The sequence below is a fragment of the Natrinema sp. DC36 genome (assembly GCF_020405225.1).
GTDB lineage: Archaea > Halobacteriota > Halobacteria > Halobacteriales > Natrialbaceae > Natrinema.
In genome coordinates this window covers 57,672-114,824 of record NZ_CP084474.1, presented here as the reverse complement: position 1 = coordinate 114,824, position 57,153 = coordinate 57,672, and the positions used below count along the sequence as shown (strand labels likewise).

At 57.5% G+C, this 57,153-nt stretch carries 52 protein-coding genes and 5 pseudogenes (2 of these 57 running past the window's edge); 30 read left to right on the top strand and 27 right to left on the bottom strand.

From position 1 onward, the window contains the following. Positions 1 to 270, bottom strand: the beginning of a protein-coding gene (locus LDH74_RS23140; protein WP_226043103.1) for an FAD-binding and (Fe-S)-binding domain-containing protein. 2,808 nt of this gene lie to the left of the window's left edge; 270 of the gene's 3,078 nt are visible here — the first part of the coding sequence; the start codon lies at positions 268 to 270; its stop codon lies beyond the left edge, outside the window. Further along, on the bottom strand, positions 267 to 395 hold the full coding sequence (locus tag LDH74_RS26570; RefSeq protein ID WP_255681118.1) for a hypothetical protein: 129 nt from the start codon (positions 393 to 395) through the stop codon (positions 267 to 269). Before LDH74_RS26570 ends, LDH74_RS23140 begins: the two co-directional genes overlap by 4 nt. 208 nt (positions 396 to 603) lie before the next feature. Between LDH74_RS26570 and LDH74_RS23135 the strand changes: the two genes are divergently transcribed. Beyond that, a complete protein-coding gene (locus LDH74_RS23135; protein WP_226043102.1) occupies positions 604 to 999 on the top strand; it encodes a thioesterase family protein in 396 nt (131 codons plus the stop codon). Between the two features lie 33 nt (positions 1,000 to 1,032). Here LDH74_RS23135 and LDH74_RS23130 read toward each other — a convergent pair whose 3' ends face one another. Further along, complete coding sequence (locus LDH74_RS23130) at positions 1,033 to 1,248, bottom strand: hypothetical protein (RefSeq protein WP_226043101.1); 216 nt, start codon at positions 1,246 to 1,248, stop codon at positions 1,033 to 1,035. 171 nt (positions 1,249 to 1,419) lie between these two features. Here LDH74_RS23130 and LDH74_RS23125 point away from each other — a divergent pair, with 171 nt between their 5' ends. The 3 genes from LDH74_RS23125 (at position 1,420) to LDH74_RS23115 (ending at position 5,035) form a co-directional block, all read left to right on the top strand. Continuing rightward, the gene (locus LDH74_RS23125; RefSeq protein ID WP_226043100.1) at positions 1,420 to 1,812 is read left to right on the top strand and encodes a universal stress protein; all 393 of its coding nucleotides are present in this window, start codon (positions 1,420 to 1,422) and stop codon (positions 1,810 to 1,812) included. Between the two features lie 280 nt (positions 1,813 to 2,092). After that, entirely contained in the window at positions 2,093 to 3,553 is a 1,461-nt protein-coding gene (locus tag LDH74_RS23120) for a nucleoside recognition domain-containing protein (protein WP_226043099.1), read from the top strand. Between the two features lie 246 nt (positions 3,554 to 3,799). Beyond that, the gene (locus LDH74_RS23115; RefSeq protein WP_226043098.1) at positions 3,800 to 5,035 is read left to right on the top strand and encodes an FAD-dependent monooxygenase; all 1,236 of its coding nucleotides are present in this window, start codon (positions 3,800 to 3,802) and stop codon (positions 5,033 to 5,035) included. Positions 5,036 to 5,203: 168 nt separating this feature from the next. Here LDH74_RS23115 and LDH74_RS23110 read toward each other — a convergent pair whose 3' ends face one another. Beyond that, positions 5,204 to 5,527, bottom strand: coding sequence for a hypothetical protein (locus LDH74_RS23110; protein ID WP_226043097.1), 324 nt, complete (start codon positions 5,525 to 5,527; stop codon positions 5,204 to 5,206). Positions 5,528 to 5,861: 334 nt separating this feature from the next. On the opposite strand from LDH74_RS23110, the gene LDH74_RS23105 reads away from it, so the two are divergent. From LDH74_RS23105 to LDH74_RS23090, 4 genes are all read left to right on the top strand, one after another. Further along, positions 5,862 to 6,770 (top strand): SDR family oxidoreductase, encoded by a 909-nt coding sequence (locus LDH74_RS23105; protein WP_226043096.1) that lies wholly within the window; start codon positions 5,862 to 5,864, stop codon positions 6,768 to 6,770. 155 nt (positions 6,771 to 6,925) lie between these two features. Beyond that, positions 6,926 to 8,011, top strand: coding sequence for a cupin domain-containing protein (locus LDH74_RS23100; protein WP_226043095.1), 1,086 nt, complete (start codon positions 6,926 to 6,928; stop codon positions 8,009 to 8,011). Positions 8,012 to 8,171: 160 nt separating this feature from the next. Continuing rightward, on the top strand, positions 8,172 to 8,354 hold the full coding sequence (locus tag LDH74_RS23095) for a hypothetical protein (protein WP_226043094.1): 183 nt from the start codon (positions 8,172 to 8,174) through the stop codon (positions 8,352 to 8,354). A 169-nt stretch (positions 8,355 to 8,523) separates the two neighbouring features. Beyond that, positions 8,524 to 9,402 (top strand): fumarylacetoacetate hydrolase family protein, encoded by an 879-nt coding sequence (locus LDH74_RS23090; RefSeq protein WP_226043093.1) that lies wholly within the window; start codon positions 8,524 to 8,526, stop codon positions 9,400 to 9,402. Between the two features lie 347 nt (positions 9,403 to 9,749). On the opposite strand, the gene LDH74_RS23085 is transcribed toward LDH74_RS23090, so the two are convergent. Then, positions 9,750 to 11,303: an AMP-binding protein gene (locus tag LDH74_RS23085; RefSeq protein WP_226043092.1), complete on the bottom strand. Its 1,554-nt coding sequence runs from the start codon at positions 11,301 to 11,303 to the stop codon at positions 9,750 to 9,752. A gap of 336 nt (positions 11,304 to 11,639) precedes the next feature. On the opposite strand from LDH74_RS23085, the gene LDH74_RS26565 reads away from it, so the two are divergent. Continuing rightward, positions 11,640 to 11,762 (top strand): hypothetical protein, encoded by a 123-nt coding sequence (locus tag LDH74_RS26565; protein WP_255681117.1) that lies wholly within the window; start codon positions 11,640 to 11,642, stop codon positions 11,760 to 11,762. A gap of 515 nt (positions 11,763 to 12,277) precedes the next feature. Here LDH74_RS26565 and LDH74_RS23080 read toward each other — a convergent pair. Then, complete coding sequence (locus tag LDH74_RS23080; RefSeq protein ID WP_226043091.1) at positions 12,278 to 13,045, bottom strand: IclR family transcriptional regulator; 768 nt, start codon at positions 13,043 to 13,045, stop codon at positions 12,278 to 12,280. An 803-nt stretch (positions 13,046 to 13,848) separates the two neighbouring features. Between LDH74_RS23080 and LDH74_RS23075 the strand changes: the two genes are divergently transcribed. The 7 genes from LDH74_RS23075 to LDH74_RS23045 all read left to right on the top strand — a co-directional run bounded on the left by LDH74_RS23075 (position 13,849) and on the right by LDH74_RS23045 (position 22,406). Beyond that, entirely contained in the window at positions 13,849 to 14,568 is a 720-nt protein-coding gene (locus LDH74_RS23075) for a DUF5828 family protein (protein ID WP_226043090.1), read from the top strand. 93 nt (positions 14,569 to 14,661) lie between these two features. After that, entirely contained in the window at positions 14,662 to 15,852 is a 1,191-nt protein-coding gene (locus LDH74_RS23070) for an inorganic phosphate transporter (protein ID WP_226043089.1), read from the top strand. Between the two features lie 246 nt (positions 15,853 to 16,098). Further along, positions 16,099 to 17,571, top strand: a complete 1,473-nt coding sequence (locus tag LDH74_RS23065) for an aldehyde dehydrogenase family protein (protein WP_226043088.1) — start codon at positions 16,099 to 16,101, stop codon at positions 17,569 to 17,571. A gap of 84 nt (positions 17,572 to 17,655) precedes the next feature. After that, entirely contained in the window at positions 17,656 to 18,744 is a 1,089-nt protein-coding gene (locus LDH74_RS23060) for a Zn-dependent alcohol dehydrogenase (RefSeq protein ID WP_226043087.1), read from the top strand. Positions 18,745 to 18,869: 125 nt separating this feature from the next. Further along, complete coding sequence (locus LDH74_RS23055; RefSeq protein WP_226043086.1) at positions 18,870 to 19,718, top strand: MBL fold metallo-hydrolase; 849 nt, start codon at positions 18,870 to 18,872, stop codon at positions 19,716 to 19,718. Positions 19,719 to 19,765: 47 nt separating this feature from the next. Continuing rightward, on the top strand, positions 19,766 to 20,953 hold the full coding sequence (locus LDH74_RS23050) for an MFS transporter (protein WP_226043085.1): 1,188 nt from the start codon (positions 19,766 to 19,768) through the stop codon (positions 20,951 to 20,953). A gap of 1,291 nt (positions 20,954 to 22,244) precedes the next feature. After that, the gene (locus tag LDH74_RS23045; protein WP_226043084.1) at positions 22,245 to 22,406 is read left to right on the top strand and encodes a hypothetical protein; all 162 of its coding nucleotides are present in this window, start codon (positions 22,245 to 22,247) and stop codon (positions 22,404 to 22,406) included. Between the two features lie 81 nt (positions 22,407 to 22,487). Here the strand turns inward: LDH74_RS23045 and LDH74_RS23040 are convergent, their stop codons facing one another. From LDH74_RS23040 to LDH74_RS23020, 5 genes are all read right to left on the bottom strand, one after another. After that, positions 22,488 to 22,967, bottom strand: coding sequence for a hypothetical protein (locus LDH74_RS23040; protein ID WP_226043083.1), 480 nt, complete (start codon positions 22,965 to 22,967; stop codon positions 22,488 to 22,490). Beyond that, positions 22,964 to 23,497: an aromatic-ring-hydroxylating dioxygenase subunit beta gene (locus tag LDH74_RS23035; RefSeq protein WP_226043082.1), complete on the bottom strand. Its 534-nt coding sequence runs from the start codon at positions 23,495 to 23,497 to the stop codon at positions 22,964 to 22,966. The genes LDH74_RS23040 and LDH74_RS23035 overlap by 4 nt, the downstream gene beginning before the upstream one ends. Beyond that, on the bottom strand, positions 23,498 to 24,853 hold the full coding sequence (locus tag LDH74_RS23030) for an SRPBCC family protein (RefSeq protein WP_226043081.1): 1,356 nt from the start codon (positions 24,851 to 24,853) through the stop codon (positions 23,498 to 23,500). It lies immediately after the preceding gene. 126 nt (positions 24,854 to 24,979) lie between these two features. After that, positions 24,980 to 26,335, bottom strand: a complete 1,356-nt coding sequence (locus LDH74_RS23025; protein ID WP_226043080.1) for an APC family permease — start codon at positions 26,333 to 26,335, stop codon at positions 24,980 to 24,982. A gap of 856 nt (positions 26,336 to 27,191) precedes the next feature. Beyond that, a complete protein-coding gene (locus LDH74_RS23020) occupies positions 27,192 to 27,959 on the bottom strand; it encodes an IclR family transcriptional regulator (RefSeq protein ID WP_226043079.1) in 768 nt (255 codons plus the stop codon). A gap of 248 nt (positions 27,960 to 28,207) precedes the next feature. Here LDH74_RS23020 and LDH74_RS23015 point away from each other — a divergent pair, with 248 nt between their 5' ends. Further along, positions 28,208 to 28,975 (top strand): aspartate/glutamate racemase family protein, encoded by a 768-nt coding sequence (locus tag LDH74_RS23015; RefSeq protein ID WP_226043078.1) that lies wholly within the window; start codon positions 28,208 to 28,210, stop codon positions 28,973 to 28,975. Positions 28,976 to 29,154: 179 nt separating this feature from the next. Here LDH74_RS23015 and LDH74_RS23010 read toward each other — a convergent pair whose 3' ends face one another. The 4 genes from LDH74_RS23010 to LDH74_RS22995 all read right to left on the bottom strand — a co-directional run bounded on the left by LDH74_RS23010 (position 29,155) and on the right by LDH74_RS22995 (position 33,332). Further along, positions 29,155 to 30,615 (bottom strand): nucleoside recognition domain-containing protein, encoded by a 1,461-nt coding sequence (locus LDH74_RS23010; RefSeq protein WP_226043077.1) that lies wholly within the window; start codon positions 30,613 to 30,615, stop codon positions 29,155 to 29,157. Positions 30,616 to 30,765: 150 nt separating this feature from the next. Further along, entirely contained in the window at positions 30,766 to 31,131 is a 366-nt protein-coding gene (locus LDH74_RS23005; protein ID WP_226043076.1) for a Rieske 2Fe-2S domain-containing protein, read from the bottom strand. Positions 31,132 to 31,135: 4 nt separating this feature from the next. Further along, complete coding sequence (locus tag LDH74_RS23000; RefSeq protein WP_226043075.1) at positions 31,136 to 32,269, bottom strand: amidohydrolase family protein; 1,134 nt, start codon at positions 32,267 to 32,269, stop codon at positions 31,136 to 31,138. Between the two features lie 295 nt (positions 32,270 to 32,564). Further along, the gene (locus LDH74_RS22995) at positions 32,565 to 33,332 is read right to left on the bottom strand and encodes an IclR family transcriptional regulator (RefSeq protein ID WP_226043074.1); all 768 of its coding nucleotides are present in this window, start codon (positions 33,330 to 33,332) and stop codon (positions 32,565 to 32,567) included. Positions 33,333 to 33,689: 357 nt separating this feature from the next. Here LDH74_RS22995 and LDH74_RS22990 point away from each other — a divergent pair. The 6 genes and pseudogenes from LDH74_RS22990 (at position 33,690) to LDH74_RS22965 (ending at position 39,490) form a co-directional block, all read left to right on the top strand. Next, positions 33,690 to 34,397, top strand: a pseudogene (locus LDH74_RS22990) (DDE-type integrase/transposase/recombinase). Between the two features lie 219 nt (positions 34,398 to 34,616). Further along, the gene (gene rdfA, locus LDH74_RS22985) at positions 34,617 to 35,261 is read left to right on the top strand and encodes a rod-determining factor RdfA (protein WP_226043073.1); all 645 of its coding nucleotides are present in this window, start codon (positions 34,617 to 34,619) and stop codon (positions 35,259 to 35,261) included. A gap of 85 nt (positions 35,262 to 35,346) precedes the next feature. Continuing rightward, complete coding sequence (locus LDH74_RS22980) at positions 35,347 to 37,305, top strand: archaea-specific SMC-related protein (protein ID WP_226043072.1); 1,959 nt, start codon at positions 35,347 to 35,349, stop codon at positions 37,303 to 37,305. Positions 37,306 to 38,090: 785 nt separating this feature from the next. Next, entirely contained in the window at positions 38,091 to 38,858 is a 768-nt protein-coding gene (locus LDH74_RS22975; protein WP_226043071.1) for an IclR family transcriptional regulator, read from the top strand. A 171-nt stretch (positions 38,859 to 39,029) separates the two neighbouring features. Continuing rightward, entirely contained in the window at positions 39,030 to 39,260 is a 231-nt protein-coding gene (locus LDH74_RS22970) for an acetyl-coenzyme A synthetase N-terminal domain-containing protein (RefSeq protein WP_226043070.1), read from the top strand. Next, positions 39,257 to 39,490 carry a hypothetical protein gene (locus tag LDH74_RS22965; RefSeq protein WP_226043069.1) on the top strand — a complete coding sequence of 78 codons (234 nt, stop codon included), beginning with the start codon at positions 39,257 to 39,259 and terminating at the stop codon, positions 39,488 to 39,490. The genes LDH74_RS22970 and LDH74_RS22965 overlap by 4 nt, the downstream gene beginning before the upstream one ends. A gap of 145 nt (positions 39,491 to 39,635) precedes the next feature. Here LDH74_RS22965 and LDH74_RS22960 read toward each other — a convergent pair whose 3' ends face one another. The 3 genes from LDH74_RS22960 to LDH74_RS22950 form a co-directional block, all read right to left on the bottom strand. After that, positions 39,636 to 40,403 (bottom strand): glucose 1-dehydrogenase, encoded by a 768-nt coding sequence (locus LDH74_RS22960; protein WP_226043068.1) that lies wholly within the window; start codon positions 40,401 to 40,403, stop codon positions 39,636 to 39,638. Between the two features lie 52 nt (positions 40,404 to 40,455). Then, positions 40,456 to 41,982, bottom strand: a complete 1,527-nt coding sequence (locus LDH74_RS22955) for a class I adenylate-forming enzyme family protein (RefSeq protein ID WP_226043067.1) — start codon at positions 41,980 to 41,982, stop codon at positions 40,456 to 40,458. A gap of 103 nt (positions 41,983 to 42,085) precedes the next feature. Beyond that, positions 42,086 to 42,862, bottom strand: coding sequence for an SDR family oxidoreductase (locus LDH74_RS22950; protein WP_226043066.1), 777 nt, complete (start codon positions 42,860 to 42,862; stop codon positions 42,086 to 42,088). A 109-nt stretch (positions 42,863 to 42,971) separates the two neighbouring features. Between LDH74_RS22950 and LDH74_RS22945 the strand changes: the two genes are divergently transcribed. Continuing rightward, positions 42,972 to 43,865, top strand: a complete 894-nt coding sequence (locus tag LDH74_RS22945; RefSeq protein ID WP_226043065.1) for an amidohydrolase family protein — start codon at positions 42,972 to 42,974, stop codon at positions 43,863 to 43,865. 74 nt (positions 43,866 to 43,939) lie between these two features. Then, positions 43,940 to 45,082, top strand: a complete 1,143-nt coding sequence (locus tag LDH74_RS22940; protein WP_226043064.1) for an acyl-CoA dehydrogenase family protein — start codon at positions 43,940 to 43,942, stop codon at positions 45,080 to 45,082. 133 nt (positions 45,083 to 45,215) lie between these two features. Here LDH74_RS22940 and LDH74_RS22935 read toward each other — a convergent pair whose 3' ends face one another. The 3 genes from LDH74_RS22935 to LDH74_RS22925 all read right to left on the bottom strand — a co-directional run bounded on the left by LDH74_RS22935 (position 45,216) and on the right by LDH74_RS22925 (position 48,083). Next, positions 45,216 to 45,983: an enoyl-CoA hydratase/isomerase family protein gene (locus LDH74_RS22935; protein ID WP_226043063.1), complete on the bottom strand. Its 768-nt coding sequence runs from the start codon at positions 45,981 to 45,983 to the stop codon at positions 45,216 to 45,218. 57 nt (positions 45,984 to 46,040) lie between these two features. After that, positions 46,041 to 46,676: an IS6 family transposase gene (locus LDH74_RS22930; RefSeq protein WP_226043062.1), complete on the bottom strand. Its 636-nt coding sequence runs from the start codon at positions 46,674 to 46,676 to the stop codon at positions 46,041 to 46,043. Positions 46,677 to 46,802: 126 nt separating this feature from the next. After that, complete coding sequence (locus LDH74_RS22925) at positions 46,803 to 48,083, bottom strand: site-specific integrase (RefSeq protein WP_226043061.1); 1,281 nt, start codon at positions 48,081 to 48,083, stop codon at positions 46,803 to 46,805. A gap of 345 nt (positions 48,084 to 48,428) precedes the next feature. Between LDH74_RS22925 and LDH74_RS22920 the strand changes: the two are divergent. From LDH74_RS22920 to LDH74_RS22910, 3 pseudogenes are all read left to right on the top strand, one after another. After that, positions 48,429 to 49,624: pseudogene (locus tag LDH74_RS22920) on the top strand (MFS transporter). A 12-nt stretch (positions 49,625 to 49,636) separates the two neighbouring features. Then, positions 49,637 to 49,876: pseudogene (locus LDH74_RS22915) on the top strand (hypothetical protein); the annotation flags it as partial. Beyond that, positions 49,839 to 50,071: pseudogene (locus tag LDH74_RS22910) on the top strand (hypothetical protein); the annotation flags it as partial. The pseudogenes LDH74_RS22915 and LDH74_RS22910, both read left to right, overlap by 38 nt. Before the next feature lie 461 nt (positions 50,072 to 50,532). Here the strand turns inward: LDH74_RS22910 and LDH74_RS22905 are convergent. The 3 genes from LDH74_RS22905 to LDH74_RS22895 all read right to left on the bottom strand — a co-directional run bounded on the left by LDH74_RS22905 (position 50,533) and on the right by LDH74_RS22895 (position 53,980). Then, complete coding sequence (locus LDH74_RS22905) at positions 50,533 to 51,489, bottom strand: TIGR03557 family F420-dependent LLM class oxidoreductase (protein WP_226043060.1); 957 nt, start codon at positions 51,487 to 51,489, stop codon at positions 50,533 to 50,535. 26 nt (positions 51,490 to 51,515) lie between these two features. Beyond that, positions 51,516 to 52,082 carry a type 1 glutamine amidotransferase domain-containing protein gene (locus tag LDH74_RS22900; RefSeq protein ID WP_226043059.1) on the bottom strand — a complete coding sequence of 189 codons (567 nt, stop codon included), beginning with the start codon at positions 52,080 to 52,082 and terminating at the stop codon, positions 51,516 to 51,518. A 179-nt stretch (positions 52,083 to 52,261) separates the two neighbouring features. Continuing rightward, complete coding sequence (locus LDH74_RS22895; RefSeq protein WP_226043058.1) at positions 52,262 to 53,980, bottom strand: thiamine pyrophosphate-binding protein; 1,719 nt, start codon at positions 53,978 to 53,980, stop codon at positions 52,262 to 52,264. A gap of 230 nt (positions 53,981 to 54,210) precedes the next feature. Between LDH74_RS22895 and LDH74_RS22890 the strand changes: the two genes are divergently transcribed. Then, positions 54,211 to 54,585, top strand: a complete 375-nt coding sequence (locus tag LDH74_RS22890; protein WP_345778579.1) for a TFIIB-type zinc ribbon-containing protein — start codon at positions 54,211 to 54,213, stop codon at positions 54,583 to 54,585. 222 nt (positions 54,586 to 54,807) lie between these two features. Further along, complete coding sequence (gene tuf, locus LDH74_RS22885) at positions 54,808 to 56,079, top strand: translation elongation factor EF-1 subunit alpha (protein ID WP_138247056.1); 1,272 nt, start codon at positions 54,808 to 54,810, stop codon at positions 56,077 to 56,079. Here tuf and LDH74_RS22880 read toward each other — a convergent pair. From LDH74_RS22880 to LDH74_RS22870, 3 genes and pseudogenes are all read right to left on the bottom strand, one after another. Further along, positions 55,970 to 56,314 (bottom strand): annotated as a pseudogene (locus LDH74_RS22880) (PAS domain-containing protein); the annotation flags it as partial. The gene tuf and the pseudogene LDH74_RS22880 overlap by 110 nt on opposite strands. Positions 56,315 to 56,326: 12 nt before the next feature. Beyond that, a complete protein-coding gene (locus tag LDH74_RS22875) occupies positions 56,327 to 56,809 on the bottom strand; it encodes a PAS-domain containing protein (protein ID WP_226043057.1) in 483 nt (160 codons plus the stop codon). Then, positions 56,810 to 57,153, bottom strand: partial view of a GAF domain-containing protein gene (locus LDH74_RS22870; protein ID WP_226043056.1) — the 3' end only. It continues 427 nt past the right edge of the window; only the last 344 of its 771 coding nucleotides appear in the window; its start codon lies beyond the right edge, outside the window; the stop codon is at positions 56,810 to 56,812.

The following is a 57,153-nucleotide window of genomic DNA, read 5'->3' as shown; positions in this document are numbered from 1 at the left end:
CTCGCGGTCGGCGCAGTAGGAGACGACGCTCGCGACGTCTTCGGTCGACGTCGGGAAGACGACGCCAATCGGCGTCTCCTCGTAGGCGCTCGCGTCGGTCGCATACAGCTGTCGAGTATAGGTATCGAACCGGACGTCGCCGTCGATCCGCTCGCGGAGAGCAGCGACCAGATCCGGTCGCTCGACGTCGTCGGAGACGTAGTCGTACTCCGCCCGCTCGTCGGCGTTCGGTGCGTCGACGTCGAGAGAGGTGTTAGGACTCGCAGTCATCGCTCATCAGGCCGGAGGGAGTCGGCGGATGATTCGAAGACGGCGCAGATACCGGTGGGTTCGGTCGCGGACGCGTTGCCGGTGTCTCTTGGCCGGTGCATCCAGATCCGCGTATCAATAGTCATTCGTGAGAGGTCTTCGAACGCCACACCCATCAATGTTTTCTCGCGAGATACTCTCTCGCTTTTCGATCGCTTCCGATCGTGAACAGCAGGTAGCAACCCGCTTGCGAACGGACTCTGGATCGGACGGTGACCGCTGAACGGCACCGAGCGATAAGCCGCAGTGTCGACAGTAGCTTTATATTTGCCGGTACACTCGCCTCACGATGTCATGAGTTTCACACGCACCTGGACCGTCCGGTTCTCGGACACCGATCCGTTCGGTATCGCCCACTACCCGCGGATGATCGACGCGGTCCACGAGACGTCTGACATACTTATGGAGGAGATCGGCTGGCCCTACTGGGAACTCCACGAGCGACACGGCCTCGGCCTTCCGCTCGTCTCGATGGACTTCGATTTCACGGGTCAGGTCCGTGGCGGCGACGACGTTGAGATCGAACTGGACGCAACCGTCGGGGAATCGAGCGTCCAGTTCAACTACCGGGCGAGCCACGACGGCGATGTCGTCTTTGAAGGGACCGAACACCGTGTCTGCGTACCGATGGATGGCGACAGCGGCGTCGAAGTTCCCGACGATTTGCGGGAAGCGCTCGAGAGCATCTAACGCTCAGTTCGGTCCGATTTCGACGGTCTCGTACTAGGAGCGGAACGCGAAGAACAGACCGTGGCACCTCGAGACACGGGTCAGTTCTCGCCTGTCGCTCTCGCGTTCGAGCGCATCGCAAGTGATCGTCCAGCGCTCGCCCTCGCCGTCGACGAACGTGTTGGTGTCGCGTCGGTTGGACAAGGTCGGCGCGTTACAGAGCATACAGTAGGTCAATGAGAGCAGGATTCCCTCGACGGTCCGGTTCACGAGTTCATGGTCACGCGATCGATCTGCTGTTCGGCGGGTCTGACCACGCTGCCGCAATGGCTCGTGATAACAAGTACTATAATGTTGTGAACTGATGTAACGGTTACACGACGATCCGAGTGGTCGACGGCAGCGAACGGTTCCGTCGCCGAGCACTCGAGAGTAATTCCCATGAAAACGATCCTACTCTGCATCGACACGGATATCGAACGGGCGGTCGAACAGGTCAAATCGGTAACCGAGCTCCCGCTAGAGACTGATCAGGTGCGTATCGTGCTCTATCACGTCTTCCGGGCCGACGGCGAGAACGCCGACGCCGAGAACTTGAAATCGGTCTCGGAAGCGAGCGAGCGGCTCGAGGAGGCGGGTTTTACCGTCGAAGTCGCGCAGTCGAGCGGCGACGCCGTCCGGAACATTCTGAACCAGGCCGCGGAGCTCGACGCCAACGTGATCAGCCTGGCTGGCCGGAAGCGATCACCGACCGGGAAGGCGCTGTTCGGGAGCGTCACGCAGGACGTGATCCTGAGGTCCGATCAGACGGTGCTGCTGAGCACGACCGAGTAACCACAGTCCAGAAGACGGCGAAGCCGGTTGCGACTGCACGGTCGACGACCGCAGCATTCGCCGCACTGTTCTACCGTCGCTACCACACAGTCGAATTTGTCCTAGCCGTTGCAGACACCGGCAGTAGAACTCCGATCGTAGTTTCACTGCTCTCGATCGGCATCAGCCAGTATTTTCCACTTCTAAAATAGAAATATAATGTATGTGGTTATTGTTATAATAATACGTATTGCGACATATGATCGGTGTTTTTATGACACATGGTACGATTTATCGAACTATGTTCGGTGGTCAGAGCTGGGAAGATGACGATCACATATCGGGTGAATCCGTGTCTCCCGATAAGAAGTCGATCAATGACGTGAACTTGGTCGAGAAACGGTTGCGACCGACGCTCAAGTTCCTCTTCGCGTTCACGACCGGGGCGTTCTTCTTTCTCTTCCCCGTCCAATACCAAGGACAGACAACGATTCCGCTCGACGTACTACTGTCGTACATCGAGTCGACGGCGCTGCTCGCCGTCGAACTGTTCGTCCTATTCGTGCTGTTCACCGGGGCGGTCATGACGACGGTGTCTGTGTTGTACTATCAGGACGTGATCGCGCTAAGCGAACGCGCACGGGATCTCATCCAGCCCGAGTACTGGCAGACGTCGAAACCGTTCTGGGCGTTCCGCGTGATCGCGATCCCACTCGGGCTCTCGATGTTCTTCGGCGTCGGGCCCGACTGGCTGCTTAGCGACGCGATCGCGGGCACCTCCTGGGACGTCCTCATGCTTACGATCGTGCTCGTGATTCCGGTCGGCGGTATCTTCGTTAACCTGCTGGCCGAACTCGGTGGTCTCGAGTTCATCGGCACGCTCGCCCAGCCGATCATGCGGCCGCTGTTCAACCTGCCAGGACGGTCAGCTCTGGACAGCGCGGCATCGTGGCTCGGCTCGTTCAGCATCGGCTACTACCTCACCCGCAACGTCTTCGACCGCGGCGGCTACAACAAGCGCGAAGTGTTCGCGATCTGCACCTGCTTCGCGACCGCGAACCTCGGGAGCGTCGGGGCGGTCGCCGCCATCCTTGAGATTCTACATATCTTCCCGATCGTCATCGCGCTGTACGTGATCGCGACGCTCATCGTCGCAGCGATCCTTGTCCGCGTCCCGCCGCTCTCGACGGTTCCTGAGGAGTACATCGCGGAACCAGATCCGGAACCGCAGTTCACCGGTACTGTGACCGACTACTTTCGATTCGCCTTCAATGAAGGCGTTAAAACGGCAGACGAAGGCGAATCGATCCCGCGAGCGGCGACCAACGGGTTCGTCGACGGGACGAAACTCACCGCGACGATCCTCGGCACCATCATGACGATCGCGACGACCGTCCTCCTGCTCGAGGCATACACCGACTTCTTCGAACTTCTCGCTGCGCCGTTCGTTCCGTTGATGACGATCCTCGGTATCCCGGACCCCGAGATGGCCGCGATTGCGGTCCTCGCCGGCGCCGGCGAGTACTTCGTGGGCGCGACAGTCGTCGTCGGCACGAGCCTCACGACGAAAGTGTTCGTCGTGATCGTCACAAGCGCGCAGGCGCTCTTCTTCGCCGCATCGGTCCCAATGATGGTCGACATGTTCGACGACGTTCCTATGCGCTTCCGCGATCTCACGGTCCTCCTGATCCTCCGGACTGCGCTGCTCGTTCCCATCGCGGCCGCGCTGACCCACGGTGCTGCCGCCGTCGGCCTCATCTGAGCCGACAGGTCGTCGATCACCGTCCACGGTTCTCGCCAGACTCTGGTTCCGATCTGCGCGACCGCTCTTCGATATCGTCTGACGCCGCGGTAGTTCGTCCGACAGTTCCTGCGGTCTCGAGCCGCCGAGCGGTGCTATGATGTTCACTGTAATCCTTCTTCTCTTACTATCGACAATCGTAACATCATAGAGGGCTATTAGTGGACACCATAAACACTATGGGTGAGTGCTACGTCACTGTGAACCATGAGCGATGATACGACCGACGTACCGGTACTGGTTGCCGGTGCCGGACCAGTTGGCATGACAACTGCGCTCGCACTGCACGCACGGGGAATCGAGACTACGGTCCTCGAGGCGGATCCCGAGGACCGCGATCGATCGGGGAGCCGGGCCATCTACGTCCACGGCTCGACGCTTCGGACCCTCGAGCGGATCCGTCCGGGACTGGGTGCCGATCTCGTCGAGGAAGGGCTTGTCTGGCCGACCCGGCGAACCCTCTACAAGGGTAAGGAAGTGTTCAACCGGACGTACGACTCGCCAGGCGGTAGCGGCGACATCCCCCACTTCACCAGCGTTCCGCAGGTCGTGACCGAGCAGTACATGCTCGAGGCGCTGGAAGAGGTCGGTATCGACATCCACTGGGGGTCGGAGGTCGTCTCGGTCGACTCCTCGCCGGACGGCGTCACCGTCGAGACCGACGACGGCCGCGAGTGGGAGACCGAGCACCTGATCGGCGCGGACGGCGGCGGCTCGACGGTCCGCAAGGAGATCGGCGCCAACTTCGAGGGCGACCAGTCCGAGAACGCCTTTATTATCGCCGACGTCGAAGATAAGGATATCGACGACGGCCATCCGGACCTAGAGCGGATGTTCCACTACGACGCGCCCGAAGCCGACGGACGGAACGTGTTGCTTGTTCCCTTCACCGGCGGCTGGCGGCTCGACATCCAGTGTATCGATGGCGACGATCCCGAGGAACTCAGCAGCGACGAGCGGATGCGCGAGTTCGTCCGCGACATCATGGGCGAGGAGTACGCGGACAAGTTGAAGTGGGTCTCCACCTATCACTTCCTTCAGGTGATGGCGGACACCTTCGTCGACGACCACCGCCGCGTCCTGCTGGCCGGCGAAGCCGCACACCTGTTGGCGCCCTTCGGCGCTCGCGGGATGAACTCCGGTATCGCCGACGCTGACGAGGCCGCTTCCGCCATCTCTGTTGCACTCGACGCCCGCACGGACGCGGTCGCCCGCGATGAGGTCGAACTGTACGCAGCACGTCGTGAGAAAGCCGCCGAATACAACCTCGGCGCGGCCGGACAGGCTCTCGAGTACCTCCAGGGCGACGATCCGGTGACCGTCCTCCGGAAAGAGGTGGCCGCCTCGATGGCCGACAAATTCGAGACCGCCGGTGAGTGGCTCGACGACGCACCGTACGGCCCCCATGGGTCACCGCCGATCGTCTCGACCGGTAACTACTGAACGACCGACTCGTTCTCGTTTTCGCATTCAAACCGTCACCGCTACGTGGCGGCCTCTTGCTCGCTCTCAGCAGCGACTAGTAGCGGACGTCGATGCGCCGTGAGCGACGCGTCTCGACGTAGCGCCGTACGGTGGAGTAGCGAAAAACGATCGCAGAAAGGGACCGATTCAGGTCAGGTCCAGTCGCTTGGCGACCCAGTGGTCGCGGGCGGCCAAGACGAATGCCTCCTCGTCGTCGAAGTCGGTCCGTTCAGCAACGAACTCGTCCCACTCGCCGTGGGGGATCGTCTCAAGTTCCGCGGCGGAACCAGCCTCGCTGGGGCTCTCGGACACCAGTTCATCGAAGGTTTCGAAGTCGGTCCGTTCGGTGACGAACTCACGGTCGAGCACGTCAGTGATAGCGATTTCCTCACACTTGTCGTACATCGCGTCGACATCCGGAAGGTCGTCCTGTTCGGCTGTCACTGCTTCGAGGTCTCGTTCGAGTACCATACACTCATTTTTGTAGCGTGGTCACCTAAATCCATCCCCTTTCGTTCACCTCTGGAGCTGAAATGATTCCAATCGGAGACGGCCGTCCGATCTCGCTCCTTCTCCTTGAGAAGAAAGATCGTGATTACGAGGGATTTCGATCGCGGCCTCGTGCTGGTGGCGGTTCTAGATTCGCCGATTCCGAACCATGAATATCGGGGACTGCGTATCAAGCGATGATTCCATTCATGCCCACGAGCGAGAGTTGCCAAGCGACCGTGCGAGCACGCGAGCGCGAGCGGACAGTACTCGACGACGAAAAGAGAGCGGACGGAGCGACGGAAGGGTGGTTCGCGTGACCGACCCTGCATACCTCGTCATCGGCGGTGCCAACGGACTCGGCGCGGCGACCGCGAGAGAACTCGCCCGCGAGGGTGCGAACGTCGTCGTCTCCGATTTAGGGACCGCCGTCGACGGCACCGGGTCAGATCCACAGCCAGCCCGCGAGATCGCCGCCAAGATCGGCGAGATCGAGGACGCCTCGGCGGTCGCCCACTTCGGTGACGCCGCCGACGCCGAGGACGCCGAGGCAGCCGTCAAGACGACCCTCGAGTCGTTCGGCCGACTGGACGGCGTTGCCAACTTCGCGGGAATCCTCCGGGACGGAATGTCCTGGTCGCTGTCCGAGGAGGACTGGGACGCCGTGATGCAGAGCCACCTCCGGAGCAACTTCACGCTGTTGCGCAGTGCCGTCCGCCACTGGAGCTCGGTCGATAACGGGGACGAGAGCGAGGCCGATGGCACAGATGCGGCAGACGACCGATCCTTCCTTGCAGTCAGTTCCAGAGGGGCGCTGGGTAACGTCGGGCAACTCGCGTACGCGAGCGCGAACGCGGGCGTCCTCGGCTTCGTCCGCTCGGCCTCGACGGAATTGCACCGCCAGGACGTCCGGGTCAACGCGCTCGTTCCGAACGGCTACACGCGGATGACCGAGACGATTCCGGAAGAGCACCGGCCGTACACGCGCGAGGAACTGCCACCCGAGAACGTCGCGCCTGCTGCAGTCTATCTGTTGAGCGAGGCCGCCGCCGACGTCACGGGCGTCACTGTGACCGCAGCGGGCGACGAGATTGGGATCCTCTCGGAACCGCGGCAGATTCGGACCGGCGTCGCCGAGGACGGCTGGACGGTCGACGCGGTCAACGAGGTGTTCGATTCGATCGCCGACGGCTACGAGACGACGCGGACCGACCGGTTCCTGTAGTATCGGGCTTTAGACGGCCCGACAGTCGGTGACCGTCTCTCGTGCGAGGGCGGGCACAGTTGTGACAGCGGACATATTCGGTCCCCTTCCTGAACGATGTCACTCCCGCAGGATTCTCCAACACACTTATGTCGATTCTTCCGGAATTAGCTACTATGGCACAGCAAGACCCCGAAGAGCGCATAGAACTGACTTCGGAGACCCGAGAGATCCTCGAGGAGAACGACCTCCGTCCCCTCTGGGAGGTCGAGAACACGATGGGGAACGTCTACGACAATCTCCAGGCGGATATCTGGAAGTGGGACGACATCAAGCGGGCGATCGACAACGTCGAGGAGGACATGCCTATCGAGGAACTCCCGCCAGGGTTCCAGCGCCGGGTCGCGGTGCCGATCAACACCGGGATGGACAATGCCATCTCGAACACGATCTACGTCGGTGTGCAGACCGTCTCGCCCGGTGAGACAGCACCGTCTCACCGTCACGGCGCCAACGCCCTGCGCTTTACCATCGACGGCCACGAGGACATGAAGACTGTCGTCGCGGGCGAGGAGTTCCCGATGGAGAACAATGACCTCATCACGACGCCCCAATGGGAGTGGCACGACCATGTCAACGACTCCGACGAGACGGCGATGTGGCTCGACGTACTGGATCTGCCGCTGGTCCTCGACTCGCTGAACGCCTCGAACGTCTTCGAGAACCACGAGCTCGAGCGTCAGCCCGTCTCCAAGACGCAGGGCTACTGGGACTCTCAGTTCGGACAGGGTCGCCCCGCCGATGAGAGCAAAAGCGACGGTATCCCCGGGCCGTTCGATGGGATCCGCGACCCGACTCCCCCACACCGCTTCAGTTGGGAGGAGACCATCCGGACGCTGCGCCAGCGCGCGGACAACAACACGCCCGACCCCTACGACGGCTACAGCATGGCCTACGTCAACCCGACGAACGGCCAGCCGCCGCTGTTCCCGACGATGTCGTTCCGGGCGCAGTTATTGCAAGAAGCGACTGAGACGCACTTCCACAACGCCACGGAGGTCTACTTCGTCATCGAAGGAGAGGGCGCCACGCACGTCGGCGACGAGACTCTCGAGTGGGGACAGTGGGATATCTTCGTGGTCCCTCCAAACGAACTCCACAGCCACGAGCCGGACGGCGAGGAAGCGATCCTGCTGGGCATGACCGATCGACCGGTGTTCGAGGCGTTCAACTTCTACGCCGAATCGGCGCCCGACGAATAACCCCGTCTTCGCTTCGAAGCGATCGTACATCGCGGTCGTGCGCTCTCCCGTTTTCACTCTCACTTCTGTACTCGTTCTCGACAGCCCGAACTCGCCGCACCGAACCGGCACCCGTCAACATGGGGAATACTTTATTGGTCGGCGACCGTACCCTGTCTGTATGGCAGAGTTCGAGAATCCGTACGCGGAGCACGACCCGTTCGTTCGGGCGCACTTCGACTGTCTGGATTGCGGCGGCAAACTGTGGGAGTACGCGATCGACGGCCAGATGGTGTGTGAGGACTGTCGCAGCATCTTCGATTCGAACGACGTCTTCGACGATCAGATCGCCGCTGACGGCTGACGAACGAGTCGGCAGTCCGCTCCCGGACCGCCACGGGAAAGGGAAGCAAACACGAGACGTGTGACGAGATTATCGAAACGTCGAACTCCGGTCAAAGTACATCATCATTTTTCGAACGGACGGGAACGAGAGAGGATGATTTATGTGGACGGATCGCAGTGTATCTACCATGCGACTCGTTAGATTCAACGACGATCGGCTCGGCCTACTGACCGACGACAACAGCATCATCGACGTGACCGACGAACTCGGCCTCGAGACGAACGATCCGCTCAAGGAGTACGCCCGAAAGGACTACGACGCCAGCGAGTACGAGGACGAAGAGCCCGACTACGACCGCGAGGAGATCACCATCGAATCCCCGGTACGCCGACCCGGCAAGGTCATCGCCGCGCCGCTGAACTACGAGAACCACGTCGAGGAAGCCCTCGCTGACAAGGACATCGTCACTGAGGAGTGGTTCACCATCGAGGACAAGGGCTACTTCCTCAAGGCCCCCTCGAGCGTCGCCGGCCCCGAGGACGGCATCGAACTGCCGTTCAACGACCGCCGTGTCGACCACGAGATCGAACTGGCGTTCGTCATGGGCGAGGACGTCAAGGACATCGACGCCGACGACGTCTGGGATGCGGTCCTGGGCTACACGATCCTGCTCGACGTCTCCGTCCGCGGCGACCAGGACCGCTCGAACCGCAAGTCCTACGACACGTTCACGATCATCGGTCCCTGCGTCACGACCGCCGACGAGTTCGATGACCCCCACGACCTCGAAATGGAACTGCAGCTCAACGGCGAGACCAAGCAGCAGCAGAACACCGGCGGTATGATCTACAGCTGCGCCGACATCGTCGAGTACGCCTCGATCGGCGCGACCATCGAGGCCGGCGACGTCATCACCACGGGGACGCCGGAGGGGGTCAGCCCGCTCTCGGACGGCGACACCATCGACGCCGAGATCGAGGGCGTCGGCGCGATGACTGTCGACGTCACCGAGCGTGACGTCGCCTTCGAGGACATCGACGTCCAGAAGAGTCAGAAGGGCGAATAACGGGTACCGAATACCGGTCTCGGCCCAAGGCTTTCGATTCCATTCTCGGTCGGTCTCTCGGTTTCTCAGTCCTCGAGCGAGACGAGTACGTTGAGCGCTACTGCCGGCGTATCGGTGGCCCCAACGATCGCGATATCGCTGGGTCGAACACGTTCGAAACCCATCCCAGTGAGATCGTTCGAAGATTGAGGGGGTGTAATTGTTCGACGAGGAACGTGTGGTAGCTAGCGTCGCCGTCGTCCTGGCCCGTAATATCGTACACTCTCGGCAGTAGTTCGGTGTATATCGGTCGTTCGATTTCGGAGGGGATCAAAACACCGTCCGAGACCTCCCCGCTCGAAAACGGTCTACTCGGCCTCGGCGAAGAATTCGGTCTGGACCGTCTCCCGCTGGACGGTTCCCGTGTCGGTCCGCGGTAACTTCTCTTTCGTCAGCACGTACTCGCGGGGGCGCTTGAAGTTCGGCAGTTGGTCGTGATCCTTGCAGAACTCGTCCAGTTCGTCCTCTGTGAGATCGTCTGCGTCGGGACAAACGACGCAGGCCACTTGGTGGCCCCATTTCTCATCCTCGACGCCGACGACGACGACCTCGTCGACGTCCTCGTGGGTCTCAACGACTTCCTCGACCTCCTCGGGGTAGATGTTCTCGCCACCGCAGACGAACATGTTGTCGACGCGGCCGGTGATGTACAGGTAGCCGTCTTCGTTGACTTCGGCGACGTCGCCCGTCCGGATCCACTCGTCGTCGATAATCAGCCACTCGGTCTCCTCCGGACGGTCCATGTAGCCATCACAGGTGCCGGGCCCACGAGCGATTACTTCGCCCGTCTCGCCGGGGTCGACTGTCGCCTCCGGATCTGGAACCTCGTCTGGGTCGGCCGCTTCGACGACGCGGACCTCTGATACGAACGACTCCTTTCCGATCATCCCTGCGTGTTCGTCCTGAACAGAGGGGTGTGCGAACGTCAGGTTCGGTCCGCCTTCGGTCAGCCCGTAGGTATTGTAGACGCCCTCGGTAAGGTGCTCGGATGCCTTCTCGACGAGTCCCTCTGTGACGATCGAGCCGCCTATCCGGATGTACGAGAGGGCGTCGATGTCGTACTCGGCTTCTGCTTGGCGATCGGCCAGCGCGTGCAGCTGCGTCGGCACGGCCAACAGCCCCGTCGCGTCGTGGTCCGCTGCGAGCCGAAGCGTCTCGTCAGGATCGAAGTCCGACTGCACGACCAGCGTCGCACCGGCCTGAATGTGGGGCAGGATCCAGGCGTCACAGGTCATCATGTGATACCACGGTGTCGTCACTAGCGCCGTGTCAGTCTCTTCGATACCCATCTCCATGATTGCCTGCGTGCTGCCGTGCCAGAGCTTCTCCTGATCGAACAGCACCGCTTTCGGCGCGCTCGTCGTCCCGCTAGTGTAGAAGACGCCGTGTTCGTAGTCCTGATACGGCTCGACCTCGCCGATTGACGCGTCCGAGAGGACAACGTCATACGACTCGACATCATCACGATCAATTGACGTCTTTCCAGCGTGAATGCCGTACTCGATATCTGTGTGATCTAAAACATCGAGGGCCTTCTCAGCGTTGGCGTCGTCGAAGACGAGGGTTGCCGTATCGGTGGGCTCGAGCATCGATCTGAGTCCGCTGAGGCTGTCGCGAAACGGCAACTGGACGTTGCCAATCCCACGCTTCTGGCTCGCGATCATCATCTCAATGGCTGTCGGGCCGTTGACCGCCAGCGTCGCCGCCCGACGATCGCCCGCTCGGTCGTTCAGGGCGTTCGCGAGACGGGTGGTACGGTCGTCGAGTTCCCGGTAGGTCAACGACCACCCATCGTCGAAGATGATCGCCGTATCCGACGAGTACCGTCGAACGGTACGGTGGAAGGTCTCGATGAAATTCATACGGGCTATGTGTGATGAGCACTACCGAGGGTATTAATGATTATGGAATCCCCGTCAAACGACGGGCGTATAGTAGGATATATTCGCACTCAGGCCACCGTCGTCAGTTCCGTTCACTCCATCGGATCGCAAGCGCCGGTATCGTTCACCGCTCCCCAACTCGGCTTCGCTCGGTAGTCGCGGACCGCTCAGTCACATCGATGTAGTGGTTCGTCCTACAATCGACCGTGCACGATCGGTTGACATCGGACCGAACGCAGAGCGCGTGGCTATGGCTCCACGTGTAGCCGATCTTTCTGCTTCCGGTAGCAGCGATGTCGGGGATCGTTTCCGCTGGTGTCACGGTCGCTTCTCTTCAGGTCGCTCACCCCACAGCGGCTGGTCAGACTGTTTATCGGTGCAACGTACGTCTTCGTCGCCGCGCTGTTCCTCGCGGTTCGCGTCGACCGCTGGGGATAACCCTCGGGAACTGGCCCAATGTGGGTCCTGTTCACTAATATCGAACGTATTTTTGTACTCCGAGAACGGGCTATGAGTTGTGTTCTATTTTACATAATCCTATCATCGAAACGTATCCAATAGAGTATCCCTATCCTACCAGTAACGATGGCGGACGGTCACTCCTGAGGGAGTTCAGGCCGCGATCCGAAACCCGCAGTTGAAATGGTGAACCAACGAATCGAAAGCGACCAGGGAACACCATTTATGTCGTCGGAGGAGACGCTCACTCTCCGTTTCATAGTCGCTCGCCGAAGCGCAGCGGAACTATCACCGCACCACAACACAGGAGGAGCTCGTTTCTTCTGAGAGAACACATCGAACGTCTATACAAACGGAAATTCGATGAGACGTAATCACTGCCCGACGGTCGGTCACGGTCTCGCCGATTCGAGCAAATCGCTCGGTCACTATTCTGTTTACAATAGTACCCTTGTAATACAAAATGGGTGCGGTGAGACGTGGAGACGACCGTGCTATCCGTAGACGAGGCGAAGTTCAATATCGTCGACAGCCTCAAGGAGCGAGCCGTACAACTCGTCCTCTATTTGCTCTTCGGTCAAGCGGTTCGCAGCGCCAGCGATCGTGACGGCGGCGATCGGTCGCTCGTTGCAGATGACCGGCGTCGCGATCGCATGCAGTCCCCGAAGGTCCTCCTGCAAGTTCATCGCGTAGCCGCGCTCGCGGACGTCCTCAAGTTCGGCGAACAGTTCCTCCCTACCGGTGATCGTGTGCTCTGTCTGGGCCGGCAGACCGTGGCGATCAATAACCTGCTGAATTTCTTCGTCGGAGAGATGAGCCAAAATCGCCTTACCGGCTGAATTCGCATGGAGGTAGACCCAGGTCCCGATCATCGAATCGAACGAGAACGACTTGTTTCGTGGGACACCGTAGACGAACATTCCGAGACCGTTCTCCGGAACGATGAGCCACGCCGCTTCGTCGGTCTCCTCGGCCAACCTGTCGATGCGATCCTTCGCGACGTGGTAGATATCGTACTGGTTACGCACGTAGACGCCGGTGTTGAAGAACTCGAGTCCGAGTCGATAGCGGCCGTCCTCGTTGACGACGTAGCGGTTCCGCTCTAAGCTCACGAGGTGCTTGTGGACGGTGCTCTTCGCGAGATCGAGGCGATCGGCGAGTTCGGTGACGCCCGCACCATCGCCCTCCTTCAGTGATTCGATGATAGCGAACAGAGTCTCGTTTGATTTGATTGACCGACCTGAATTCCCGTTCTCTTTCATAGATTACGTATGAAACAGGCACAGGTAAAAATTTCTGTTGATTACCCATCCTTGTTCACATAAAGTAGATTCGGTGATTCGCTCCCAGGAAACGAGACGAAGTGTGAAACGGTTCCGAAAGATGCCTGTTTTCGAGTAGCGGTGACCGGCCCAGTTGACAACTCGATATTACTTAGACAATTCGTTCAACGTTGGACCTCCGTGTTAGCAATGAATTCGCAGAATTCAATATCGATAATTGATGCAGTTACGGATCGATTTCAGTAGTTCCGCCATACTCGGAAGGAGTGAATCGGACTCGTTTTACGATAGTACGTTCGTAAATATACAAGTGAGTTCATTAACTATTGGTTTCAGTTATTGGTCCTTAGGACCATATGAGACCAAATAGGATCTATTCCGTCAATTCAGAGCGTTGTTCATTCCGAAATAATCGGACTTGGGTTCGCTTTTTGTGATCAAACAATCGGATATAATACCCAATCAATTTATTAATCTTGATAATGGTAGCAGACTATGTTCGGTAAATCAACGTGGGAGAAGAGCAATCACATCAGAGATGATACCGCTAATTCGGAAATAAGAGAAAGACAAGAGTGCCGACAGAGGGAACGCAGTCGTGATTCGATTTGTTCTCGCCTTCGGTCTCGGTGCGTTCTTCTTCAAGACTCGGTTAAGAGGCTTACCGATTACCATCGGCGCGGTTCTAATCCGCGGTGCCATCATCAGTAGACTATCGTGATCGGTTAGCAAGACAACGAGAAACGACACTGTACGTCACACCGCACTACAGAGGACATCGAATGGAAGAATCTATCTCCGGATTCAAAACCCGCGGTAGTTGGAGCGACATCATCGAACACGGCGAACGCATCACACGTGCATTGCGAGAAGTCCATATGAGTGATGACACCGGCCGGTATGACTCATACTTCCCGTCGGCGTTCGACGAGTGGGAAAACTGGCGACCGAAAGCACACGAGACCCTCGAAGCGGAGATCAGCGAGAAGACCGCCGCGCAAGCGAGCGTCGGTGAAGGGGCGGGCGAACGCGTTGGCAAGACATCCGACGAAGACATCAGAACCGCCGGCGAGAAACTCGCGAGTTCCTACGAATTGCTCGAGGCTGACAACACTGAAGCGGCGGTCGACAACTGGAGTGCGTCGATCGCCCACGTCGTCCGCGCGGCCGATACCACTGGACGGAAGGCACTCCGCCGAGTCGAGAACACGGTCTATCAGAACGTGATGACGCAGCTTGCGCCGTACTACTTCGATAACCGGCTCATCAGTGCGAACGTACAACAATCGATTCGGCGAGAGTCCGATCCACAATTCGCGTTCGAAGTCAACATTAATGACGACGACCTAAAAGACGAGGTCTCGACCCGCCTCTCGAGGATCGATGAGAGGGTCGACCGATGGCACGTCAACGTCCGGAAGAACACAGCTGCCGCAGAGGCGATCGAGGGCGTCGAAGCACCGCCGGACAAGGAGGATCGCGTCGATCCGACGACTAATTGAACCGACGGACGGACAGTTCCGACGAATTCGTTCGCGGACGGTTCGAGCGGATGTCAGTACTATTTTATGCCTGAGACGGCTGCGATCGGCTAGATGGTTGAGGTAGCATCGATCGGAATCTTTCTCGTCGCCGCAGTAGCCAGTCTCTTCATGGCTTGGACGATCGGAGCCGGATCAAGCGGGTCGACGCCGTTCGCCCCAGCCGTCGGGGCGAACGCGATTTCAGTGATGCAGGCGGGCTTTATCGTCGGAATTCTTGGATTCCTCGGTGCGGTGTTACAGGGTGCGAACGTGTCCGAAGCGATCGGCGAGGAACTGATCGGTGGAGCGACGTTGTCGCCGGCGGCCGCAACGATCGCACTACTCATTGCCGGCTCGCTGGTCTCGATCGGTATCTTCACGGGGTATCCGATCGCAACCGCGTTCACGACGACGGGAGCCGTGATCGGGATCGGCCTCGCGATGGGCGGCGATCCAGTGTGGCCAAAGTATCTCGAGATCGGTTCAATGTGGATCCTGACACCATTCGTTGGCGGCGGCCTCGCGTACGCGATTGCCCGTATGCTGCTTGAGCGCCCGCGCTGGGAAAATGCCGTTCTGGTCACCCTCGCGTCGGCCGTCGGTGCAGTACTTGCCAACATCGAATTCGCTGTGCTTGGATCGGGAAATAGCGGAAACTCACTGGCTAAAACGGTCGGTGGGGCGATGCCCGTCTCGACGACGCTCGGTCTCTTCGGTGTGACGGTTGGGTTGATGGTTGTTTGGGCCGGTGCGACTGCTCTCGGCGTTCGAAGCGATGCCGAACGGACGCAGCGGATCTTTCTGCTGGTGATGGGCGGACTCGTCGCCTTCTCCGCGGGTGGTAGTCAGGTCGGACTCGCGATCGGTCCGCTGCTTCCGATGATGAGAGAGATCGGTGTTCCGCTGCTTGCGTTGCTGTTCGGCGGCGGTATCGGTCTCCTCGCCGGATCGTGGACAGGCGCTCCTCGAATGATCAAGGCCATCGCGCAAGACTACTCCTCGCTCGGTCCCCGACGCTCGATCGCCGCTCTAATCCCGTCGTTCGCGATCGCTCAGACGGCCGTCCTCTTTGGGATTCCGATCTCGTTCAACGAGATTATCGTCAGTTCTATCGTCGGGAGCGGTGCCGCGGCTGGAACCGGTGGAAGCGGCGTCAGTGCATGGAAGATGGGGTATACCGTCCTCGCATGGCTGCTTTCATTGATCGGATCGCTCGTCCTCTCGTATGCAATCTTCTACGGAGCGTCGACGGTACTTCTGTGATCGGGCGCGGAGCGACAGATCAGCCGACACAGGTATCATGGCGCCCCGGAACGATGCGGAAAGCGTTCGATGAACGGAGACCGATGATTGAGTCATCGCGGCCAATCGAGAACGTCACTTCGTTATGACGAGCATCGTCACTGAGTCGTTCTATTAGCGGTCATATGCGCCTTGATATCTCCGGTCCGTGCAGCAATCGGCTATCGAGGGGAATTTATTTTATAGAGGAGCCCGAATTATCGGCATATGCCCGTAGAGCTACCAGAATTAGCTAACGAACAGTGGAGATTGTGTATCGGTAACAAATGGGTTGATTCGAACGCTGGCGAACGGATCCCTGTGACGACACCGATCGATCAGTCCGAAATCGCAACCGTACCAGCCGGTGCTACCGATGATATCGACGACGCGTACGACGAAGCAGCGACCGCCCAGCGTAAGTGGAAAGAGATGCCGCCCGGAGAGCGAGCCGCAGTCCTCGAGGATGTCACAAAACTGCTGCAGACGCACGAGGACGAGATCGTCTCGACACTGGCGATCGAAGCGGGGAGCACCCGCGTAAAGGGGACGATTGAAGTCGAAAACACCGGGAACTTCCTCGAGTATGCATCGACGCTTCCAGCCGAGTTGCGTGGGAAGGTCGGGCCGTCGTCGATCCCGGATAAGGAGAACAGAATCGAACGCGATCCGGCGGGTGTCATCGGCGTGATCTCACCGTGGAACTTCCCGCTCTCGTTGACGATGCGCGCGGTCGCCCCGGCTGTGGCGCTCGGGAACGCTGTCGTGATCAAACCCGCGACGGAGACACCGATCACTGGGGGACTGCTCGTCGCCAAATTGTTCGAGATGGCGGGGCTTCCGGAGGGTGTGGTAAACGTCGTCACTGGACACGGTTCGGAGATCGGGGATCGCATGGCGGCACACCCAGATGCGGACGTGATAGCGTTTACTGGTTCGACGGGAGTCGGTCGGCACGTGTCGAAACTCGCGGCCGAGCAACTCACCGAACAGGCGATGGAACTCGGCGGGAACAACCCTCACGTCGTTCTCGAGGACGCAGATGTCGATGACGCCGTCGATGCGGGCCTGTTCGGGACGTTTCTGCACCAGGGACAGGTCTGTATCTCGCTGAATCGCCACCTGGTCCACGAGTCGATCTATGACGAGTACGTCGAGAAACTCGCGACGCGTGCAGACAAACTCCCCGTCGGCGATCCCCGCGACTCAGAGACGGTAATCGGTCCGATAATCAATGAGAGTCAGCGCGACGAACTCGTCGACTACATCGAACGCACGGTTGCACAGGGTGGTGAAATCGAAACGGGCGGCGGCTTCGAGGACCTCTATCTCGAGCCAACCGTGCTCTCACAGGTGACGAACGAGATGGCCGCGGCCTGTAACGAACACTTCGGTCCGATTGCACCGGTGATTCCGTTTGCTTCCGACCGAGAGGCGATCCGACTCGCGAACGAGACGGAATACGGACTGGCTGCTTCAGTCCACTCCGGAGAGATTTCGAGAGCGAAGGATATCGGAGATCAAATCGAAGCAGGAATGATCCATATTAACGACCAGCCGATAAACAGCAGTCCGCGAATTCCCTTCGGTGGTAGAAAAGCATCCGGGCTTGGCCAGTTCAACGGCGAAGCGATCGTCAAGAAGTTCACCGAACCGAAGTGGTTCTCGATTCAGACCACTCAGCGGACGTATCCGTTCTGAGCGAATACGTGAAGTCCATGGACTGTGATAGATAGATATTAACATGCGAATCACGTATCTGATCGGAGAAGGGATTCAGAATCCATGCACGAAATAAATGCTGCCGTCATGCGAGAGCCGGAACAACTCTCGTACGAGACGGTCCAACTCGAAGAGCCGAAAGCAACGGAAGTACTGGTCGACGTCCGGGCGACCGGCGTCTGTCACACCGATTACCACGCGTACACGAATCCGGACACGGGACGGCCAATTGTGCTCGGTCACGAGGGCGCCGGGATCGTCGAAGCGGTCGGCGAGGAGGTGACTGCAGTTGAACCCGGCGATCACGTCGTGCTCTGGGTGTTACCGTCGTGCGGACAGTGTGAACACTGTTCGGCGGGCGAGCCGTATTTCTGTCCGACACACGCAGAGACTCGAGGTTCTATGCCGGACGGAACGAAGCGATTGTACGACGACGACGGCTCAATCGACCACTTCTTCAGCCAATCGTCGTTCGCCTCGAAAACGGTCGTTCCGGAACGGTCTGCGATACCGATCCCGGCGGACGTACCGTTCGAGATTGCCGCACTGCTCGGCTGCGGTGTGCCAACGGGTATCGGTGCCGTACTGAACACGGCGGGCGTCCGACCCGGTGACGACGTCGCTATCTTCGGCTGCGGCGGTGTCGGTGCCAGCGCAATTTTGGGAGCCGATCTGGTCGGTGCCCGACGGATTATCGCCGTCGACATCGAGGAGCGGAAGCTGAACGAAATGTCCGAGCTCGGTGCGACCCACACCATCAATTCGTCGACGACGGATCCGGTCGACGAGATTCAGGAGTTGACCGGCGGTGTCGACTACAGTTTCGAGTGCATCGGTCGACCCGAGACGCTGGAACAGGCGTTCGAATCGCTGGGGAGAGGTGGTATTGCCGTGGCGACGACGACGAAGGACACCGGGACGTTCGAAATCGACGGCGGTGCGTTCCCGAGAGGTGTCGGCATCATCGGAAACATGGTCGGTTCGATACGGCCTCACGAGGACATCCCGAAGTTGGCCGATCTCTACCTCGATGGTCGGCTCGATCTGGACGCGTTGCTGACCGATTCGTATTCGCTTTCGGAACTCGGGGACGCGTTCGACGCGTTGCGCGATGGAGAAGTGATCCGGAGCGTCGTCCGACCGGACGAGTGAGGAAGGGCAGCTGTCATCGGATCGACGATCGCCACCGCCGACAGGCAGTCGGATTGAACCCACTACCCGACAAAGGATACACATGATCCTAAACTTATTTAGTATTCGACCCAGTAGTAGCTTCTATGCGAGTTACTCTCTTAGGAACGGGGAGTCCTATCCCCACCCTCGAGCGCGCCGGAACATCTCTAGTCATCGATACTGGGAACGAGAACTTCATGATCGATTGCGGGCCGAACGCAGTCTATCGGTTGATCGAAAACGACATCGACTACGGTGAGATCGAGGACCTGTTCATCACACATCACCACCTCGATCACAACGCAGCTTTCTACAACTTCGTCTTCACGAGTTGGGCCCAGGGAGGCCGCGAGTCGTTAACCGTCTACGGACCGGACAACACGGACACGCTCATCGAGTCGATGTACGACATCTATGAGGAGGACCTCGAGTATCGGAAGGACATCTATCCGTCGGAGGGGATCACCAACATCGACACCGTGGGTCTCCACGACGAGTTCTCGACGACGATCGACGGGCACACGATCACGGCACTCAGCGTGAGTCACTCCATCGAGACGTACGCGATCAAGGTCACCGACCACGAAACCGACAAGACGTTCGTCTTTTCCTCGGACACGAGCAAAATACCGGCGCTAACGGACTTTGCACGGGACGCCGACGTCCTCGTACAAGATGCCTGTATCGGTCCGTACGACGAAGAGGAAGTCCCAGAAGAGGGGCTCGTCTGGGAGCAGTACCGGACTGATTCGCCGTACAGCGGCGATACGATCTACGAAAGCCACTGTTCTGCCGAGGACGCCGGCGAGATAGCGAGCGAGGCTGACGTGGGGACGCTCGTGTTAACCCACTTCCTGCCGTATCGCGACACAGACGAAATGTACGAGCGAGCCGAGAGGAAGTTCAGCGGATCGGTCGTCATCGCCGAAGACGGCCTCGAACTCGACATATAGCGCGACGGCTACCGAGAACGGTGACGAACCGTCGCAGAATACGATCCATGAAAATCGAATACACGTCCGATACATACAAAACGAGCGTTCTCCTGCTGTGTACGCTCGCGTTCTTCGTGACCGCATTCGGTCGCCTCGCTCTCAGCCCCCTCGTTCCGCTGATCACCACTGACTTCGGAATTTCGAACGCGGAAATCGGGATCGCACTGTCGGGAATGTGGGCCGCGTACTCGTTTACGCAGTTTCCGAGCGGACTCCTCGCGGATCAGTACGGGGAGCGGTCGGTTATCTTGGCAGCGCTCGCCGGAACGGGGATGACGAGTCTCGTGGTAGCGTTCGCACCGGTGTACGTCGTCTTTCTCATCGGCACGGTACTGCTCGGAGCGGTCGGCGGATTGCACTATAGCGCCGCAACGGCACTGCTGTCTCGAACGTACGACAATACCGGCATGGCGATCGGGGTACACAATATGGGTATGCCCGCAGGTGGACTTATCGCGCCCGTCGTCGCCTCGTGGGTCGGTATCCGGTACGGCTGGCGGCCCGCCTCGGTGCTTGTGCTCGTCACCGCTGTCCCCATCGTGCTCGCGTTCGCCTGGAAGATACAGTCGAGAGAAACGACTCGTCCTAAAGAACCGCTCCGGGAAAAAATCGACCGCGACCGCCTCAGCCGGATCCTGATGACGCCGTCGATTGTCTTTACAATCTGTATCGGTATCGTCTCCATGTTCGTTGCGATCGGCCTGTTTACCTTCGTCCCGACGTTCCTCGTCGAACACAGCGGGTATTCGACAGCCGTCGCCGGCGCCATCTTCACGGCGTTCTTCGTCGTTCTAATCCCATTGCAGGTTGTAGTGGGACACTTCGCTGATCTGTACGGAGAGGACGTCACGCTAGCCAGCTGTTTTTTCGCCAGCTGGGGTGGGGTCTTGCTCTTGACCCTCGAGTCGGGACTCCTCTCGCTGGTCGTTGCAATTTTGCTGCTGGCTATCGGTTCGAGCAGCGTCCCCGTCATCGATTCGAGACTCGTCAACAGCTTCGCTACAGATAACGTCGGAACCGAGTTCGGATTGCCGAGAATGATCTACGGCGTTATCGGGGGCACTGGAGCAAGCGTAGTCGGTGCGTTGGCGGACTTCTTTACTTGGGGCGTCTCGTTCGGATTTCTGGCGGGCATCTCGCTGGTCGTCGGTGTCGTGATTTCCGCCAACGAACTGTTCTCTCTCGGGTACTAAGTCGAGTTCAGTGTGAGATCTGGCTTCGTTACGTATCGCCGGGTGCGCGCTGGTGGTCGCTCCACCAAGCGTCGCTCGAGTCGAACCTTTCGATACGCGTGAAAAGTAAAGTAGTACGTTTTATGGACTTCTATGTGAAAATTAACCATCTCAATGAGTATAGGGCCCGAATAAGTTTGCGGTTTATAAAGCGAGAGCGGACATCGCGTCAGTAATGGGATTCGGTATTACTCTATCTCGCAGATCTATTGCCTTTGAATACTATTCGACAATTAGAGGAATCGATATCGAACACAGTCACAAATCAGTTCACAGGTGCGATCTACAGCCGGCAGATGGCGAAAGTCTGAATCACGTCGTATTTGACGAGATGATGAATCGACTCGCTAATCATTGCTATTGGTTGTACACTGATATGGGTTCAGAAACGAACAAACCCCTTCCTGTACGGCTGTACCCGACGGATATAATCGCATTGACAGAACGTTTTCTACAGGAACTAATTGAGGAACACGGATTTCCGATGCCTTATTTCTCTTCGTTGGAGCAATACATCTCTAGACTGCACTCCGTCAATTGGACTCCTATTTCGATATAGAAATACGGGAACTGGAATGCTCGGAACATATATTCTTCGGGATGAAATGCGATACATCTTCTTTTCAACTATTTTAATAACACAGAATTAGCGACAGCAGAATCATGCCTTTGAGTCTTCGTCTCCGATACAATGCTATGAGCTAAATTCGACCGTGAGTGGACGGCGATGGCTACCGAGGCTTCACCAGCTAGTTCTACACGGCTAGTTGTTCGAATCGATGTCCGACATCTACGAAGTTGATCTCGACTACGGAACGAAGTTTGTTTGATGGACGAGATGAGGATATCGAACCGTACGACTGGCAGAGGGATTTCGTCGATGTTCAACACTCATACGATAACAGCACTCAAAGTCGAGCCTTCGATTGAATCTGTGCGATCAAAGTGACTGACGACGATTCCGATCGGACGTTCGTCTTCTCCGCTGATACGAATAAAATGGTAGAGATAGCAGCGTTCGCTCGAGATGCTGATCTCCTCGTATAGGTCCTTATATCGGACCATAAGACAAAGATTGAGTACCTGAGGGTAGACTGTCTCCAATCGATACCGAACCGACTCTCGTACGCGTACGATAAACGACTTAACGGTTTAGGGGAATCACTGTACAGCCGAAAATTGCAGTGAAATCGCGAGCTTAGCTGATACGTTGCAACGCTCATCTTGACGCATTTAATTCCACGTCACACAGATGATACAAGAGCAGGCTGGGAAATCGCTCGATGAGATGGAGCTCGTCGCCGAAGACAGCCTCGAGTTCGACGAGCAATGGGCCGGTCTACCGATTACCCAGCGGATGAGGACCGTGAGCACCTCTTTGACCGCTGATTTGAACGGTACAGGTCTCGAATGAACGCTTTGGTGGCTCGGCGGTTCCCGAACGAGGGTCATGTATCGACGTTCGGAGACGGAACCAAGAACGAATTCGATCCGGTTAGTGATGGTCTTCCGGACCGTGCGGTTGCTCTAAGAACTCGGAGAAAATCGTGTGATCCTGAGTGGAGAGTCCAACGAGTCCGTTCGTATCGATCTGAATCCGTTCGCGCTTCTTTGGTGCGCAAATCTGGAGCACGGTACCCTCGGGTGATTGCAGACGGCGGATCTGGACGTGAGCGTACTCGTTCATGAGTTCGAACTCGGTGTCACACGTCACGTCGTCCGACGCTTCGTCGAGCCGACGCATCTCGTCGCTGTCGGGCAGGTACCGGGAGACGGCGTTCGTCTCCTGCCACGCCAACGATTCCAGTCCGAGTGCATCGACCCGAAGCGAGGTTCCCTCCGACGGAGCTTCAATCTCCAGTCGCTCTCCTTTCCGCGTTTTGAGCCTCCGAACGATAGCCGTTCGGTCAGCATTCGAGACGTCGAACTCAGCAACGACGGTGACGTACGGCCCGTGGCGTGTGTTCTCGGTCATAGAAACGTCGATATTTTACTGATACCCAGCGTGTTGTGGTCCGGTAGGATCGTCCGATCCGTGATCGAAAATCCGTCCTCGGTACGCTTCAGTGTGTCTTCACGCCGGATCGATAGTAACGAGTAGTCGGTCGTATCGCCCTGACTGTAGTAGAGGAGGACGTTACTCGTCACGGAGACGTCCTCGTCGGTCCAGTCCTCGAGCGCGACGTTCGTGACGTATCGGCGAGTACGCGCCGGTGGCCGCTCCGCCCAGGCGTAACTCGAGTCGAACCGTTCGACCCGGGCCTTGAGCGAGCCGTAATCCTCGTTGAAGAAATATCCCTCTTCGTCAAATTCGGACGGTTCGTACTCCTTCATCAGTCGACGAGACATCTGGTATCGGATGTCGTCGTCGATTAGTTCGAACCATGCATCAAGCTTCCGTTCGTCGAGGAGGTCAGCCTCCCGCTTGAAGAAGTTACGAACGTTGCGCTCTAGGACGAGCGCTCGCAGTTCGTCTGCGTCTATACCCTCAATCTCCCCGCTCATCTAAATCCCCTCCTTATCGTCGACGATCGACTCGTACCACTGTTCGTGGAACTGCCGCATCCCTCCTTCCTGAAGGTTTTCGGTGTAGGCCGTTCCTGGTCCCTCCCAGTCTTCGTCGACATCAACGTCCGTCATCCAGTCCATCCCCATCTGGTAGTTCAGCGCGTAGTTTTCCTTCCGAGCGACCCGTGCCTGGGCCGAGTCCGTGATCCCCTCCCAGAGGTTGACGTCGTCCTGCTCGAAGTTACCGGTCGGCCCGAAACTTGCAGTGTACATCTTGTACATTCGCTCCTTGAACTCCTCGGAAGCCTCCTTCGGAACGAGCGCCCAACTCCAGAGCTCCATCTTGTCGGGACCCAAGGGCCGCCACTTGCGAATCGCGAAGAACGGACAGACCTCCTTGGCGCTGTCGTCTGTCGTATTCCCGAAGTGGATGAATCCGAAGTTTGGGAAGATCGCACCGACGAACTGCAGCGCTCGCCGTCCGATGTCGAATTGCTCATCGGAGAGTCCGTCTGGCGTGAGCAGCGACTGGACTTCCTCCGGATACGTGAGATACACTGACTCGTCGAGCATTCGCGTGCTTAGCGTGTGACCGTCGACGTAGACGTGCCGGTCGATACTCTCGCCGGTCCCGGCACCGCCGACGGTCTCCTCGCCGCCGAGCTCGAGGTCGAGGATCGAGCCGTGAGCCCACGCCGTGTGGTAGCTGTCCCCGTTAAAATTCTCCGCAATCGTCTTCCAATTCGCATCGATCTCCCAGCGGTGAGGTTCGCCCATGACCTCCATCCCGCCGTCGGCCAAATCGAGTTGAATATCGAGGTACCACTTGAATCCGCCGAGATGCTCTTCGAGTGAGGGTCCGTCCTCGGCGAGCGAGCCGAAGACGAGCCCTTTGTAGCTTTCGAGTCGGGGGACGTGGAACAGGCCGTTTTCGTCCCGTTTGAGGTTCTTGAAGCCCGCATCTTTCTGCGGAACGCCGATCAATTCACCGTCGTTCTTGTACGTCCAGCCGTGATACGGACAGCGGAAGTGAGTGGTGTTCCCCTGCTCGGCCCGACAGAGCTGGGCGCCGTGATGGCGACAGGCGTCGAACAGCAGGTTGATCTCCCCGTTTTCGTCGCGGACGAAGATGAACGGGTCGTTCCCGATGTACCGTCTCGCGTAGTCGCCAGGTTCCGGAATTTCACTCTCATGGCCGATAAAAACCCACTGTTCGCTGAAGATCCGATCCATCTCCAGCTCATAAACGTCCGAATCATTATAGTATTGAAGCGGGAACTTCCCATTCTCAAGGTGTTCCCGAACGTTCCGGACAAGTTCCTCGTTCTGTAACTGGTCTCGAGACTCTGCCATACGATATCACATTTGATGAGGTCGGTTATAATATTACTGGATTAGTAACGCAGCGTGCAGCCGTAATAGAACCTCACATGGGATTTATACATATGAATGTTATCTCTTATTCATGAACGTTGGCAGTCAATCAGCGGTAGGGACAGCGCTCGGATCGGGGGTGATATCCGCTTGTTTCCGCCGAATGCCATAGAGAACGGTCCCGATAGTGATCAGTCCGAGGTAGACGGCGAACGCCAACGGCGTCTGGAAGGAAACGAACGCGAACGAGACAGTATTAATCCCGATCGCTCCAATCGACGTGTACCGTACGAGAGTTGGGGTCAGGTACCGGGATGACTGTAACGCGTCCTTCTCAAAGAAGTCCGGAAATTGAGAGGGGAGTCGAATACCGATCAGTGGGCCGATGCTAAACGTCGTCAGGAACGCGAGCGTGAGGCAGGTAGCTAGGACGCTAAGGGGGATATTCAAAAAGGTGGTCGCGATCGTAATCACGTACAGTAACACGAGGAAGTTCATCGGCTCTCCGTATTTGTTGGTCTTTCCGAATATATCCGGAATGAGGCCGTCTGACGCCGTCGCCTTTACGTATCGGTTCATGATCATGATAAAGACAATATTGGACGTAACACCGGCCAGTACTGCACCGAACCCGACGACGACGAGTAATTCCGACGGCAAATATTGGAGCGCCACGAAAGCGAGTGTCTCATTGCTGAGTTGCGTGTACGAGACGATACCAACGCTGACGACTCCGATCAAGATGGCAATGGTAATATTCGCTGTCGCAGCGATGGTAATCGACTGCGTGACTCTCTCTTCGGCATCCTTTACTCCACCACCGAAATCTACCGTGTAAAAGGAGGCCGCTGCGATACTGTATAGTAACGCGAACGCCGCAACTGCACCACCGACGCTCGGTGGCGTCAGGGGCGATAGGTTGTCTGGATTGACGGCTCCGAATCCAGGAAGGACGACCGCCGCGATCGAGATCAGCAGCAACGCGGAGAGAACAATTTCGATCCAACCGATCATCCGGAGACCGAACCAGACGACAGTGAACGAAAACGTAATCAGAAGTAAAACAAGTGAATGCGTGCTGACTATCGGGGCGACCGAGTGGATTATCTCTGCACCTGGGATCAGAATGTACTGAATGATCGCGACGGCACCGAGGCTCGTCATCATCCATACCGCTAACCAACCAATCAACTGACCCACCGACTTGTTTTCAGGTAGCAAGAGCCGAGACGGATAGAAGTAGTGTCCAGCTGACGTCGGCCATCCCTTGATCAAGGTGAAGTAAGCAGGGAAGGAGAGAAAGATGGGGATCGCGGCCAAGACGCCCAAGAGGATGATCGTCGGTCCGGCCATCGAGCCGGCCACGACGGGGGTTACCCATACTCCTCCACCGATACTGATACCGATTGCGGCAGCGACGCTTGCGAGGAACCCGATCTTCGTTTCTTCTATCTGACTCATGGTCTCGTACCTGACGTTCTGACTGAGCGCGCGTGGCGTGTAGTATCCGGTTTCATTGGTATGCAAACCCGTGTCTCGGGATTCTAAATCATAGTATATGCTACTGGGATATAAATCATGTGGTCGCTATAGAGAACGACGGTTTTGTTGATACTGCGATTCTAAATGTCAATTATAGATGGTTTGGTCGTACTCCGTAGAATTTCGATACCGTCCATAAGCGCTTGGTCACAACGCTCGAAGAGTCCATACCGCTACTGACAGCGGTATCGCGGTAACTGGGTCATATATTCTCTCTCGACCGTCTACGATCACTGAGGTGGTGTATCAGTAAGCCAGTCGTTTCACGGACGTTCATCGAACGAGTATCTCATCGCCAGTCAGAATAACTGGTCAGCACGTTTTCCTCGAGCGGCACGGAGGAATCGTCTCCTGAATCCCTAGCGATAGGACGGTCACCGAGTTCGAATTTATCTGCGCGTGCAGGGAATGCGATGCACTTGTCGCTTCTTTCGTTCTCGAATCACCTCTTGTTCCGGGATACTCGGAATAGTCCTATCGCACTGATTTACAGCCATACTATTGTAACGCAAATGTCGTAGCAGAGGAGAGAACAGGAGAGTCTCGTTCTGGGACTCGTTGAAGGATCGATAATCCTCCTGTAGGTCTCGAACCGCTATTCCGCTATAATCGGAACTCGGGGATCGTTCGTCGGAGTATCGTATCTGCAGATAGGAGGGAATACAAAATAGGACTATTTCTGTCGATAGACGTCAATTAGAGAAGGGATTGAGGATTCGAGTTAAACGAGCGAAATCAGCAGTTTTGTCGTCGAGTGAACGGACGGAATCGAGCGTTACGAATACTTCATCTTCAATTCGATCTCGTTGCTAGACTCCAGTAGGAGGGGGCCAAATTCGTCACGTATCCGGGTATCACTCAATCGGTTGGCAGGCCCGGCGATGCTGATTGCCGCGAGCACACGATCGTCCTTCTGGATGGGAGCAGCGATCGAACGGAGACCGGAAATCGACTCCTGTCTGTTGACCGCGAATCCCCGCTCTCTCACATCGGCTAGTTCGTCGAAGAGCGTTTCCTCGTCCGTTATCGTCCGTTCAGTTCGCGCCGGCAGTCCGTACTGATCGATGATCTGTCGAACGTGCTCCTCCTCTCGATATGCGAGAATCGCTTTGCCGCTCGCGATCGAGTGAATCGGAACTCGATCACCGACGTTGGCCTCCATAGGAACGGAGTTTTCGCCAGTAGCCTGCTCAATAAGCACCGATTTTCCGTACTCCTCGACGACCAGCCAGACCGTTTCTCCCGTCCGCTTGGCGACGTTCTGGAGGATAGGTTTTGCCGTGGATACGATTCCGGTCGATCGCTGTGCGTTCATCCCGTAGTAAAACAGTTTAAGGCTGAGCTGGTATTCGCCGTCCGTTTTGACGATATACTGTGCAGTCTCGAGCGTGTGGAGGTAATCGTGAACCGTGCTCGTCGCCATCTCGAGGTGGTTCGTAAGTTCCATCAGTGTGGCCCCGTCCAGTTCGTCGATCGCGTCGATGACCTTGGCCGCGTTCAGTACCGTGTTCAAATTCTGGTCGGTATCAGACGGCCCAGACATATCTTGAGAAATGTTTTGTAGGCGTATGAATCTCTCGCTTCTCCAACGGTAGGTGAATTGGGAGAATAGCGATTCGCCTTGACAGCAGAACGCTTCGCGTTCTGGAAACGGCGCAGCCGTCGGAAGTCGCAGTTGATCTGGGAGAAAGTATTTCGAAAATGTCGCGGGTTAGTCCGCGAGACACATCCGAATACCGCTGTCGATTACCAAACTTATTATACGCTCGATAGCGTACGTACAGCTGAGCTATGACGGATGACTTTCGCATCGGTTTGATAGTACCAAGTTCGAACGTCACCATGGAAACGGAAATCCCGGCAATGCTGAATGCTCGTCCAGACCACTATGGCGAGGAGTTCACCTTCCACTCCAGTCGAATGCGGATGCAAAGCGTCACCCAAGAGGAACTCGAGCAGATGGACGAGCAATCAGAACGCTGCGCGACCCTGCTCTCCGACGCCCGCTGCGATGTCCTCGCGTACGCATGTCTCATCGGAGTTATGGCACAAGGGCCGGGTTACCATGAGGAGAGCGAGGCGATGCTCCACCAGCGAACTGTTGAGAACGACGGCGATGCGCCTGTCGTGACCAGCGCCGGCGCGCTCGTCCGCGCGCTCGAGCGACTGGAAGCCGAGAGAGTTGCCCTGATCGCACCGTATGTAGAGGAACTCACCCGAACGATGATCGATTACTTCGAGAGCGCGGGTGTCGACGTGATAGACTACGAGACGCTCGAGTGTCCTGATAACCTAGAGGTCGCTCAACTCGATCAGCGAAATCTCATGAATATCGCTGCCGACCTCGATACCGACGGTGCTGACGCACTGATTCTCTCGTCGTGCGTCCAGATGCCGTCTCTGAACTCGATTCAGGCCGCAGAGGACAAGTTCGGAGTGCCCGTGTTCTCTGCGGCAACTGCGACGACATACGAAATCCTCGACAATCTCGGTCTCAGCACACAGGTTCCCGGGGCGGGACGGCTCCTGTTCGGCGACGTCGACTTCAGTACCCGCTAAGAGTCGTTGGAGCCAATTGCGAGATCGCCACGTGATCAATCAAGACTCAGAGTTAGTAGCTAAGTATAGTTAATTTTCCAGTATCGGTTGAAGCAAGCAGATATCACGAGCGACTTCGTGATAATGTCCGAGCGAAGTGAGTGACGAGACGATTACGTTCTCGGTTGAAGGTGGTCACCTCAGATGAGCCCAACGGCCACAGCTGCGTGGGTCAGAGCTGCAGCGATGGGAATTAGGAACGCGGTTCGGAGGACGAGCAAGAGGAACAGATCGCGGAATCGCATCGGGATATCGTCGAACATATCGACCATCATCGGAGCTGGGGCGGAGAAGAAGATCGCCTGGGCGGCCGTGACGATAACGACGAACACCTGTGTGGTAAGACTCGCTTCGACGACAAACGACGCGCCGATGAAGAACTCTGCACCGCCGAGAATAATACCGATCGTCGCCGTTTGCGGGTCCGGAATACCGAGAAGGGACATTAACGGGACGAACGGTGCGGCGAGAAGCTCGAAGAGGGCAGTGTACTCCTCAACGAGGAGAACTGCCATCGACATCGTTAACACGGATCCGACGACCATTCCAGCCAGTTTCAGTCCGTCAAAAAAACCGGTAATCGACGTACGCGCGATCGAGTCGCCCTCTTTCGCCGTTTTCACGCCTTCGTTGAAGGCAAACCAGAAGTAATCACTGACGGTTCCAGTGAACTGTGGTTCGGGCTCCGGCTCTGCAATGTATTCCTCGGGCACCGTTGAGAGCGGAGGAATGCGAACGAGAATTGCCGCGACGATGAGGGTCGCGATAGTATACAATAGAAGGATAATCGGAAAGAGGTGAAGGAGACCAAGAAGTGCAGCGACTGCCCCTACCGTTCCGACGTTCGCAGTCGCGAAGCAGGTACAGATAGCGAACACTTCGCGCTTGTTATATCCGCCTCGGTCGAAGACATTGCGGGTGAGGTAGTAGCCGATACTGAACGAACCGAGCCACGACGCCGCGCCGTCTAGGGCCGACCGACCAGGGAGGTTGAACGCAGGGCGCATAATCGGTTGGGCGAGCGTGCCGATGAACTGAAGGCCGCCGAGTTCCGCCAACAGATTGACGAAGATCGATCCGATCGGAATCACGAGGGCAACCGTAATGACGAGTGCTCCCCAAGCAGTGTCGACAATCGGATCAATGAGCACCCACTGGGGTCCGACATTGAAGAGAATCGCTATCGCGAGAAAGACAGCAAGAACACGGAACAACCAGAATACCGACGACGTCTGCCAGTAATCTAACTGGAGCAACTCCTCCGTCCGTTCATCGACGGTGATCGTCCCTCGGTAGTGAAGTTCCGAGATCGTCGTCAGAATCCCGCCCGCTGCAATCACCCCGAACGCGAACACGTTGACGGCAGACATCGATGCATCCTGAATGAGAGTCATCATGATATCGAGCGGGATCGTGACTTGACCCTCCCATTGAACCGGAACCACAAATACGAACGCACCACTTATAAACGCGATGAGAAACCTCAGCGTAGATGTCCACTCTCTTTCGGCGAAATCTATCTCGTCTATCGATTTTGTGTCTCGCTGGACTGTCTCACCAGATACGTGATCGTCATCCTCCCAGCTCTGGCTGTCAAACATGGATAGAGAAACCATATTACGGTATATAAAAACACCGGTTATATGTTGGCATTGACCGCACAATCATAGTGGTGCGGTAATGAGGAGGAATGAGTGCCACGGTCTGATACCCGTCCGCTCGTTGGTGATTAGATAGGTGAACCTAGAATTTTAAATGCGAACAAGTATATCATCATCGTCGACTACGCAATCAAACGTCCCGATGCGCTGGCCCGAGGCCTCATGCTCGCCCGTTTCAAGGTCCCACTCCCAGAGATGCCACGGACAGGAGACCGTACAGGCCTCGGTATCGACGCCGCCGCGTTCTTCGGTCCACGTGTCTTCGGCGTTGATCTTCCGATCGCCCGCATTACAGAGCGGTGCGCGTTGATGGGAACACCGGTTACTGATCGCGTAGTAGTCGTCACCGGTGTTGAACACGGCGATCTCGATCCCGTTGACATCGAATCCCTCGCCCTCTCCTTTCGGGATGTCGCCGACCTCTGCAACCTTCGTGAAGTTGTCAGTGTCAACCATCGGTCTAGATATCGAGGATGTCCGTAGCGTTCCCGTTGAGGATCTGTTCACGCGTGTACTCGTCGAACGCACGCGACGTGTAGAACCACGTCGGCGGGTCCAACGTCTGATGAGGCCAATCACTTGAGTAGATGAACATATCGCTAGCCATCGAGATCTCGAGGAGGTTCTCCGCGTTCCCGGCGTTACGTGGCAACGCGAACGGTTGCGTGCAGAGGTAGATGTTATCCCGGAGATACTCGCTGGGCGCGCGTTCGAGATATCTGTCACCAGAGTCCATCTTTCGAGGCGTGATCTGCACGTCTTCGGGATGCATCTCGTAGAACTCGTCCATACGGTAGCGGAGGAACGGCACCCACCAGTGACCGCCCTCCTGGATGACGACGTCGAGATCGGGATACTTATCGAAGACACCGCGCATGATCATGTTGACGACGTTGACCATTGCGTGAATAGGCCAGTCGAAACCGAGCACCTCCGTCCACGTCAACATATCATCACCGACGTAAGAGTGCTGAGGCCAGTAGGCCAGCGACCCGTGAAGCACCAGCGGGAGATCGTTCTCGACGAGCGCCTCGAAGACGGGATCGAACTGCTCGTTACCCCACGGCACCTTCGGATCGAACCAGGAGTAGGCCGCGACGATCCCATCTTCATCCGCAACGCGTTCGATCTCCTCAACGGCGTACTCGGGGTCCCACTTCGGGACCATCATCGAGGTATAAATCCCTTCGTCGACGAAGTGGTCGAGCATGTAGTCATTGGCCGCCTGACAAACGGCGTTCTTCAACACCGGGTGGTGTTGGAGGGGGAGGTTATTGATCCCCGCGTTGACGATCGGCTCGTCGACGGCGATGGGCTCGCAAGCCTCACGAACGTCCTCGGCGTACTTGGCTCGGCCCTGAGTGAACAGTCCTTCCTGACCTTCCTTGATCGCATAGGCTGCATCCCACTTGCCCATCACCGGCGTCGGACCGAACTCCGTCGTCAGCTTGTCCAGCGCACGGTCATCCTCAACGTACGTCAGTAGCTCGTCTTCATCTGGATTGACGTGGAAGTCCAGGTCGACGATGTAGTCCTCGAACGCCTGATCCGGAACCTCCTTATCCCTATCGAGCCTCTTGACTGATGATACCATACACTCGCGTATTCTCAATCATCGTTATTCAACCTTATGATCGGATTTCAGGCCCATCAGAAGGAGATATGGAAAATATTTACCGACCACCATTCGGGATTACCGAATAGAGTTGTTCGAAATAATAGATTGGTGCTGAATAGGGGCAGTGATATTCCATGGCGCCAGGAGAATTACAAAGGTACGTTTGTAATAGTAGGGCAACTACCGTTCGAAGTCGCCGAACGATTATATTTCTTATAATTAAAGATGTTGTATATGTACGCGTTATCAAGATGGCGAAAACTGACATAATTCAGTTTTGCGGATATTGCAACTTTAGCTCGAGTTCGTTCGTGGCCTCGAGCAACAACGGTTTGATCTCGTCGTGACAGCGCTTGGTGGTGAGTCGGTTGGCGGGGCCGGAGACGCAGATCGCACCGTGGATCGTGTTCTCTCCCAATACCGGCGCACCAATCGCTCGCAGACCGTCTATGGTCTCCTTGTCGTTGAGCGCGATACCGTCATCGCGGATTCGCTTGAGTTCGGCCTGCAGTTCGTCACGATCGGTGATCGTGTGGGGTGTCAGTTCGGGTAACCCGTGTCGATCGATGATCTCCTCGACACGCTCATCGGAGAGATACGCCAGGATGAGCTTCCCAGTTGCGAGGTGATGTAACCGCGCTCGACCACCGACACTCGCGTGCGTCTGTACGGCCTTTTCACCCATTGTCTTGTCGAGGTACACCGCCTTCCCATGTTCTTCGACAATAAGCCACGCGACTTCACCTGTTTCGTCGGCCAGATCCTCAAGAATGGGATTCCCCACGCGGGTGATAGGGCGGTTGTTCTTGACGAACATTCCATGCTCGAGAAACTTGAGACTGAGCTCGTAGACGTTGTCGATTCGGACTACGTACTCGTTACTCTCTAGCGTAGCGAGATGACCGTGTATCGTACTCTTCGCAAACTCGAGTTCATTGGTTAGCTCCGCCAGTGACGCACCGTCCATCGACTGTAACGTAGCGATTATCTTGAACAGCGTGTCGGTTGTTTTGACCCGGCGATTGGGACTGTTACCCATTGTTGTGCCATATGAACGTATACAACTGACAAAACACTTTCGGAGAAGCAGCATCCGAGCCAAACTGGTCGATACGACGGTTGAATACAATTCCAAGTCCAAGCCTGAGTCAGATCAGTACTGTATAGATAAGAGAAACCACCAGTTGAGACGGCGATGCAGTGAGACGAGACAATCTACAACGCAGGGAAGACGACAATCGCGGAGTTGGCGAGTCAACTGAATCCCGAGACCAGTGACCGAATTTGCTACCTCTCCGATCACGGTGACAAGTAGCGGTTCTATGGAATTTGGAAAGAGGGCACCATCTAGTTAGCGCAATTCGAGAAGCGGACAGGTCGTAGAGCTAGTTTGGCCATGCAGCTTGTAGACCTGCTCAGCGAGGGCTACGCAGCGGAATTTGAGGTGTCTTTGGAGCGAGAGCGGACGGCGACACCCGTCAGGGTGTTCGCCGTCTGTCTCCACGCGACCAGTTGTTCACTTCGATAGACACAAGCTATTCTTCGATTTCTCGGTGTTGAACGCTCTCATCAACCAACCTGGCACGGAGTACATCGGCTGGCTAACAGCGTTTCAGACCCGCCGACGTCGAAGCCGTCGCGAATTGTGATTAATTGGATAGGTGACAAGATCAACGGCGACCGTTCCTAGATATATACTGCAATCAACTTAAACTCGCGGTTGATTCTCGATATCGCAGTCTTCGGACGACGAGGCACAGATCCAGCCGCTACGTTCCTGCATAAGTTGACCGAGAACCACGATCTCTCCGAGATGGTGTTTCTCGTTGATAGCTATGGCTATCTGACTGCCCTCTCCCAATTAGGATTGAGCGGTCAACTCGACTACGTTTATCGAAAAGTGGTTTCACACCTTGAAGATGCGCGTTGACCACTTCCATAATTCATGGGTGGGCGATCGGGCGAGCGTCAGAGAATGGCTTGAACAGTTTGTACACTCCTACAACGCGCAACGACCGCACCAATCATTAACAGACAAATACCAGCGGAGGAGCTAAACAGAGCTTATATAGTCTCATTTTTCACCTATAGTATTTTAAATTAATATTTTTGTCACAATACTATAAATTTGTTGAACTATAAATAATTTCCAATTCCTGTTCCTTATTTATTAACCCGCGAATCTGAGCTGTCCTTCGAGCGGGATAGCAATGTATGACATATGTGCGTATGTAAACTAGGGTCGATATTGAGCTCGTTACGGGCCGTTGCCTCTGTTCTGATATAGAAACTCATTTTACGCTCATGTCACTATCTCTCACCAGTGACCGAACCCCAACCCAAGAAAACAGAAACGACATGCGGCTGTAAGCTCGGCCGAGTCGCCGCGAAGTACGACTTAGCCGATCTCGACGAGACGCTAGTCGGGGACTGGACTGGCGACGGCGATGAACGACGCAGCACGCGCGAACTCGCAACGTACGTGAACCAACAAATATTGAAGATAGCGCTTACGAACGCGGATATCCCGCCCAAAGAGGGGGAGATCGAAAACATGTACAGATTGCTCACGAGCGACGATGTCACCAGCGGAACGCGCATCGAGATAAGAAACGAACTCGAGCGCGACGGCGTCCCGATCGAAGCAGTCGAATCCGACTTCGTCTCCCATCAGACGGTCTACAACCATCTGACTAAGTGTCTCGAGGCGTCAATCGAAACTCCCAATGATGAGGAACGACTCGAGCGAAGCGAGGAGAAACTGGGTGCGCTCAAAAACAGAACGGCGGCAGTCACCACGGACACGGTCGAACAACTGGATCGCAAGGGGATTCTCGAAATCGGTAAATTCAACGTAAACGTCTCCGTGACAGTGACCTGTGAGGACTGCTTCCGGGAATACACAGTTAGAGACTTGCTTGACCAACGGGCCTGTAATTGTCAAGAGCCGGGCAGCGCTGAGATCTAAGTGTCGATTGGCCGGTTTGCAGATGTCTCTGTATGCGCAGGTGAAACGGCAATACCTATGTGTGTGGAGACGTATGAAATAAAACATGGCAAGTAGCACAGAAGAGAAGGTGCAAGAAATTCCTGAAGGAGCGACGCTTTCTGTCAGTAATATCGGTGGTATCGACGAGACAGAAGTCTCTTTCCAAGAAGGGGTAACGATTCTCTCTGGACGGAATGCGACCAACCGGACGTCGCTGCTACAGGGAATCATGGCAGCACTCGGAAGCGATCAGGTGAGTCTCAAAGCAGACTCCGACGAGGGGAACGCGACGCTCGAATTCGGCGACAACATCTATCGGCGTCGGCTCGAACGGCGAGCCGGAGCGATCACCACCGAAGGCGACCCCTACCTCGAGGATCCGGAACTCGCGGACCTGTTCGCGTTTCTGCTCGAGTCCAACGAAGCGCGCCGGGCTGTCAGGAGTGGTGACGACCTCCGCGAGTTAATCATGCGTCCAGTCGACACGGCGGCGATCAAGTCCGAAATTGAACGGTACGAGCAGCGAAAGCGAGAGCTCGACGAACAACTCGAGGAGCTGGCGTCGTTGAAAGACCGCCTGCCTGACCTCGAGGCCAAGCGGACGCGACTCACCGACAAGATTGAGACGCTACAGGACGAACTCGAAACGGCTCGAACGGATCTCGAAGAAGCAAACGTCGACGTCGAACAGCGACGGGAAGAGAAATCGAAGCTCGAGACGAAACTCGAAGAGCTACGCGAGACGCGATCGGAACTCGAACGGATCCGCGATCGAATCGGGACCGAACGCGAAAGTATCGAGGCACTGGAGGAAGAACAGGGCGAGATGCGAGACCGGCTCCAGTCTCTCTCGACCGAGGGCGAAGAGGATATCGGTCGTCTCGAAGCCGAGATTGAGACGCTGCAGGAGGAGAAAACGGACCTTTCCGACGAAATCTCACAGCTCCAGAGCACGATCCAGTTTAACGAGCAACTCCTCGACGAACCCGACTCCATCCTCGCAGACGATGACCGAACCGACGACGGACCAGTAACTAATCAGTTAACCAATGATTCCGAGACGGTTACGTGCTGGACCTGCGGCTCGTCGGTCGCCCGCGAACAGATCGAGACGACGATCGAGCAACTCCGAACCGCACGACAGGAGCGACTCGAAGAGCGATCCGAGATCAATGCCGAACTCGAGGGCCGGCGGGACACGCTCTCGACGATCAACGAAAATCGAGCCGAATACCAACAGACTCAGCAACGCCTCAAGTCAATCACTGACGAGATTGAGCGCCGGAGCGACCGAATCGACGAACTCACTGACGACCGCGAAGCGCTTACCGTCGAAATCGACGAACTTGAGGACGAAGTCAATAACCTCGAAACTGAGGAGTATAGCGGCATCCTCGACCAGCATAAGGAGGTCAATCAGCTCGAGTTCAAACTCGAACGCAAGGAACGAGAGCGCGATGAGATCGAAGACAAAATCGCCACGATCGAGGAGCGTCTCGGCGAGCGAGACGAACTCGAAGCGCGTCGTGAGGACATCACGGACGAACTGACGGATCTCCGGACCCGGATCAATCAGATCGAAGCTGATGCGGTCGAGGCGTTCAACGAACATATGGAGAATCTGCGTGAGACGCTCGGATACGACAACCTTGACCGGATCTGGATCGATCGGACTAGTCGCGAGGTCCGCGAGGGGCGTCGGAAAGTTTCGAAGTCGTCGTTCGATCTCAAGATCGTCCGCACTACCGACGAGGGTGCAGCCTACGAAGACACGATCGACCACCTGAGCGAAAGCGAACGAGAAGTGACTGGACTCGTATTCGCGTTAGCCGGCTATCTCGTCCATGACGTGTACGAGACGGTCCCGTTCATGCTGCTCGACTCCCTCGAGGCGATCGATTCCGAACGGATCGCGGCGCTCGTCGAGTACTTCCACTCGTACGTTCCATATCTCGTCGTGGCGCTGTTAGACGAAGACGCGCAGGCCATCGATGAGGATCACGCCCTCCTCACGGAAATCTAAGCGGTTCAGAGAGACAGGGGGTATATCGGTTGATCAAGTTCAGCCGAGGCTCTTTAGGGTAGCAGGTTAGGCCAAGTATTATAATGTTTGTATTAATAATGTTGTTTGCTTCTATTATGGTTTATCTATAGCATCTAAAAATGAGTGGATCATTGAGCAAACTTGAACATGTCGCTCGCAGACTGCTCAACGAGTGCTACGCGGCGAAATTTGATAACCTAGAAAGCGGGATCAGACAGCAACGTCATCAGGGTGTTCGCCGTCCGCCTCTATGCCACCGAGTGTTCGCTTCGAGAGACACACGATTACTCGTGTGACCCATCAGAACGCGAAGCGTTCTGAGGACGCCTTGGAAGATGTGAATCGATACTAATCACCTTAAAGTCTGAGAGAGTAGACGATACTCTACCTATATTACGATCGTACTTTTGTAAATATCGTTGGAAGGGACCCCTCCCGGATCTCTGAACCGATAGTAGACTCCATTTATGATCGAACACCATACCTAGAGGTAGTTCCGATGAATCCGGATTGAATCCACCAAATAGATATTTAGTTAGTCGAAATAGCGTCTTATTCGAATGGGAAGATTTTCGATCCGGCATTGTCCAAAATCGCTCTTGAAGGGACTGATCCCACAGATACACGTTTATCTCGGTCTAATCGCTACTCTCCGGTATTATACATCCGATAGTTAAGAAATAATTTGGATATATGGCTTCAATTCTCGGTAGATGTTCCGACGATGCCGGAACATTTATCCGGACCAATTCCGATTTCTACATATGGGTAACAATAGCCGAATAAAATCCATCCAAACGGCCTTTGAGTTGGTTGAGGGACTCGAACGTCTTGATGGGGCACGTGCCTCGACACTCGCCGAGCACGTTGATAAGCCCGTTAGTACCGTTCACGACTATCTCAAAACGCTGGAGGAGATACAGTACGTGACGAAGCAGGACAACGTGTACCGACCGGGAACGCGGTTCTTGGAGATCGGCGAAGCGGAACGGATGAAGCGACCGCTCTATCGCGTCGCCGAACCCGAACTCGCCTCACTCGCCGAGGAGACCGGCGAACTGGCCTCGCTAATGATTGAGGAGCACGGGAACGGCGTCCTCCTCGACATCAAGAAGGGGGAAGACGCGATTCAGCTCCACACCTATCCGGGCGTTCGGATGCCCCTGCACACGTCCGCGCTGGGGAAATCGATCCTCGCCCACCTCCCCGACGATCACGTCGACGAAATCATCGACGAACACGGACTCCCCGCCATGACGAAAAACACGGTGACGTCTCGCGACGAACTGGAGGAACAGTTCGCCGATGCTCGAGAGCAGGGCTACGTGATCGATCGCGGTGAACGGATCGACGGCGTCATCTGTCTCGCGGCTCCGATCCTCAGCCGACAGGACCGCGTTCTGGGCGCGATCTGTGTCTGTAGTCCCGCCAGCCGTATCGACAACGACGACGATCTAGAACGGATCAAAGACGCCGTCATGCGGACGGCGAACATGATTCAGGTGAACCTCAACTACTCCGGTACACGATAGAAGGTGCGGTAGTCGACCGTCGTCAATTCGCCACTGACACTCTGCACCAGACTGTTGTTGGGTTGGCGACGATGGTCGACCAGTTCTCGACTGAGGAGAGTGCGTGCGTCGCCGGGCACCCAAAGCAGCCCAAGCGTAAGAATAATCACGAAATATGCGGAAACTCAATCTATGTCACAGCGTGGCGTAGCTTGGGACCCGTACGGATACTACAGAACGAAAAGTAATATCGCTCAGTTTCTCGACGAATACGACTACGACTCGTACGCGGAAACGAGACCTGACTCCGAGGACGAACTTGCACGATTTTGGGACGCAGCGGTCGAAGATACGGGTCTTGTCTGGGAAACGCCCTACGAAAAGGTACTCGACACGTCGAACGGCTATCCGTTCGCGAAGTGACCAGCGATCTCGAGTCGATCCGACACGTCGAAGGGACCCGGTTCCGGCGCGCCAGGCTCGAGATCGAGTGGACAGAGGTCGACGACAGGACCTCGTACGACGGCCATCTGTCGCTGATCGGTACCAGCGACGCCGAGTCCCAGCGAGAGATCGTCGCCGCCCTCACTGCGGACCCGCGACTCAACCACGTCGAGATTACACTGGAGACGCCCCGCTGGTCGTTCCGCTGAACCGGCGCGTCATCGATCGACATCCTCCATCGATCCGCTGACGCTGCGATCCGCCTGTTGCTCAGGCTAACAGATGAGTACCCATGTCTGGCAACGGGAGCGACATCGATTAAGGAGATACAGAACAGAACTAGCAGTGCCCGCGTTAGCCGACCATCGTGAGTCCGCCACTAACGCTCAGCACCTGTCCAGTGATGAAATCCGCATCGGAACTGGCGAGAAAAGCGACGCCACCTGCGATATCTTCCGGTTCGGCCATCCGTCCGAGCGGGACTTGCTTCGCCATGCCACCGAGAATTTTCCCACCGAGATCGGACTCTTTCATCTCGTCAACCAGCGGTGTGTCCGTCGGCCCTGGAGCGACGGCGTTGCAGGTAACGCCATTCCGGGCCAGTTCACGAGCGATCGTTTTGGTAAATGAAACGATTCCACCTTTGGCACCTGAGTACACCGCCTCGCCGGAACTTCCGACGCGAGCGGCATCCGACGCAATATTAATTATCTTTCCCTCCGTGTCCGTCTCGACGAAATGGTTTGCGACCGCGTGGGCGCAGTTGATTTGCCCTTTGAGATTGATATCGATTAGTTGATCCCAGATCTCAGGATCTTGGTCGACGAACCACTCCAGCCGATCCCAACCAGCGTTGTTGACGAGCAGGTCGACGCCGCCCTCGGATTCGACGACTCCGGCGACCATCGACTCAACATCGTCGTAGTCGGTCACGTCGGCGACGGCAGTGAGCGCGTTGCCACCGGCATCCTCGATCTCCGCGACTGTCTCCGCAGCGCGTTCTTCTTCGAGATCGTTTACGGCAACTGTCGCGCCCTCTTCCGCGAGTCGGAGCGCGATAGCGCGACCGATGCCTTGTCCACTGCCAGTAACTATCGCTGTCGTCTCAGCTAACCCTCGCATAGTGGAAAATACGAGGGCGGCGACTTAATTGTTTCTCAAAAAAGGACAGGCGCTAGTCGTCTCGGTACTTGTATCGTTGTTTCTTCCCGGTCGCTGTCCGCTCGATCTCGTCGACGAACTCGTATTTGCGGGGGCGTTTGTAATCCGCGAGGCTTTCGTTATCCTTGCAGTACTCGTCGAGATCGTCCGCGTCGAGGTCGTCTGCGACGACGTACGCGGTGACGATCTGGCCCCACTCCTCGTCTTCGGTACCGACGACGGTAGCCGCTTCGACGTCATCGTTAGCCTCCAGGGCCTCCTCGACTTCGATCGGCGAGACGAGTTCACCGCCCGAGAGGATCATGTCGTCGGCGCGGCCGGTGATCGTGAGATACCCGTCGTCGATCACGCCGAGGTCGTCGGTGTAGTACCAGTCGCTCCGGATCGACTCTTTGGTCTTCTCCTTGCTACCGAAGTAGTAGTCCAGCGCGGCATCGCTGGACACGACGATCTCGCCTTCCTCACCGTGCGGAACCGTTTCATCGGGCGCGACGACGCGGGAGCGGTCGAACTCGATGATGTTGACCTCGGTGTCGTTCGTGGGTCGCCCCGCCGATCCGGCGTGTTCGGGCAGGTCCTCCGGTCGGAGCATCGTATCGAGTAGCGTCTCCGTCGTCCCGTACCCGTTGTACAGGTTCGGCGTGATCGTCTCCATAATCTCCTCGGCCAACTGTTTCGACAGCGGCGAGCCCATACACAGCAGACAGTCCAGACTGGAGAGGTCACGCTCGTCGATCCCCTCGAGTTCGGTCATCCGCTGGGCGACGGTCGGGACGCCCACGATATGTGTGACGTCCTCCGTTTCGACCATCTCGACCACCGACTCCGGTTCCCAATCCTGCGTGACGAGGATCGTCCCACCGGCTTCGATCACGGGATGGACCGTGAGATCCACCCCGCCGGCGTGGAACCACGGCGAGAGCTGGAGCGCGACGGTCGCCTGTGAGTGACCGATATTTCGAGCCCCTTCCTGTGCGCGGTTGGACGCCGTCTCGGCCGTGAAGGTGACGCCTTTCGGCATCCCGGTCGTGCCGCTCGTGTAGAGGATGTACGTTGGGTCGCCGGGTTCGATCGGAACCTCGGGTGGCGGGCTTGCGTCGTCATCGGCGAGCGATTCGAAGGATTCGTCCGCGTTCGCACAGTCGTCGACGCCGACAGTGTGGGCCGTAACGGTCGCAGACTCCAGTGCGGCGGTGATGTCGTCTTCGACCGCCGCGTCGTAGACCAGGACCTTCGGAGCGATGTCGTCGAAGATGTACCTGAAGTTGTCCTGTGCGAGCATGAAGTTGATCGGCACCGGCACCGCACCGAGTTTGTAACACGCGTACAGGGTCACCGGAAACTCGACCGTATTGAACAGGACCATCGCGACGCGATCGCCCTTCCGGACACCGCGATCCGTCAGCGCGTTTGCGATGCGGTTGACCCGCTCGTCGAACTCTGCGTAGGTGACCGTCTCGTCCGAGTCGACGATCTCGAGCGCCGGCTTGTTCGTCCGCCACTCCACATTCCGCTCTAAGTACCGTCGTTGGGTAATCACAACGCTATATGGTTGAGCAATTACAATGAATCTTTGCATAGATATAAGGTATATAATAGTAGTTGGTGACGCGATAGCGATATACGGCTCCGACCGGCAGCGTTTACAGCGCGGCGAGCCCGCCGTCAACGTGAAGGATTTCGCCGGTAACCCACTCATTACGCGGATCGGCCAGCAACGCTACGCTCTCGGCAACGGCGCTCAGGGGAACAGCGTCGCCTTTCGGTACCCGCGCCTCTAACTCCGCCATCGCCGCCGCCGTCTCCGACGATACCGACGCGTAGTAGTTGTCCTTTCGGAGGGGGCCAGGATTGATCGCGTTGACACGAATCCCGTTCTCAGCCTGTTCGACGGCCAGGTAGCGAACGAGACATTCCAGCGCTGATTTCGCGCTCGCGAGAAGGCCGTGCAGTGGCATGTAGGTGTGGCTGTCGTTGCCCGACACGGCGACGATACAGCCGTCGTCGCCCATCAAATCGAGCGCACGCTGTGCCGAGAGCAGAAATCCCGTGACGCCCAGATCGTAGGTCAACGCGATGTCTTTTACCGTGACCTCGTCCAGCGACTTAAACGCCGTGACGGCCGCGTTGTGGATGAATACGTCGATTTTCTCGTACTCGTCACCGACACGGTCGAATAGGTGGTCGATGGCATCGGAATCGCCCGCGTTTGCCTGCACGGCGAGGGCTTCGGCCTCTGGGTGGGCCTCCTCGACTGCGACGACGGTCTTGGCCGCCGCCTCCTCATCCGACCGGTAGTTGACGACGACGGTGGCGCCGCGCGCTCCGAACTCCTCGGCGATGGCCCGGCCGAGACCGCGACTCGCGCCCGTGATCACGACGACTGCATCCTGCCACTCGTGAGTCTGGCTCCTTGACATCGCCCTGATGTGCAATCGCCGTCCTAAAGACCGTTTCCCCGTGACTCCACCCACACCTGTCGGAACAGGAACGTGAAGTTTTACGAGGGAGGACAATTACGGATGTGGTATGGACGTGCAAGCAATCGATACCATGTGCCGAGGGTTCTATGTGGAACCCGAGCTCGCGAAACCGCTCTTCGAAGTCCGAGAGTTCAAGACACTCGCCAAGTCCACGTTCGGCGGCGTGATGGCGAAACACGACATCCCCGAGGACGAAGCGTGGCGCGTGTTCGGCGTGCTCGGCAACGAATCGCTGGAGGAGACGGTCGACGAAATGGACGAGGTCGGCGTAGAGAAGATTTTTCTCGATCAACTCGTCCAGTGGTCACGGGATGCGAAGCAGGCGCTGACGCTACTCAGCGTCGAAGAACTCGCGGAGATGGTCGATCGGTCGGACGGCCGCGTCGTCCCCGGCGTCGGCTACAATCCCCACCGGATCCCGGAGAGCCTCGAGCGGATCGAGCGAGCCGTTGAGGACCACGACTTCAAGTACATCTGGTTCCACCCGATGACGTTCGGTCTCGAGCCGACCGACGAGAAGTGTTACCCGCTGTACGCCAAGGCCAACGAACTCGACGTGCCAGTGAGTTTCCAGACCGGCCAGTCGGCCGAGCCACTGCCGAGCGAACCCGGCCACCCGATGTACGCCGACGAAGTCGCGATGGACTTCCCGGACCTCACGCTGGTCCTTACCCACACGGGGTGGCCCTGGACCGAGGAGTGGTGTTCGATGCTTTGGCGACACCCGAACGTCTACGGCAATATCGGCGCCTATTATCCCTCCTTCCTCCCCGACAGTCAGGTGGAATTCATCGACGGTCGCATCCGCGATAAGGTGATGTGGGCGACCAACGGACTCGGACTGAAGCGATGCAAGGAGGAGTTCCTCGAACTGGACGTCCGCGACGAGACCAAACGAGCCGTCCTCCGCGAGAACGCGCTTGAGGTCTTCGACATCTGACCGCCGACAGTAATCCGTAGCGTCGGTCCCGTCTCGTCCCGAATCTTTAATAGCTGATGCCGGGATCTCACGGTATGGAGTTCGGATTGACAGAGACGCAGCAGATGATCCAGTCACAAATCCGTGACTACGTCCTCGAAAACGTGGTCGGCGAGAACCTAGACTGGGACGACGTGGACTTCCCTCACGACGTGTACGACGACCTGATCGATATGGGCGTACTCGGCCTGCATCTTCCGGAGGAGGCCGGTGGCGAAGGGTTCGAGCCGGTGACAGCGGGCCTCGTCTACGAAGAACTGGGCCGCGGCGACGTGGGCCTCACGATGCTCGCGCTCTCGGAGAACCTGGCGACCAAGATTGTCTGGGAACACGGCGACGGCCACCACCGGGAGGTCGCCGAGCGGGTCTGTGCGGGTGAAGAGCACATCTGTTTCGCGCTCACCGAGCCCGATCAGGGATCGGACGCACGGAACCTCGACACCACGGCCGAACCGACCGACGACGGTTTCGTCCTGTCGGGCGAAAAGACGGCGATCACTGGAGCGACGCTCGCAGATTGGGGACTCATCCTCGCTCGCGAAACGGGTGGGGCCGACGACATCCGCGGATATCTTATCGATCTCGACAGCGACGGCATCGACATCCAGCCCTACGCCGGTCTGGGGTGTGAGGTAAGCGGCTGGGGGCAAATCTTCATCGACGACGTAGAGATTCCGGCTGAGGCCCGGATCAGCGAGGAGAACGCGTTCAAGATGGCGATGCGGACGTTCGACAAATCACGCGCCTGGATCGCGCTATACGCGCTTGGCGCGGCCCAACAGTCGCTCGACGAGACCGCGACCTACCTCACCGACCGCGAGGCGATGGGAAATCCCCTCGCCAGCTATCAGGGGCCACAGTTCGAGCACGCCGAGTGGCAGACCCGCGTCGACGCCGCGCGGCTCAAAGCTTACCAGACGCTCTGGAAAGCCGGCGAGGGCGAACCCCACACGAAAGACGCGGCAATGACGAAGTGGTACGCGCCGGAAGTCGCCGTCGACACCGTCCGTTCCTGTCTCGTCTTGCACGGCCACTACGGCTACTCCGACGACTTCGGGATAGGCAAACGCCTCCAGGACGTGCTCGGCCAGCAGATCGCCGACGGCGCACCTCATGTCCAGAAGCTCATCGTCGCCCGCGAGACGTTCGGCCGCGAGTACCTCTCGTACGACCGGTGAATCAAACGTACCCGCGATGGACCGTCATCCGAACCCGTGATAGAGATCGGCGCCCGACCGCGATACCGCATAAAATCATCGGCGTAGTTATCTGAACCGACCGAGAACTGGACCGATACTCGAGCCCAAACTATTATTTCTCGGCGAAATCGGCGACCAGTCCGCTCGTCTCCTCGTCGAAACTGGCGAGCGTGTTACACAGTAGTTCGTAACTGAGGCCAGTTTCGAGCGGGCTCTCCGCCCCCGTCTCGACGGCGTCGAGGAGGTACGGCAGAACGTGGTCGGGCTTCTCCGCGAGCGTTTCGGCGTAGTCGATCAGCGTGTCTTCGAGGACGTCGTCGTCTACGACTCGCTCGACGAGTCCGAGCTCGGCGGCTTCGTCGGCGTCGACGTGGCGGCCCGTCACCAGCAGGTCCTTGGCGGTGCTCTCGCCGACAACCCGGGGAAGCCGCTGCGTACCGCCCCAAGCCGGAACCATCCCGAGATCGACTTCGGGAAAGCCGACCGTCGCGGACTCGCCAGCGATCCGTACATCGGCAGCGAGCGCGAGTTCTAACCCGCCGCCGAGCGCGTATCCGTTGATTCCGGCGACGGCAACGACGTCGAGATCGGCGATGCGATCCATAAGTCGTTGGCCGCTACGGAAAAAGCGGATGAGGTCGTCCCAGTCGTCGCTCTGGAACCACTCGTTCATCTGTGAGATATCCGCGCCGACGGCGAAGGAACCACCTCCGCCCGTCATGGTGAGTACGATCGCATCGTCGTCCTCCTCGATATCGTCGAGAACCGTTCCAAGTTCGGACTGCAGCTGACTGTTAATAGGATTCGGTTTGTCCGGGTTCGCTAGCGTCACGTGATAGTGTCCGCTGTCGATATGAGTCTCGATGAGTTCGAACTCCATACTGTATCGTGTCATGAACGGCGTATAAAAGTTTGAGTGCTATAGCGAGGGTCGTGTTTAGTTTGTAGCATTGTGCCAGACGGCGAAGGCTTGGAGCCACGATTCGGCTGTTGATGGTTGTGCGTGACTGAAACAGTTTGAGAACGAAGAGGTACGTCGCTTTATCTCGCGGAAGACACGTTCCACCGCGTTCCGATTTCCATGTTTTTCGTATCGAAATCGGAGCCCAGATCGACGGAGTGCAGTCTGGAGATGTTTCGTTCCATCGACGAGAAACATGGCATCATCAAGATCATGTTTCTCAGCGAGTTCGTGCAGGAACCGTTCTGTCAACGCAGTCGTAGTCGTCGAATACAGCCGTATATGGGGTATGTTGTTCGTTTCTGGATCGACAGCGGTGTACAGCCAATAGCGATGCTCGTTAAGTTGAATCACCGTCTCGTCAAGTGCGACGTGATTCGGTTCCTCGTCAACTGTCGGCTGTATATCGCATTTGTGAACCCAATCATGGACTGCCTTGCGACTGCGCTCGACACCGAACCTCTCTAATTCTCGAACGGTATTCAAAAGCGATAATCCAGCAAGATGGAGTCGAATACCGAGCTCCATCAGCCGACGCGGTGTCCGTTCTCGCTCCACAAAATCCAAATCAATCCAGTCGCTACTACCGCTGAGGCGTGCGATTTCTGCCATGAACCAGCTGAAAATCAGCACGCCTCACTTTTCACGATTAACTAAACACGGCCGTCTGAACACATAAACCAGGTGGATATTCCAAGGTTGGAAGGCGACGATGAGGCTGCCAGTAGACTCGTGGTGCTATTCATCCCCGAACGCCGCTGCTAACTGATTCCCCATAAACTCACGCCGCCGTTTCCGGGCCTCCTCTTCGCCGAAATAGTTCGTGACGACGACGTGAGGATCATCACTGCCCTGATCCTCGGCAAAGGCTTCAGCACGATTCGCAAGCCGCTTGACGGCGTCGTCGTACGTCCGATACCAGAACCGCCGGCCATACTGCGGAGTAGGCGTCTTCTCACGCCTGGATACACCAGCCCGATCAGCCAACCGCTTGAATCGCTCCGTGATCGTATTCGGAGTCCGGTGACCACTCGCAGCGGTCACACTCGGGAAGAGATACCCGTTCCACTGGTCACGATCGGCGAGTTTCTCCCACCGACCAGCGAGCGTTTCGAGGCCATATTGGACCGAGACACGCCCTGGTCCGTTCTTTCGCTCGTCACCAAAGACAATTCGTGGGTCCTCGGCATCGAAATCGAAGTAGCCCTCGTCGTTCGTCGGTTCGAACTGGTCGATCGAGAGCGCCGCGACCTCCCCGCGCCGGAGCCCCCACGCACACGTCGCGATGATCAGCAAGCGTTCCTCCACCGACTCGCAGATGTCGACCATCGCCTGGACGTGTTCCGCGTCGATCGCAGGCGGGTCTCGATCATCGTCATCCGGCGTTTCCTTCGCCCAGCTATCTTCCTGCGGTGCGCCGAGCGCCGGATTGTAGGGGGCATCACGGTCGATCTCAAGCCACTTGTAGAAGACACGCACGTCAGTCGCGTGTTTCATCTTCGATTCGGGGCTCGAGAGCTCGGCATCGAAGGTATCGTAGACGGCTCGAACCCGCTGCTTTTCGTCACGCCGGGGGACCTCGTCCTCCCGGACGCGCTCGACAATCGGAGCCGAGTCGTACAGGTCCGCATAGGTCCGAACGTACCGAGCGAGTCGGGAGCGCTTCGAAGCGATCGTACTGTCCGAATGTCCCGACCGATCGAGATAGGTCGTTAGGTACAACTCGAGCTCGCGAATTGTCGTTTCGGCGTCGATCTCCCAGTCGTAGCTGTCATCGACGTCCGAACTGGGGTTCGGATAGCCAACCATCGCGAGGAACTGCGATAGCGTGAGGTCGTGGTGTTCGCGCAGCGTGCGTGCAATTCCGGAGTAACCTGCCTCGGTGATCTCCTCGTACGTCGGTCGCGTATCGAGATTGAGGCCGTCACGAGTGAGATCCGGTTCGATGTGGGCGTTCCAGAACGACTTGAGATCCTCGAGGGATTTGCGAGACCAGTTAATCGTTTCCTGTTGACTCATCGGCTCACCCGTTTGAGAAGGCGTATTTCTCCGGTCTGGGTGCATTCTAAGACTCTCATTTTCCTGTGTCTCGCCACTCGTAACAATCACATAATAGTACCGCTTACCAATTTGTCTCGTGTAGACAAACAAGATAAGCGGTATAGGTCCGAAATGGAGCCAAAATTAGATAAACTTCATAACGCTATAGGGACTTGAGGCATCTCAGCTACCTCCAGTTTCGGAGGATGGGCTATTTCGGGGAGATATCCGAACAAATTCGGCACACGTCTCGAACCACTTGACCCCGAGGCGATTTACCGTACAAATAATAAGACTGAATACTGCGACCGAAAACCCACCACTGTGCGCTACATTCCGGCAGTGAAACGTACGGTTGGTGAACTCTGGAGTGGTGGACGCGGGAAGGTTCTACTCGCCGTTGCCTTCGGCTGGTTCCTATCGATCAGCGTTCGGATGATCTACCCGGCGGTGTTACCACATATTCGCGGACGTACGATCTTACACTGACGACATCTGGGTTCCTCTTGACGGTCCTCTGGATCGCGTATGCGTCTGGCCAACTTCCTGGTGGAATCCTCGCTGACTGGATAGGAGAGCGCCCACTATTGATCACCAGTTCGCTCCTCGCCGCGGCGATGCTCGCGCTCGTTATCGTCGCGGACTCGGCGGTCATTCTGTTTTCAGCGACAGCGTTGTTCGGCGTGGGGACAGCACTGTACGGCGTCTCGAGGTTCACTATTTTGGGAAAGATCTATTCCGAGCAACTCGGCACAGCAACGGGTGCGACGATGGCTGCTGGCGATATCGGGAACGCGGTGATGCCACCCGCTGCCGGATTCATTGCGACCGCAATGGCCTGGCAGTACGGATTCGGGCTCGCCGTTCCGCTTTTCCTGCTCGCTGCAGTTGGTCTCTGGGCGACGCTTCCAAAACGGATGTCAGCAGCGACATCACTCCGCGAGTCTATCGCGCTCGGAGACATTCTCTCAACGTTGTCTCAACCGATTGTGCTGCGAGGAACCATCTTACTCGTACTCTGGGCCGTAATCATTCAGGCATTCATGGGCTTCTATCCGACGTATTTGATCGACGTGAAGGGGATCTCAGCACGGATCGCAACCGCTCTGTTCGGCTTCTTTTTCGCGCTCGGTATCTTGATGAAGCCCGTTGCGGGTCGGGCCTACGATAGTATCGGCGTTCGAATTCCACTGTTAGCACTCATGAGTGTGGCAAGTCTGGCTCTTGCCGCGCTTCCGTTCGTCGAAGCAGCGTGGCTGTTCGTCCCCGTGACTGCGCTAGCGAGTAGTCTTCTGGGATTCGAAACAATCGTTATATCAGATCTTACTCGGCGACTTCCGGAGGGAACACAGGGAACGAATTTAGGTGCGCTTCGGACAGTCTATCTCGCGCTCGGCGCGTTGAGTCCGGTCCTCTTCGGGGCGATTGCCGAGCAAGGATACTTCGACGAGGCATTCCTCGGCATCGCCGGTCTGGCTGCTATCGTCGCCCTCACTGTGTTCGCTTCGATCGATTATTGATTGACCAGGTCGGAGTACATCGAAGAGACCGCCGACAGCGAGATGTTTCAGGAACCCGTCGCGACGAAGTACTACGACGACCAACTCGAGTTTGAGACCGTCAAGCAGCTGATCGGCGCTGAGACCGCGCAACGACTCCGCCTGCTCAAGACGGACCTCGAGGATGAACCACTCGATATCTCCGCTCCCGACAACGTCGACATCTACGACGGGGATGCGACGGCGGTCGACACCGCAGACGACAATCGATGAGCGGCTGCCCGCAGCTCCGAAGGTCGTGGCCGATACTATCGCACCCGTTAGCCTTGCCGTCCCCGTGCCGACGTGGCCTACGCCACCGATTCCGTCCCGTATCCGCTTCAGTACCTCCTCACGTCATGGAAAGTGTTCGTGCCGCCGGAGATGGTCCGGGCCGGCCTCGGCGAACGAGACGTCCTCAAGTCCCAACTGGACCATCGGCCAGATGTAGTCGGCCTATGGTGCTGGGAGAAAGGCACGCATCACTCCCATCCTCCGAGGTTGTGACTAAATAGCGCGGAACCGAAAGGGCGGAGCGGAGATCGCCTATATTTGTGTCTCCTGCATCAACGGTCCACGCAGATACTATCCGATCGTAAATACTCTACCCTGAAGTAATGCTCGAAGAATTTGACCTCCACCTGCGAAATAATATTTCACCAGAAATGTGGTTGGGAGGCAGTCACCCCTCCCCCGCCTACAAGCGAAACCTGCGTATTACCTTCGGTGTGCCAATAGAGCAACGAACGGCATCATCCCCGGCTACCGTGAATGGACGTTTCACAACGAAGGGTAAAAACTCTCTTTCATATCTTTTCCGAAGTTCAGACCTATGGTAACGCGAGCGCGTCCGACTCAGTCACGGACAGCCTCGGAATCACTGAGGCCGCTCACGAGAACGACGGAAGGACTTCTTCTCGGTACATCTCCAGGAGGGCGTCCTGGTCGTCCCCGATCTGCATTACGTAGACGTGATCGTACCCAGTGTCGATCGCCTCCTGAATCGCGTCGATGTGTTGTTGGGCGTCCGGTCCAGTCATGATGCTGCTCTCCGCGATATCCTCTTCCGAAACCATCTGTGCCGCCTGCTCGAAGTGTTTCGGCGTCGGCAAGACGGAGTTCAGTTCCCCTTTCAGACCCGCTATCGGCCACTGTTCATGTGCGGTGGAGATGGCCCCGTCCTTGCTGTCGGCGACGCAGGCTTGGAGTTGGCAGAAACGGGGACCCTCCCCGCCGTGTTGTTCCCACGTCTCGACGACGTCTTGGGGGCCGACCGACCAGAACCCGTCGCCGAAATCGGCTGCCGCTTTCGCGGCGCGCTCGCCGTACGCCGACACGCAGATCGGCGGCCGTTCCTCAGGGAGCGTGAACAGTTTCGCGTTCTCGACAGTGTAATGTTCGCCGCGGTGACTGACCTGCTGGCCCGTCCAGAGCTCGTCGATCACCTCAACCGCCTCCTCAAGCATCTCCAAGCGGACTTCGTGCTCTGGCCAGTGATCGCCGAGGATATGCTCGTTGAGCAGTTCGCCCGTCCCGACGCCGGCGAAGAACTGCCGACCGTCGAACATCGCCGCCGTCGTCGCGACTGCCTGCGCGTAGATCGCCGGGTGGATGCGTACGATCGGCGCCGAGACGCCCACGCCGACATCGATCCCGTCGGTTGCTGCAGCGACACCGCCGAGCGTCGACCAGACGAACGGCGCGTCGCCTTGCGCGCTGATCCACGGGTGGAAGTGATCTGAGATCGAGAGGAAATCGAAGCCGATCGCTTCGGCCCGCGTTGCGTACTCGACCAGATCGTTCGGGTGGTGCTCTTCGCTCGAAAGGGTAAATCCGATTTCGGTCATGTCTGTGAAGTTCAGGCGTCACGCGGTTACTCGGAGGCCGCTGCAAACTCCTCAACGATCGCATCCGTAAACGCGTCCAGATCGTCGGGGTTGCGGCTCGTCACGACGCCGTCGTCGACGACGACCTCCTGATCGGTCCATTCGCCTCCCGCGTTCTCGACGTCCGTCCGTAGACTGGCGTAGGAAGTCAGCTCGCGATTATCGACGACGCCGGCTTCGACCAGCGTCCACGGACCGTGACAGATCGACCCGATCGGCTTGTTCTCTGCTCGATGCTGTTTTATTAAATCAACCCCATCTTCGTCGGCGCGAAGATTGTCCGCACCGACGGTCCCGCCGGGAACGATCAGCGCATCGTACTCGTCGGCGGACACCTCGGAGAAGCGTTTGTCGACACTGTACGCATCCGCTTCGTCGAGATCGTTGTTGACGGTCTGGGCGTCGCCGGTGTCGCTACTGAGAACGACGACGTCGGCACCGGCGTCCGAAACGGTCTCTTTTGGTTCGGTGAACTCGACTTCTTCAGTGCCTTCCTGCGCGACGAGAATTCCGACGCTCACTCCGTCGAGGGGTTGCCGGTCGGTTGTGCTCATGCAGGTGTATTCGCCACCGGTCTACAGTTAAATATTTTTCTCATATCGAGATAAGTACCAAACTATTAATTATTTAAGTTATAAGTATCTTTTCCGGAATTAGCTCTAATCGGAGAACTGGCCAGCCGGCGCGGCCAGTGAACGTGTGGCCCCGTCGCCGCGAGCGGAACTCGTACAGTTCAATCGTGCACCAGCACGTCGAGCACGTCGACGCCGTCATGGGCGAGTGCGTCCTCGAGCGCTCGTTCGATCTCATCGGGATCCTCCACGAGTTCTGCGCGCCCCCCGTGGCTCTCGGCGTTCTGTACGATGTCGACCCGTGGGTCGAAGTCCATGCCGACGAACTCGTGGTCCTCCTCGTCACCGCCTAGTAGGTCGAGCGTGTTGTCCTTCAGGATCCGGTAGTTGCGGTTGTCGGCAACGACGACGGTGAGATCGAGGTCGTAGCGCGCCGCGCTGTAGATCGCGTTCGGGTAGTAGAGGTAGGACCCGTCGCCGACGAAACCGATCACCTCGCGCGGATTGTCTCGCTGGCGTTCGGCGATCGCCCCGCCGATCGACGCGGGGAGGCCGTAGCCGAGGCCGCCACCTTTGTTGGTGACGTACTGTTCCGGATCGAAGTCCCAGCGCGTTTTGATGGGAAACATCGACGTGACGCTCTCGTCGACGACGTAGGCGCCGTCCACGACCCGTTTCATCGTGTCGATGAGCTGTGCTTTCGACGGGCGGGGATCGTCCTCGGCGTCCCCCTCGCCGACGCCGGCTAACCTGTCGTCGGCCGTCTCTTTGATATCGCGCACCGTTTCGAGTCGCGCCGCGACCGTCTCCTCGGAGATGTTCGGCCGGATGCGTTCGATGAGTTCCTGCAGGACCAGCCCGAGGTCGCCGACGACCGCCGCGTCGGCGGGATGGTTCTTGCCCACTTCCCAGGCGTCATCCCCGACGTGAACGCAGGTCGTGTCGGGATCGACCAGCGGTTGTTCGTGACGCGTCAGTGTCGTGTTCGTCGATGTCCCGGCGAACAAGATCGTGTCGGCGTCCAGCAGCTTCGCCGCACACTCTTCGTCCGGCGGAACGTACGAGATCCACTGCTCGTGATCGGTCGTAAAGTCGATCTCACTTGCGTGGATTTCGCCGTAGACGTGGGCGCCTGTTGACTCCGCGAGTTCGACCGCAGCGGCGACGGCTTCCTCACCGGAGCGAGCGATCTGATCGCCGACGACGATCGCTACGTCGTCGCTGTCGGCGTCGACGAGCAGGTCGGCGGCGCGCTCAAGTTGCGCTGGGTCGCCGCTCCCCGCGTTGGGAATCTCGCCCAGACGCTCGGGGTCGGCGTCCGTCTCCGCCATCATCACGTCCAGCGGCAGGCCGAGAAAGACCGGGCCGGTCGGCGGCGTTAGCGCGACCCGGAACGCTCGCCGGAGCATCGTCGGCAACGCTTCGACGTCGAGCACTTCGTCGGACCACTTGCAGAACTGGTCGGCTAGATCAGCAAGTTCCCCCGCTAGGGCCGGTTCCTCGTGACGGAAATCGGTGCTCTGGTTGCCGGCAGTGACGACGACGGGTGCGCCCGCCCGCTTGGCGGCGTAGATGTTTCCCAGACCGTGCGCCAGTCCGGGCGCGATGTGCAGGTTTACGACGCCGACGGGGTTGACCGAGTCGTCGTGATGCGCGTGGTATCGCCGCGTTTGCGCGTATCCCGATGCCATCCCAACCGCGACGTCTTCGTGGGCCCCTAGCACGTACTCGAGATCAGTCTGTCCGATCGCCTCCAGTACCGGGAGCTCTGTCGTACCTGGGTTCCCGAACACGTAGTCGACGTCGTAGGACTCGAGCGCGTCGACGAAGAGGTCGGCGCCTGTGTACTCTCCCTCGTCTTCGACCGTTCTATCCGCCATAGGTCATCACCAGCTTCCAGTTAATTAAACCCCGTGCCTGACGGTTATAACTCTTCTCACAGTCATGTAGTTGGAACCTCCACTAGTAGAGGTACGTATCAAACGAGGTTTACCCACAGACTGTCACCCAGACGTTCAATACAAGCCTGCAACGGATGGCTAAATGACTAGGCACATTCTTCCTAACATTATCATGATCTGGTCTAGCGTACACACCGTGAACGAGAGACATCTACACGACTGCGTTCGACGAAGGCGTTCAGACGACTACAACTACCTGTCCAGACTGTGGCGGCAGCATTCGAACGACTGACCGCGAGACGATCTGTGAGGACTGTGAACTGATCCTTGAGGACACCCACCTAGCCAGAGGGCCAGAGTGGGGTCGACATGACGAGCAGGGATCCAAGAGACGGACCGGTGCCCCACTGACACCGACACGCCACGATCGAGGCCTCTCCACCGAGATCGGGTACAAGCAAGACGGACATGGAAGCGCTCTCTCGAGCACGAAGCGCCGCCAATTGAACCGGCTACGTCGCGAACAGTCCCGTGCCCAGTGGCAGTCGAAAGCTGAACGGAACCTCGCCTATGGACTCGGTTAAATCCGGCGAATCGTCGCACGTCTCGGCCTCGCACAGAGTATCCGAGATCAGGCGTGTTCGCTGTTCCGAACTGCACAGTCTGCACAGCTCTGTCGCGGACGATCATTCGAGGTAGACAGCCGAGCCCGTCGTTCCTCTCAATCGAACGTTCCAGTACATCCTGGTAGGGGTTTACCAATGTCTAGCGCGTATTTCAGATGACGGATCCCGAGACGATTCATCATGAGCACAAATAAACCCCATCAGAATCTGGCCATTATCGGCCACGTCGATCACGGGAAGAGTACGCTTGTAGGACGCCTCCTCTACGAGACGGGGAGCATACCCGAGCACGTCATCGAACAGCACCGCGAGGAAGCAGAGGAGAAAGGCAAGGGTGGCTTCGAGTTCGCCTACGTCATGGACAACCTCACCGAGGAACGCGAACGCGGTGTCACCATTGACATCGCTCACCAAGAGTTCTCGACGGATACGTACGACTTCACCATCGTCGACACGCCCGGACACCGCGACTTCGTCAAGAACATGATCACTGGGGCCTCGCAGGCCGATCACGCCGTCCTCGTCGTCGCCGCTGACGACGGCGTCGCGCCCCAGACCCAGGAGCACGTCTTCTTGGCTCGGACCCTCGGGATCGACGAACTCATCGTGGGCATCAACAAGATGGATATCCCCGATTACGAGGAGTCGACCTACAACGAAGTTGTCGAGGAAGTCAAGCAGTTACTCAAGCAGGTCCAGTTCAATACCGACGACGCATCGTTCATTCCAGTTTCGGCCTTCGAGGGAGACAACGTTTCCGAGCACTCCGACAACACGCCCTGGTACGACGGTGAAACCCTGCTTGAGGCGCTAAACGATCTTCCCGAACCGAAGCCGCCAACGGACGCACCGCTGCGACTTCCGATCCAGGACGTCTACACGATTTCGGGTATTGGTACCGTCCCCGTCGGACGTATCGAGACCGGCCTCCTCAACACCGGCGACAACGTCTCCTTCCAGCCCAGCGATGTGGGCGGCGAGGTCAAGACAATTGAGATGCACCACGAAGAGGTGCCCAAGGCAGAACCCGGTGACAACGTCGGATTCAACGTCCGCGGCATCGGCAAGGACGACATCCGACGCGGTGACGTCTGTGGCCCCGCCGACGATCCGCCAAGCGTTGCTGAGACGTTCCAGGCTCAGATTGTCGTCATGCAACACCCTAGCGTAATCACCGCAGGTTACACGCCAGTCTTCCACGCTCACACGGCACAGGTCGCCTGTACGATCGAGTCGATCGACCAGAAGATCGACTCCTCGAGCGGCGAGGTCGCCGAGGAGAACCCCGACTTCATCCAGTCGGGCGACGCTGCTGTGGTCACCATCCGACCGCAAAAGCCCCTCAGCATCGAGCCGTCCAGCGAGATCCCCGAACTCGGGAGCTTCGCCATCCGCGACATGGGTCAGACCATCGCAGCCGGCAAGGTCCTCGAAGTCCACGAGCGGACCTGACAACCTGTTGGAACCCGACATAGTTCGTGACAGCGCCCGTCTCGTCTTGGACCGGCGCGATAGAGACGCGGTTCCAGAACTGGCTGCCGTCCCGTCGGTAGTTCCGCAATTCGACGGTGACCGGTTGCGCTTCATCGATCGCCGTTCGCATTGCCTCGACCGGCTCCGAATCGGTGGCCTCGCCCTGACGGAATCGACAGTTCCGGCCGACGATCTCTGCCTCGTCGTAGCCGGTGAGCCGCTCGAACTATTCGTTGACAGCTATCAGCGGATTGTCCTCCCGAGACGGATCGCTGATGGTGATTCCGATGGGAGCTTCTTCGGGGGCCCGATGTCGTAGTTCCAGCTCCCGTTGTCGCTCCCGACGGTCAGTGATGTCTCGAACGAGCCAGAGTCGGCCAAACGTCGGCCCGCCGTCGCCGTCGACGGACGTCGTATACCATTCGAAGATCCGACCGTCGCGGAGTCGTAGCTCTGATGTCTCCGTCGTTCCGGACGCCACCTCAAGTTGGTCGATCACGTCTTCAATACTGGTCTCGTCCGCCAGCTGGGTGCGGATGGATTCGAAGACGGCATCGATGGTGGCCGACTCGAGAACTGTCGGAGAGAGATCGAACAGTTCACAGAAGCGGTCGTTGTATGAGACGAACTCGCTGTCGGAATCGATGACCGCGACGCCGTCCGGCATCGCCTCTTGTTGAGCCTTCAGTAGCGAACGCCGGAACTCCAACTACTTCCGTTGGCGACGGCTGCGGTGATTGCGTACCGCTCGGTGGTCGATGTCGGCGATTTCAGTTGCCAACTGCCGCTCGGTATCGGTCCACTCCCGAGTGGAGTCGGTTTGTTCGTGACAGACGACGCCGATGACTTCGCCTTCGTCGTGGAGCGTCGCGTCCAAGAGGCTGTAGATGTCGTTAGGGACGAGATACGGGTCGGTGAGTTCCTCAGTACGCGGATCGTCCCGCGCCTCGTCCACCGCGAAGGAGCGGTGGGACCGAAGCGCGTCGACGTAGGTGGGGAATTCGGTAGCCTCGAATTCAGTATCGGCACTGTGTGTCTGGGTCGACTGCTCGT

What these genes read in the sequence shown, in the direction of transcription:
- LDH74_RS26570 (WP_255681118.1), bottom strand. Translation starts at nt 395, where the DNA reads ATGACTATTGATACGCGGATCTGGATGCACCGGCCAAGAGACACCGGC.
- LDH74_RS23135 (WP_226043102.1), top strand. Translation starts at nt 604, where the DNA reads ATGAGTTTCACACGCACCTGGACCGTCCGGTTCTCGGACACCGATCCG.
- LDH74_RS23125 (WP_226043100.1), top strand. Translation starts at nt 1,420, where the DNA reads ATGAAAACGATCCTACTCTGCATCGACACGGATATCGAACGGGCGGTC.
- LDH74_RS23120 (WP_226043099.1), top strand. Translation starts at nt 2,093, where the DNA reads ATGTTCGGTGGTCAGAGCTGGGAAGATGACGATCACATATCGGGTGAA.
- LDH74_RS23115 (WP_226043098.1), top strand. Translation starts at nt 3,800, where the DNA reads ATGAGCGATGATACGACCGACGTACCGGTACTGGTTGCCGGTGCCGGA.
- LDH74_RS23110 (WP_226043097.1), bottom strand. Translation starts at nt 5,527, where the DNA reads ATGGTACTCGAACGAGACCTCGAAGCAGTGACAGCCGAACAGGACGAC.
- LDH74_RS23100 (WP_226043095.1), top strand. Translation starts at nt 6,926, where the DNA reads ATGGCACAGCAAGACCCCGAAGAGCGCATAGAACTGACTTCGGAGACC.
- LDH74_RS23095 (WP_226043094.1), top strand. Translation starts at nt 8,172, where the DNA reads ATGGCAGAGTTCGAGAATCCGTACGCGGAGCACGACCCGTTCGTTCGG.
- LDH74_RS23090 (WP_226043093.1), top strand. Translation starts at nt 8,524, where the DNA reads ATGCGACTCGTTAGATTCAACGACGATCGGCTCGGCCTACTGACCGAC.
- LDH74_RS23085 (WP_226043092.1), bottom strand. Translation starts at nt 11,303, where the DNA reads ATGAATTTCATCGAGACCTTCCACCGTACCGTTCGACGGTACTCGTCG.
- LDH74_RS23080 (WP_226043091.1), bottom strand. Translation starts at nt 13,045, where the DNA reads ATGAAAGAGAACGGGAATTCAGGTCGGTCAATCAAATCAAACGAGACT.
- LDH74_RS23075 (WP_226043090.1), top strand. Translation starts at nt 13,849, where the DNA reads ATGGAAGAATCTATCTCCGGATTCAAAACCCGCGGTAGTTGGAGCGAC.
- LDH74_RS23070 (WP_226043089.1), top strand. Translation starts at nt 14,662, where the DNA reads ATGGTTGAGGTAGCATCGATCGGAATCTTTCTCGTCGCCGCAGTAGCC.
- LDH74_RS23065 (WP_226043088.1), top strand. Translation starts at nt 16,099, where the DNA reads ATGCCCGTAGAGCTACCAGAATTAGCTAACGAACAGTGGAGATTGTGT.
- LDH74_RS23060 (WP_226043087.1), top strand. Translation starts at nt 17,656, where the DNA reads ATGCACGAAATAAATGCTGCCGTCATGCGAGAGCCGGAACAACTCTCG.
- LDH74_RS23055 (WP_226043086.1), top strand. Translation starts at nt 18,870, where the DNA reads ATGCGAGTTACTCTCTTAGGAACGGGGAGTCCTATCCCCACCCTCGAG.
- LDH74_RS23050 (WP_226043085.1), top strand. Translation starts at nt 19,766, where the DNA reads ATGAAAATCGAATACACGTCCGATACATACAAAACGAGCGTTCTCCTG.
- LDH74_RS23045 (WP_226043084.1), top strand. Translation starts at nt 22,245, where the DNA reads ATGATACAAGAGCAGGCTGGGAAATCGCTCGATGAGATGGAGCTCGTC.
- LDH74_RS23040 (WP_226043083.1), bottom strand. Translation starts at nt 22,967, where the DNA reads ATGACCGAGAACACACGCCACGGGCCGTACGTCACCGTCGTTGCTGAG.
- LDH74_RS23035 (WP_226043082.1), bottom strand. Translation starts at nt 23,497, where the DNA reads ATGAGCGGGGAGATTGAGGGTATAGACGCAGACGAACTGCGAGCGCTC.
- LDH74_RS23030 (WP_226043081.1), bottom strand. Translation starts at nt 24,853, where the DNA reads ATGGCAGAGTCTCGAGACCAGTTACAGAACGAGGAACTTGTCCGGAAC.
- LDH74_RS23025 (WP_226043080.1), bottom strand. Translation starts at nt 26,335, where the DNA reads ATGAGTCAGATAGAAGAAACGAAGATCGGGTTCCTCGCAAGCGTCGCT.
- LDH74_RS23020 (WP_226043079.1), bottom strand. Translation starts at nt 27,959, where the DNA reads ATGTCTGGGCCGTCTGATACCGACCAGAATTTGAACACGGTACTGAAC.
- LDH74_RS23015 (WP_226043078.1), top strand. Translation starts at nt 28,208, where the DNA reads ATGACGGATGACTTTCGCATCGGTTTGATAGTACCAAGTTCGAACGTC.
- LDH74_RS23010 (WP_226043077.1), bottom strand. Translation starts at nt 30,615, where the DNA reads ATGTTTGACAGCCAGAGCTGGGAGGATGACGATCACGTATCTGGTGAG.
- LDH74_RS23005 (WP_226043076.1), bottom strand. Translation starts at nt 31,131, where the DNA reads ATGGTTGACACTGACAACTTCACGAAGGTTGCAGAGGTCGGCGACATC.
- LDH74_RS23000 (WP_226043075.1), bottom strand. Translation starts at nt 32,269, where the DNA reads ATGGTATCATCAGTCAAGAGGCTCGATAGGGATAAGGAGGTTCCGGAT.
- LDH74_RS22995 (WP_226043074.1), bottom strand. Translation starts at nt 33,332, where the DNA reads ATGGGTAACAGTCCCAATCGCCGGGTCAAAACAACCGACACGCTGTTC.
- LDH74_RS22980 (WP_226043072.1), top strand. Translation starts at nt 35,347, where the DNA reads ATGGCAAGTAGCACAGAAGAGAAGGTGCAAGAAATTCCTGAAGGAGCG.
- LDH74_RS22975 (WP_226043071.1), top strand. Translation starts at nt 38,091, where the DNA reads ATGGGTAACAATAGCCGAATAAAATCCATCCAAACGGCCTTTGAGTTG.
- LDH74_RS22970 (WP_226043070.1), top strand. Translation starts at nt 39,030, where the DNA reads ATGTCACAGCGTGGCGTAGCTTGGGACCCGTACGGATACTACAGAACG.
- LDH74_RS22960 (WP_226043068.1), bottom strand. Translation starts at nt 40,403, where the DNA reads ATGCGAGGGTTAGCTGAGACGACAGCGATAGTTACTGGCAGTGGACAA.
- LDH74_RS22950 (WP_226043066.1), bottom strand. Translation starts at nt 42,862, where the DNA reads ATGTCAAGGAGCCAGACTCACGAGTGGCAGGATGCAGTCGTCGTGATC.
- LDH74_RS22945 (WP_226043065.1), top strand. Translation starts at nt 42,972, where the DNA reads ATGGACGTGCAAGCAATCGATACCATGTGCCGAGGGTTCTATGTGGAA.
- LDH74_RS22940 (WP_226043064.1), top strand. Translation starts at nt 43,940, where the DNA reads ATGGAGTTCGGATTGACAGAGACGCAGCAGATGATCCAGTCACAAATC.
- LDH74_RS22935 (WP_226043063.1), bottom strand. Translation starts at nt 45,983, where the DNA reads ATGGAGTTCGAACTCATCGAGACTCATATCGACAGCGGACACTATCAC.
- LDH74_RS22930 (WP_226043062.1), bottom strand. Translation starts at nt 46,676, where the DNA reads ATGGCAGAAATCGCACGCCTCAGCGGTAGTAGCGACTGGATTGATTTG.
- LDH74_RS22925 (WP_226043061.1), bottom strand. Translation starts at nt 48,083, where the DNA reads ATGAGTCAACAGGAAACGATTAACTGGTCTCGCAAATCCCTCGAGGAT.
- LDH74_RS22905 (WP_226043060.1), bottom strand. Translation starts at nt 51,489, where the DNA reads ATGACCGAAATCGGATTTACCCTTTCGAGCGAAGAGCACCACCCGAAC.
- LDH74_RS22900 (WP_226043059.1), bottom strand. Translation starts at nt 52,082, where the DNA reads ATGAGCACAACCGACCGGCAACCCCTCGACGGAGTGAGCGTCGGAATT.
- LDH74_RS22895 (WP_226043058.1), bottom strand. Translation starts at nt 53,980, where the DNA reads ATGGCGGATAGAACGGTCGAAGACGAGGGAGAGTACACAGGCGCCGAC.
- tuf (WP_138247056.1), top strand. Translation starts at nt 54,808, where the DNA reads ATGAGCACAAATAAACCCCATCAGAATCTGGCCATTATCGGCCACGTC.